Here is a 57671-nt window from a genome sequence, read left to right as displayed (position 1 = left end):
ATTTTTCATTTAGTCGGTATGCCCCCCAGTAGAGTACAAAGAAATCGAACAATCGCCCATCATACTTTAGGAAATGGTGACTTTGATGTCTTTTATAAAATAAGCCAACATCTCAGCTGTGCTCATTCCATTCTCACCCCCGAAAACTGTATTACTGAACTCGAAAGATTAATTAATTCGGCTCTATTTGAACGTAGACCAGTTTATATTGGCATACCATCAGATTATGCATTAATGCCCATAAAAATAAGTGAAAGCTTTACTACTAACGATGAATCTAAAAGTAATAATAACGCATTAACAGAAGCTATTACGGCTATTTTAAATAAGCTATCGAGTAGCAAAAAAGCCTGTGTTATCGCGGGTATTTTAACTGCACGCTTTGGACTTACTGCCACCGTTCAGTCCATTATTGATAAAGCAAACTTGCCTTATGCCACCACGCTGATAGATAAAAGCGTCTTAAGTGAATCAAATCCTAATTATATAGGGATTTATAATGGCACTATGATGAATTTACAGGTAAATGAATTTATTAGAAACTGTGATTGTATCATGGGGATAGGCGCCGTATTCTCTGACTTTAGTTCAGGCTGTTTTACTGTATCTATCCCCCCAGAAAACTACATATCTATTATGCCTAACCATGTCAAAGTAGGATCAGCTGTCTATTCAAATGTGTCTATGCAAGACGTTCTATCCGAACTAAAACAGCAGGTTCCAACACTGAATTATCACGGTTTAAAAGCACAAGGATTAGGCCCGCTATTCCCAAGTCAAAACGGCAAGATTACGGCTGAATACCTCTACCCTCGGTTTGAAAAAATGTTTACGGAAAATGATATTATCGTTACCGACACAGGGGCGTCATCAATGGGTTTGTTCTTTGCATTATTGCCTAAAAATGCACAGTTCCATAACCAAACTTTATGGTCATCGATTGGATGGTCAACACCTGCTGCCTTCGGAGCTGCTTTAGCAGCACCTCATCGTCGTATTATATTGATAACTGGAGAAGGTTCACATCAGCTAACTGCCCAAGAAGTTAGCCAATTTGCTCGCTTTGGCCTAAAACCGATTATTTTTATAATTAATAATGAGGGATACTTAATTGAACGCCTATTATGCAAAGATCCAGAAGCTTATTACAATGATATTCCGCAATGGAATTATACCCAACTACCGAGTGCGCTAGGCTGTGAGGATTGGTATTGCCAAAAAGTCACCCGCTGTGATGAATTAGACTCTGCAATAAAAGTCGCCGAATCAAAAAATGTTGCATCCTATATCGAAATAGTCACGGATAAATATGCGTCACCCGAATTCGCGAGAAAATTACAATATTTACTCAATGCCGCATATTCATCTTAATATTATCGTTATACGAGATTGGCAGCACGAGATACTCAATCACAGGTAAAGCCGCCTATCTTTTTATCGATATAGAGAAAAATAATTAGAAAAACAATGGGAATAGGCTCACCGCTCATTATGCCAAACTTATTTCAACCCGCTCTTTCCCTTTGCCGATATTCTTACGCTTGAGTAATATAGCTCCAACCTCTGACGTTCTTTTTAAATGCGTTCCACCACAAGGCACTTTAGCAAAATCTTTCACTTCCCAACAACGACGTTGCAGTTCGAAATCCGAAAAATAACTTTCAATCGGTAAATCTGCATTAATTAAACTCATTGCCTTTATTTGAAAATCTGGCAAGAAAGTACTGATATTTTCATTCCATTCAAAATCAATTCGACTTTTTTCTGCTGAGATATGAGCACCTATTTTATTGATTGAATAAGTTTGTGTAAATAGTTCCAAAACGACCTCAGCGGCAAAATGTAATTTCATCAATGCATAACGTCGTGGCCAATCAATTTTTGTGATTACCTCACTGCCAACAGTTAATCCATCAACTTCTGCCAACGTATAAATAATGGTTTGCTCTCTCTTTTCGGCTTTCAATACAGGAATACCATTCATTGTGCCTACATCACTTTCTTGCCCTCCTGATTCAGCATAAAAAATAGTCTCGGATAGCTCAATTTCATTACCTTTGAGGCTAATTATTTTTGAAACTAGCTCAGTTTGATAAGGATCTTTCCAAAATAATTTCTCTGTCATTTCGTTTCCTGTCATTGCCAATACATCCGCCAAAAAATATCCGAGTCCCCACTTAATTACACCCGCCAGGCGTGCGTTATAACGCACATCGAGATCGAGATTAACATTGACTAGCATGAATTGCTAGGGGCTGGTTTTAAACATGAAAGATCAACAGGCCACAATGCGCATTTGCAATTGATTAACTCAAAGGATCTGAAGGGTAATAGATAATGTTATGAAAAAAAGCGGTTCCTTTACCCATATTTTTATAACGGTGAGGCTGCGCAGCATTAAAACGTAGTGCTTGGCCGATGGTCAATTCATGCCAACTATCGTCAAAGAATAGTGCTATTTTCCCTGAAATACAGATAACATGCTCGATAACACCGAAATTATGTGGCTTTGATACGTGCTCAAAGTTCTCTTCCAAACCCAGTTCAAACATTTCAAACCCAACATCTTTCTCGAAAGGAAAGAGAACTTTGACGAGTAGACCTTCGGTAAGCGCTTTATCTTGTGATGGTAACAGATCCGTTAATTCATTATCAGATATCGGACTGATAAAATGAGAAAAAGAGACGTTTAACCCCGAGGCGATTTGCCATAATTTTGCGACGGTTGGACTGGATTCTCCGCGTTCGATCTGCCCTAGCATAGCCTTACTCACGCCAGTTGCCTTGGCAGTCTTATCTAAGCTCAACCCTTTCTCTTTACGTATACGTTTTAAATTGACGCCAACTTGCAACTCTGTTTGCATATTTTCCTACTATTTATCTGCCTGTGATTTCATATTTTGCACATCCAAGCGCTACAGCCTGCCTCAATGATCTATATGTCAAAACAACTTGATATATGCATGTCGGACGACCGTCTAAGATCACAACTTATAATCAGATGTTGATTACACAAATGATAGCACCAATTATCCATCGTGAGCGACTACCACCAATCGTTGTAACGCTCGGTCTATCAACTATTTTTATCCATTTATTTTGGTATTCAGATATACACCAAATAATTTTAAATACCTTTAAGCGATAAACAAAGATACATTCCGCGACTTATTTTAATTATTCGTTTTTTTCAGTTGCTTTTGTTTAATATAGAAGAGCCGCATAATATTATACTCTTATTATAGATAAGTTAATTCACTCATTAATTATATGGTATTATTGAATGGTTATATTTATGTTAAAAAACAATCATATTAAGATTATTTTAATATGAATATCAAAATGACATTGAATGAAAATTACATCATTATTTTAAATAGCCATACACTTTTTCTCCATAATATAAATCCGCAAATAATAAATTCGGGAAGCATAAAATGACGGGACATATTTCTAGGCGAAATTTTATCAAATTAGGCACCATCGCGGGTATTGCCGTCATGGTAGGACGATTCCCTTTCGCGTCTGCCCTAGAACTTGATTCAGATAGTCCAAAAACCGATTGGATTGGCCAGAATGGTAAAGCACGTTATCGCTGGGATGGCGTCGAAAAAGTCACTGGAAGAAAAAACTTTGCACGTGATTACCGTGCTAAAGATATCCCCGGCTGGCCACAAAAACAAAGCTATGCATTTATGCTAAAGGCAACCCAAGCGGATCGAACTTTTGAAGGGATCGATATCTCTATATTAGGGCCAAACTTGCAGCCGGATAGAATTATTTTGCAAGAAGATTTAATTCGAGATGGCCTGAATATCCCACAAGATACCAGTATGGGAAAAGGTTTCTATGGCTATAACGTTTTAGTCCCCAAAGGTGATACGCCACCAATTATTGGCCACCCTGTCGCCATCCTTATTTACAGCGATTTTGATTCTTATAGCGCAGCTCAACGTATGCTGCGTTTTGAAACGAGCGTCGTTAAATATGGTTCTGTAACAGGTGCAAAACCACCTGCAAACTATGGTGCTGCTCGTTATGTGCGTATTGGTGGAGAAACTCCACTTGCTCCTTCTATTTTTTCACCTTACCAAGATTCGGGTATCAAAGGTGGCTTTGATGGCAACACACCTGTTTGGCCTCCTTACGATCCTAAACATAGCATTAGTATTCCACCCGTAATCCGTAAAGATCGGGGCGGTGGTTTTATCCAAGCACTCCATCAGGCCGAAGAAAAGCCAGACGCCCAAGAGAGAGGAATGAATTACGCTCGCGCGATCAGTGACGAAATTGAAGCTGCACGCCAAAACCCTGATAAGTTTGTATTGGAACGCCATGGCTTTTCACAATCTATCGACCCTTGTGCGATGGAGCCAGATAACTGTAATACTTGGTATGACAGCAAAACTAAAACATTGCATATTCTCACCGCAACTCAATCCCCAGCAGGCGTTGTCAATGCAGCGGCAGAACTATCAAACAGAAATAAACACTTCCCTGTCGAAAATATCATCCTATTAACCGGCTCTACTGTCGGATATGGTTCTAAAGACTATTCTGTTTTCCCCTTCTATGCGATGGTGGCCAGCTTCTATGCCAATGGCCTTCCTGTTCGTATGGCGAATGACCGTTATGAGCAGTTCCAAATGGGCATGAAACGCCACTCCATTGAAATGGATGTAACAATTATTGGGGATAGAAAGACAGGTAAATTTGAAGTCTTAAAAGGCACCTATAACTGTAATGGCGGCGGTCGTGAAAACCTTTCAGTCGCCGTTTCTCATGTTGCTGTACGTGGTGCACAATCTATCTATTACTTTCCTAAATCAGACCTAACCGCACTTGCGATGGCGACTCCAGCTGTAGAAGCAGGATCGATGCGAGGCTTTGGTTCATTGCAATCAATGGCAATTACCGAATTGATGGTTGATGAAATTGCCCATGAGCTCAATATTGATCCGATTGATTTACGCCGTCAAAATGCCATTTTAGAAGGTTATCCGAATACACAAGGTGGCGTAATTGCGGGTGATCCTCGCAACGTAGAAATGCTAAACCTTGCAGCAAAACATCCACTTTGGATTAACCGCAATAAAAACAAAGCGGAATATGATGCGGCTAACCCCGGAAAACTTTATGGCGTTGGCTTTGCGCAAGTTCAACAAGTTTATGGTTCCAGTGGTGTACCAACGATCCTTTCCCTTGAATTTGATGCAGAGGGTAAGCTGACAATGCGACACTGCATGCAAGAAATTGGTACTGGCGGCACAACAGCGCAACAAGTCATGGTATGGCAAGCGTTAAGTAAAGCGCCTGATGTCGTGGAGTTTGGTGTGACTGAATTTGATCAACTGCCGTTAAAAACCAGTTGGGCAGATCAGAAAAAACAAGATGAACTCTCAAAAAGTGATCCGTATTGGACACCAGCACTTATTCCAGACATGAGTTCATCCAGTGGTGTTTACTACATTGGCTTTGGTACTCGCCAAGCAGGCCATTTTTTACTTGAAAATAGCCTATGGCCAGCAGCAAAAAGTATTTGGAGTGAAGGTCCCGGTGGTGGTGCTTTTAATGGTCTTAATGTCGAGTTTTCTGATATTCGCGTAGGTCCTGAAGGCATTGGTGGCGGTGGAATGAAACCAATCCCCTTCAACATTCTGGCAAAACGAGCTCATGAAATGGGGCTGATTACTGGCGTTGCAGTTCATGGCTATTCCAGCTGGCAATGGGCACGTGCTGATTTTGATATTCCAACTGTTGGCCAGCGAAATCTACCTCTAGATGCTATATCAATTCGTTATGGTGATGGTGCTTCTAACGAGCTAAAAAGCCTAATGACAACGGGCGGATATCATTTTATTAAGCGTAAAATGGCTTACTACCCACCAACCCAACGGGCTAAAGCCGACCCGACAACCGTAACACCGGCATCCTGCTTAGTTGAGCTAAATGTCAATACAATGACTGGCTCAGTCGAAGTCATGCGCCATCATATGCTTATGGATCCGGGAACCATGATTGTGCCTGAACTTGTCTCTGGCCAAATTCAAGGTGGAACAGCAATGGGAATTGGCCACGCATTGATGGAAGAAATGCCGCTTTATGAAGATGGACCGGGTAACGGTACTTGGAATTTTAACCGCTATGTTCTTCCACGCGCTAAAGATGTGGCAGTTTGGCAGCAAACCATTGATTACTTACCCCCTCTTTCGGAAACCTCTCCACCAAAAGGGATGGCTGAGCTTGGAATGATCCCAATCCTTCCAGCCACCAGCAATGCGTTAACACATGCAACCGGTAAGCGTTTTTATGAATTCCCAATTACGGTAGATAAAATTAAAAAGGCACTATCATGAACATCAAAAATGCCGTTCCTATTATTGAAAGAAAACCTTTAAGCCTAACCATTAATGGCAAAAAAATTGGTCCAATTGATGTACCTGTTGGTATGCCAATGATTGAGTTTTTACATGAATATCTTGACTTAACTGGAACTCATTTCGGTTGCGGGCAAGGGATATGCCATGCCTGCACCATCATGGAAGTCCTACCTGATGGCTCAACAGTCGAAAGTCGTACCTGTATTTTTGGGGCACACTATTTCAATAACAAAGAAATTATTACCATTGAAGGACAAGCAAAACAGGACGAGAACGGAAAAGTCACTGAATTGACCCCAATTCAGCAAGCATTTATCGAGAATTTCTCGTTTCAATGTGGCTACTGTGCTCCCGGTTTTGTTACAGGTGCAACCGTATTTCTTAATGGACTCAAGCAAACACCAGTCAAACGTGCAGACTTACAACATGCGATTGAAGAAGCATTAAATGAGCATATTTGCCGCTGCACAGGTTACGTTCGCTACTATGAAGCGATACGTAAAGTCGCGCTAGAAACACCCGGCTGCGTGATCGATTAAGGAAAGTGAAAAAATGGTAAAAAAACCTTTAAAGCGAAAAATAATCTATACAGTCATTGTGTTAGGTGTGTTATTCATGCTGGCAATTCTGTTTGGTTTATTTCGCACATCAAGCATCGGTCCAAATTTAGATAAACCACTCACCTCCGACGAGGTGGAAAGACTTATTCCTCGAGGGCGTGAATTAGCCATTGCTGGCGACTGTTTTGGATGCCATTCATTACCTGAAGGTCCTTTAGGTGCAGGGGGCCTTGGCGTTGGTACTCCATTCGGTATCGTTTATTCAACTAATATTACGCCTGATAAACAGTTTGGGATTGGTAATTACTCTCGAGCCGATTTTCATCGTGCGCTCAAAGATGGAATTGGTAAAGAGCGAGGTAACCTCTATCCTGCAATGCCTTTTGTTTTCACACACATGACAACATCAGATGACTTAGATGCTCTGTATGCTTATATCATGACCATACCGGCAATGCCGGTTGCCAATAAAGAAAATACTGGGGTGTTTGTTTTACCCGTTCGACCATTTATGAATTTTTGGACATTGCTCAATTTCCCGCAGCGAAACCCACCAAATAACCCTCATCGTTCCCCTGAATGGAATCGAGGAGCTTACATCATTGAAGGGTTAGCGCATTGTGGCGCATGTCACTCTCCCCGAAACATTATGATGGGTGTTGAGTTTTCTCGTTCCCTACAAGGTGGGGAATATGATGATTTAGCCATACCCGATATCACCGCTGAAGCACTTTCAAAGCATGGTTATGATATGACTTCTCTCAGTCAATTTTTACAAACGGGTATTTCGCCACAAGGCTCTTCATTTGGGGATATGAATACAGTTACCCACTTTTCGACAAACCAAATGAGTCCAGAAATGGTTAAAGATGTCGCCACATATCTTTTAACCGATCAACATGGCCAATTGTTAGAAGCCCAAGCTTCTCCACAGCCACTACCTGAAGCTGATAATACCCAAGCAAATAGTATTATGGAAAAAGGTCGTTTGGCTTATATGTCAACTTGTGCTGGTTGTCATGGTGTTGAAGGTTTAGGTGTGCCAAATGGCATACCAGCCCTAAAAGGCAATGCTATCTTGGCGATGGATAACCCGCAAACTTTCATCAATGTAGTTTTACAGGGCATACCGACAACCACATTCCCAAATGGCCAACGCATGTATGCTATGCCAAGTTTTGCAGATGACCTTGATGCACAAGAAATTGCAGATCTGATTACATGGGCTCGAGCTAACTGGGGTGGTCAATCCGTTCCAGTAACTGAAGAGCAAGTTGAAAAACTGAAAAAATAAGCTAAGTAAAATAATATTCCCCAACAATCCATCGTGATTTTGTTGGGGAACTAGCCTGTCATATTTCAAATCTGGTGAGGTTATTTATTTTGTACTTTTACCATTTTTATTCGCCACAATATCGGCCATGATCGCTAAAGCTATTTCAGGTGGTGTTTTGCTGCCAATTGGAATACCTATAGGAGCATGAATACGATTTAATTCATCCGTCGACATTTCAGCAGTATTAATAAGACGTTCTCGTCGTTTATCACTCGTACGTTGAGACCCCATGGCACCAATATAGAATGCAGGAGTATTAACCGCTTCCATCAGTGTTAAGTCATCGATACGAGGATCGTGCGTTAAAGAAACAATAGCGGTATTTGCAGAGCAGCTATTTTCCTCTAAATAGCGAGCAGGAAATAATGGAATAATTTCATACTGAGGGTCAATTTGATCGGCGAAACGAACTAATTCATCTTCGCGATGCTCACAAATAGTCACTTCAAAACCTAATGTTAACGCAAAGTTCGCACAATACATCCCAACGTTAGATAACCCCGCAATGACCAATTTAGGCGGTGAAGCAATTAATAACCGAATCAAATTATCGTGGCGCTCCACCTGAGTCATATATTGAGACTGAGCTACTCGGCTTACCTTTGCATGTTGTGGCAAGACCAATTCTTTGAGGATGGAAGAGTATCCTTGAAGCGCACTTTGCATTTCAAGAAGATAATTCAGTGATATTTCATTATTAGGCAAATATTCGATCAAAACATCTAAACTTCCCCCACAAGGCAAATTGACGTGTGTTGCTAATCCATCTTGCCCGTAGCGAACAACATGACTAGCTTCAAGATATTCACCATTTTGTATTCTTTGCAGGAAGTCTTCTTCAATACAGCCCCCAGATAGGGAACCTAAAAATTGTCCATCACCTTTTGCAACTAAAAGCGAACCAGGGCTTCTAGGTGAAGAGCCATAGGTATTTAACACGGTACATAGCCAAACAGATTCTACTTTTAGCCAATTTATGGCTTGGGTGATAACGATTAAATCTTCACGTAACATACTAACTTCCTATTCACTCGTGTTAGAGACTATTGAACTTTGAAGCTCAACAGTCTCTAGGATAATCAATATCATCAACAACACTTTGATCATTTATTTTTATTCTATAAATGATACCACTACTCAATATTGATTTTGCACCATCATCACCCGTTAAATTAATTAATTGCTGGAAATATTTGGCAGATATACCGACAGGATGCCCAGGCTTTTCATGATGAACAGGGCGAACTAAAGGGTAGTCTTTTAATTTTTCGGCGACTTGAATAAACACATGGCTTTGAACATAAGGCATATCGGCTAAATGAATCAACCAACCAGCCCAATGAGCAGTATCTTTTACGCCTAATGCAATAGTTTCCCCTAAGCCGTCACTGTCTAATAATGAAAAAGGAACATTCAACTGTAGACAATGGGTTATCACTCCTTGGTTATCAGGACGAGTAACAACATGAACAGGAAGGCCTGTCTTTATTGAGTTTAAGAGCGTTTTTTTAAATACCGTTTCTGTTCCCAAGCTGCTATTCAGCTTATTGCCATGACCACCCGCATTTTGAAAACGAGTACTTTTGCCAGCAGCTGTAATTAGTATTCCAATAACCATAATTTTTTATCAATTAATCAGTTTGATATTTAGGTTAATAATATTAACTCTAAAAATTAAAACAAGTTTTATTGTTGGTTGTACAGTTTACTCATCAAATAAAAAATATTTATACGTAAGTTTAAATACTGAACTCATTAGAACTATTAATACATAAACTTAAGAAAGTTGATTATTTAAATTTCTCGTCATGATCACAATTTTCTATCAATAAATGAGGAATTAATAACTCTGAGAATACGATTAACTATATTTTGAAGCTGTTTACTCATAAACTAACTAAAACTGATAATTGCAGCTCAATCGCAATCTTTAATTTGCCGACGTATTCATTTTTGTCATTGTCATTAAATAAAGAACTTATTAATCATGTTACTGTTGATAACCAGCTCGTGTTTACCTCATCAAGAAATGTGAGCTTGAAATTAGATTCTGCGTGTAAAAATCGTACAGCCAAATGAATAAATTAAGTAGCTGACCATTGAGAAAATTAGTTTAATAACTAGATGTTTCAGTTATATGGGTAGATTCATTATCGATTAATAAGATACCTAAAACGCTAAATACAAACTATATTCTATAGACCTATTTTTTGATAGCTCAACTTCGGCATATCGTCCTATTAATCAAGGCAATGCATAGGGTTCTATCGCATTAAGGATTATTCGAGTAACATTTGTGTTTTTGCAGAGTGAATTACAATGTCTTTAATTCGAAAAGCCTTCAAACGACTCCATTACCCTGCCGATATCATCGCACAATGTGTTCGTTGGTATTTAGCCTATGCCTTAAGTTTACGCAATCTCGAAGAAATAATGAGGGAACGCGGGATTGACGTTGACCATTCCACCTTGCATCGCTGGGTACTCCGATTAGTCCCGTTATTAGACAAAGCCTTTCGTCGGTACAAACGTCCAGTGGGTCGGCGCTGGCGCATGGATGAAACGTACATCAAAATCACCGGGCAATGGAAATATTTATATCGTGCAGTTGATACCGCAGGGCAAACGATTGATTTCTTACTGACCGCTAAACGCGATGCCGCCGCCGCTCTCCGTTTCTTCCGTAAAGCAATACGGCATCAGGGGGAACCGGAGGTGATAACTATTGATAAAAGCAGCGCGAATAAGGCAGCAGTCGGCACACTCAACATCGGTAAATCACCGGCAGGTGCCATCAAATTAAGACAGAATAAATACCTCAATAACCGGATTGAGCAAAACCATAGGAATATCAAACAACGTATACGCCCGATGTTGGGTTTTAAATCCTTTCGTCGAGCACAAGCGCTATTGGCAGGCATTGAAATCTTATCGATGTTACGCAAAGGGCAATACAGTCAACCAAAAGAGAAGGCATTATCCCCTGCTGCCATGTTTTATTATTTAGTTGCTTAAAAATTAGCCCCCGCACTTTCCTTCAAACTTTCATCCTTAATGCGACAGAACCTTTAAATACGTCACATCGCCTGGCCAAGCTTCGTTAAAGGTTAGAAGATTAAGATTAAAATTTAGTTTCAGAAGCTGTCCGCCACAACTTTATTGTGTTTGCATTTTGCTCTGACTTTATAGGTAATACCTTGAGTGATGACATGATTAAACTGAGCCATTAGCTTTTGGTACAAAATAGCCTACTGTGATTACCTATGCCACAACTTCTGGCTTAAACTCTGAGGAATATTCTTGTGTTTACTTTTTCATTTAACACCTAAGTAATTAAATTATATTTATTATTAAAGTATCCTATTTGATTAAAGCAAGTGACTTCTATGGAAATAGAAAGGAAGATCTAATAGTTCAAAGCAATATTGGGAATATGTATAAAAATATGATTAGAAATCTAATTTCTCGGCAATATAGTTTTCACCTTAAATTATTCAGATTGATTTTTTTAATGACATTCACTGTGACTTTATCGATTAATACAACTTTTTCCAAGTAAATCATGGTAGGCAATGTTTAAGTTTTGTTATAAACATTAACAATGAAAATTCACCTATTGCCATATGTAAATATACCTAAGATATATGAAACAGAATAATGGCATAAGTCATGATAAAGAATATAGATATTAGATATCGATGTACCTTAGGACAAAAATATTCAAGAAATCAGTATGCACATTTTTTTATAATACAACTCCTATAGAATACAATTAAGCATTAATACTTAATTTATCTATTTGTAACTCATTCTATCAATTGGGGATTACATTGAAGCATTCGCTAATTTATAAGCATAATCGCATTATTGAATAATAATTATAAATATCGTTTAAAAGAGTAGTGCAAAAAAAAATTTCTGCACTACTCTTTTAAACGGTAAGAAAAGTTTTATTGCTAATTAATTATGAGGCTATTATATGAAATACAAACTATTAAGTATTGCATTATTGTTACCATTTACCGCGATTGCATCTAATACTGTTACATTTTTAGGCGAGGTATCTGATACCACTTGCGATATTACAATCAATGGTTCTAAAGGTGATGTTTCTGTACAGCTCCCAACGGTCTTGGCTTCCACTTTGGAGGAATCAGGTGACGTCACTGGAGCTACACCTTTTAAATTTACAGTCAGCGGTTGTAGTGCTGGGGCTCAGGCAACTGTAGGAATGAGATTAGTTTCAACATCAACAACTAACACTGGGAACTTGGTTAATATTGCAACGGGTACTCCAGCTACAGATGTTTCTATTCAGATCTTAGACGATAATAAAACTGATCCTATTGATTTTACATTAGGCGAATACAGTACGGATCTAATAGCTAAACCGACTACAGGAAATGTTGAATTTCCATTTACAGCTCAATACCATTCAGATGGTAAAGCGACTATTGGTAAAGTCGAGTCACAATTGCAGTATGCATTAACTTATAAATAATATGGGAAGAGGGTAGTGGATTTTATTCATTACTCTCTTTACTAAAAAGGGATATTTAATTGAACATTTATTACTCAGTAAAACAACTTTTATTCTCCTGTTTTTTTTTAGTGATACTAACTCAGCTATCCCATGCATCAGTGATACTAATTGGCACCAGAGTTATTTATCCCGAAGATAAAAAATTTGTTAATTTAAATTTCCGCTCATCTGATCGTGTTCCCAGTGTGATTGATGCGTGGGTCAGCAACACACCTATTTCAGCTTCGAGTAACAATGATGCACCTTTCATTATTACGCCTTCAATTTTTAGAATCGATCCAAGTCAAGGACAATCAGTAAAACTGATTTACACCGGAGATAGGCTGATTAGGGATCGCGAATCAGTATTTTATTTGAATTTTGTTCAATTGCCAGCAACAGAAAAGAATGTTAATAAGTTATTAATAACCTATAAAAGCACTGTGAAAATATTCTATAGACCTAATAGCCTAAAGCAAAATATTGACAATATTTCTTCTTTTTTAGAATTAGACCTCAGTAAATTAAACTCTGGGATAGTCACTATTCTAAATAATTCTGAGTATCATATTACACCAACTAATATTAGCCTTGAGAAAAATAATAATAAAATTATATCTGTGTCCGACGAAAATTTAAACATGATACCGCCATTCAGTCATGAGGATATAAAAGTGCCCGCTGTAAATAACATGAGTGGGATTTCATCATATATTAGTTTAATCAATGACTTAGGCGGAATATCAACTTATAGAATAACAAGCATATGAAAAATCAAACTAAATTAACGCTAAGAAAAAATATCCTATTTTTATGTTTATTAGTGAGCACTCCTACGAAATCCAATACGGAAAATAGTGGATTAGATGATAATTTAGTTTTTGATGAAAAAATGTTCAGGGGTAGTAATGTAAGCTCTAGAATATTAGAACACCTTTCAACCAATAATTCCGTTATTCCTGGAAATTATGACAATATACCAATAATAATGAATGGTTATCGGGTTGGAGAAAATGATGTAACCGTTTCTGAAGTAAATAAAAAATCTGTAATTTGCTTATCAAAATCAATGTTAGAGCAAGCCGGATTTATCAATGAATTTATTAAAAAATTCATTGAATTGGAAAAAGAAAATTCATGTGTTTTGCTATCAGATGTCAGTTTAGAATCTACAGTAAAATTAAATTCCGACTTGTTACTTGATTTTAATGTCCCTCAATCACTACTTAAAAATAGAGACAACCAATCTATAGAGGAATCATCTCTTAATCGTGGTGAAAATGTCATTTTCTCAAACTATACAGCTAATTATTTCCATAATAAAAATACAGGAAACCATTCTGGTAATAGTGACTATGCCTATTTGAATTTAAATTCTGGTTTAAATTTAGGATTGTGGCAATTTCGGCAATTGTCTAGTTACAGCTATAGCAAAAATAACTATAGAGGTGGCAGTAATACATCATCAGACTGGTATAATATTTCAAGTTATTTACAACGACCTATTTATTCAATTAAAAGTAATTTGATAGTGGGTAAAACGAATACTACAGGCCAATTTTTTGGTGGCTTAAGTTATAATGGTTTTGAACTATCATCAGATGAAAGTATGTATCCGGTATCTGAGCAAGGATATGCACCTACAATAACGGGGATAGCGAAAACGAATGCATTAATCGAGGTTAGACAAAATAATGCAATTATTTATCAAACAACCGTTCCTCCCGGCACATTTGATATTAGAAACATTAATCCAACAAGTTATAATGGAGATTTAGAGGTTACGGTAATAGAATCAGATGGTTCTAAAAATAGTTTTACCGTTCCTTTTTCTGCAGTGCCCGATTCCGTAAGACCCGGAAAAATCAAATATTCTATAGCTTCGGGAAAAACTCGAGATCTTATTAAAGATAAAGTATTTGCCGATTCATCTTTACAGTATGGATTAAATAATTTTATTACCCTTGGTGGGGGGCTTAGAGTAGCAAATGATTATAAATCAGCTATGGTTAGTAGCGTTTTTGCAACTAGATTCGGTGCATTTGGTATTAATGCAACATACTCGAATGCACATCTTGGGGGCGGGTACGGTGTAAAGCAGGGAGGAATGGCAAATCTTACGTATTCGAAAACATTTCAGCCAACCAAGACAAATATTTCTTTGGCTGGATATCGTTATTCAACCGAGGGATATCGTGAATTTAGTGATTTCATCTATGAACAATATTATTTAAAAAGTGGTGAGGTAACTAATTGGGGTTCAAATACTTACTTACAAAAATATCGATTAACGGCCTCTATTTATCAACCCCTTGATAGATTTGGTAGCCTTAGTTTTTCTGCCTCTACACAAGAATATAATCGAGGTCGCTCAAGGGACCTCTACTACCAAGTAAACTATAATAAGATGTTATTTGATAAGGTTAATATGAGTCTATCTGTTTCCAGACAAAAAACAGGTGCGTATTATAGAAATGATAATATACCTTCATCTTATGATACGGTCACTATGCTATCTTTTGATATCCCTTTTGGTCGTTCAGGTACTTCATTATCGAGCTCAATATATTTTGACAAAAACAATGGAAATCAGTATCAAACGTCATTAAGTGGTACTTTAGGCGAACAAGAGCAGCCTTATAGTTACACTCTAAACATAAATCATAATGACCAAGGACATCAAACTGCTTATTCTGCAAATTTAAATAAACAATATGCTCTCGCATCAATAAATGCCAATGGTTCCAAAGGAACTAATTACACTCAACTTGGCATGGGCATGACGGGAGCTGTAGTTTTGCATGGAGGCGGCATTGTTTTAGGTCCTTACTTAGGGAATACTTTTGGTATAGTGGAAGCAGAAGGAGCCAGTGGTGCAAAAATTTATAATGGCCAAGGTGCAAGTATTAACAGTAGTGGTTATGCATTAGTCCCCTCATTAACCCCTTATCGATATAATTCAGTCGGAATAACATCTGATGGGCTACTCAATAATAATGTAGATATAGAGGCTTCAGAGCAAAAAATAGCCCCATATTCAGGAGCGGCTATTAAGATAAAATTTAATACAAATCAGGGCTATCCATTATTAATTAACTTAATAGTAAAAAATAATATTGTTATTCCAATGGGGGCAACCATTAGTGATGATAAAGATAAAAACATCGGCCTTGTCGGACAAAATAATCAAGCTTATTTTCGGTCAAATAATAATGAAGGTGTTATAACTGTTACTTGGGGTGATAAATCTGACGAACAATGTGTTGCAAATTATCACATTAACTCTGATTCAATAAATGAAAGCTTGATCAAAATATCAGCTAAATGTATCTAACCTTGGAGAATTACATGGTTAAATTTAGAACAAAATCAAACTATGCTATCACTTTGGTTATACTGCTTTTTTCATCTTATACCTATTCAAGCTGCAGTGGAGTTCTTGGGCGTTCTGTTACTGGATGGGATTTTTCGACCGCCTCAATAGGTGTGGGGCGAGTTAATATTATAAGTAATTATTTACAGCCAATAGGTACCGTTTTAGCAACAGGTATATCAAATTACAACACCATCAGAAATGGCGGATTAGGTAATCTCAGTGATGATAGTATTGTATTAACTTGTACATCGCCAAATGATAAAAATAACTTAGCCTGGGCTTATGCTACAAATGGCGATAGTCGGATCGGGGGGTTTTATGAAATACCAGGCTACCCTGGTTATTATGCCACTCAATTTCCTTATGTTGCGATCAAACTTTCCTTTGCTGATACAGGGGAGGTTTTTTCTCGTATTTGGACGAAGAGTTCAGTAAACGTGGTAACAGAAGATACTAGCAATGGTGGATTTGTTATCAGGAAAAAACATATACCTAAAGTAATTGCAACGTTAGTTAAATGGCCTGAACCTTATGGTAAAACAACGGATGCGAACGGAAATAATGTATCAAACACTTATTGTCATGGTTTAGGAGCAAGGGAAGATAGCATCCCAACGAGTCAGACCTCTAATCCAAATCAGGTATGGACTGCAGATTTATATGCTGTTAATGGATTAGCAGCTGGTTGTGGACAGCCTAGCGGTTATATTAATTTACTTGGCTCTGGGGGATATCAGGTCATTATTGGTCAAGATTCAAATAAAAATGTTTATGCTTGGGACTATTCAATACCTATTGGTTTAAATGGCAGCCCAGCTGCAACATTTTCTTATACACCTAGCTGTGTTGTTAAAACGGTGACACCATATGTTATTTTTCCTACAGTCAGTATTAATCAATTAAACTCAGGTGAAAAAATATCAAAAAATTTTGATATCACATTAGAATGTGATAACACCATTAATAAATCAATTTCTACTGCTGCAGTATCTGTGGGATTACAACCATCACTATCTGCTTTTAATCATGCACAAACATTAGGACTTATAGATCCAACTACTGGCGGAGTCACTCATTTGGTGTCAGATAATTACACGGATCAAAACATGGCTAAAGGTGTTGGTATTACCTTACAAAATAGTGATGGAAATAGCATAAATTTTGTTAGCTGGGTCGGTTGTATTCCTGTTGCATCAGGTTACACATCATATTGCCCGAGCTTTACGAGTCTTGAACAACAGAGGTCTGCAGGTTGGGATCCCATCATGAGTGCAAGTAGTCAAATTAGTGCAGATCCTGTCAATGCTACAACGTCATACAGAAAAACTTACGTATCAACGCTAGGAAAAATTAATAATATGACACCGACTATAGGAAAAATAAAAGCAACTGCAACTGTGTTAATTCGCTATCCGTAGTTTTACAAGGAGTTGTTGATGAAATTAACTTATTTTTATTTGTTATTATTTATCCCTTTCCTTGCTTTTTCTGGGGTTATTCCCGAAAAAAGCAGGATTGTTTTTAATGGGAAAAATACAATTCAATCCTATGTTTTAGTCAATACAAACAAATATCCAGTCGCCGTTCAATTATGGATAGATGATGGCGAGTTTAATAAAAATCCTGAATTAACACCATCTCCATTCGTTATAACTCCTGTGATGTCAAAAATGGAGCCTTCAAAAATTAATGAAATAAAAATAATTTATTCAGGTAATAACTTTAATCTACCAACTGATCGTGAAAGTTTGTTTTGGCTTAATATATTCGAAGTACCACCCATGAATAAAAATAATCCATCTGAAAATGAAGTATCTTTATCGATGCTGACACAAATAAAAGTTATGTATAGACCCGAAGGACTTGAGATTAATGATTTTGATTTGATTAAAGAGTTTGATAGCTTATTGTTTAAATTGAAAAAAACAAAAATAGAGCATTAAATCTAACGATAGATAACCCAACAAAATATGTAGCTAGCTTATCCGGTGTGACATTATCAGGGATAGAAAATAATAAATTAGTAACTTTTGAGCTTGATGAAATTAGGCATCTGACATTGTTACCAAAAAGCTCTAAAACATTTCCTATCGAACTGAGAAACTCGAATATTCAAAGTATTGAATACTGGCTAATTGATGACCAAGGTAAATTCTTTAATCAAAAAAAGAAATTAGTTATTGACTATTAATTTATATATTTACCTTAATAGAACGTTAGGCCAATCAAAAAAATCAAAAATGCCAATGAAATTTATTGGCATTTTTAATATTAATCTATATCACGTTTAATAACGTAAGTTATTCGTCATTGTTAATTTTTTGTTGTTCTTTATTCAACTTCAATTTTATAAGCCGCTCAATATCATCAATCAAACTTCGGCTAAGCCTGTTGAATTCGAATCTGACTTTCCGACCATTTCCACTACGGCTTATACGAGTGTTCTGCGCAACTAAATCAGGACACTTTTCTTAAGGAATTTTGTTCATACTCAATGGGTGGCAGATCACCGTTGGCAGTATGAAGCCTTTCTAGGTTGTAATAGCGCATATACGCGATAACATCTTCTTTCATCTGTTTACGAATCGGCTGTGGGGTTTTCAGTACCCAATCGTGTTTTAAACTGCCAAAAAATCGTTCAACTACAGCGTTATCCCAACAGGCGCCTACATCACCCATGCTTGCCCTAATACCATAACTTGTCAGTAAGCGGCGATATCGTTTGCTTGTATATTGAGAGCCTCGATCACGGTGAAAGACCAAGCCTTTAGGGGGCTGACGTAAGTTATAAGCTTTCATCATCGCTTTACTGATCAAATCAGTGGTCATTCGTTTATCAATGTGCCAACCCACAATACGCCGAGAATAGAGGTCCATCACAATGGCTAAATACATCCAGCCTTCCCCTGTTTTTAAATAGGTCACATCACCTGCCCAAACTTCGTTAGGCGCGAGAGGATTAAAATTTTGGTTTAGCAAATTATCCGCCACCACATTACTGTGTTTGCGTTTAGTTGTAACTTTGTAGGCAATGCGTTGAGTGACGACCAAACCAAGCTGAGCCATTAACCTTTGAACACCATAAGCACTCACGCTAAAGCCCTCTTTGCATAACCGTTTACGTAGAGTTCGATAACCTAAACTATTTCGACTTTGTTCAAAGATAACGTTGGCTCTGCGGTACAGGTTAAGTTGTTTTGCCGTGATCAATTTTGCAGGGCGTTTAAGCCAAGCGTAATAGGTAGAACGACTGATTTTCATCAACTTGCAGAGCTTAAGCACTGAAAACTGTGAAGACAATTGCTTAATGGTGTTAAACACTACTTGGTTTCCTTTAGCTGGAGGGCACTGGCTTTCCTAAGAAACACATTCTTCTTTTGCCTGTAAAGTCAGACCCATTCTCTCGGCTTGGCGTTTGAGATTTTTTAGTACGCCGGTCGACTCCATAGCGACGGTCGTTATTCTACATTTAGTTAACCAACGTGCCATGTTATGGATATCGCCAGTAAAAGCTTTAAACGTTTGGACGGATTTGTCACTGCGATCAGGAGGAACGGCGACAACATGAAAACGGCCACCTATATCTATACCCGCAGCATTAGGATTGATGACAGGAAGTGATTGGGATTTTGGTTTTAATTTTGACATAGTAACCTAGGCTCAATTGTGAATACCGGATGGGGAACTCGGATTAATCACTTTCCTAAACGGGGTCTATGCCACCAACATCGGGTCCGCAGATTTCCCTGGGTCAGGTTTTTTGACGGGATTTATGTCTCCAAAAGGCGTACGACCACTATCCGGTTAATTTAGAGTATAGATCTTTCTATGTTTCTAGTCAGATAGGAGATATCGCGAAATGTAGGCAGTTTTTTAGGATCTCTTTCTCCATCCTAAGTTCTTTATTTTCCTTTCGAAGCCTTAATAGCTCAGCTCTCTCATCTGAATTCAAGCTGCTACCGGATTACTCAGCATCGAATTTTGCTTTCCAGTTATAAAGTAATTTATCAGTGATCCCTAAAGATGCAGCGGTTTTTGGCACGCTATAATCCTGTTCCGTCACCAATGCGACAGCTTCTTGTTTAAACTCAGTGGTATAAAATCTATTTGTTCGTTTTTTCATTTAACACCTCAATAATTGGATTATATTCCATTATTAAAGTGTCCTGTTTTATTAAAGCAGCTCACTTGCTCCTGCAATGATTTTACCGTCTTTTCCCTTGCGATCTTCGATACGTTCAACAAGGTAGAGTTCGATAAGCGCCTTTACAGTTAGCTTTGTTTCTTGAGGCTGTAATTGTTTCTACTTTTTATACTGTTTTTCTTCTTTTAGCTCTGTAGCGGGACATCGTCCTAATTGACGTAGCCGTTTCAATTCTTACAGCTTAACTCTCGCCTCATTCAATGAGATTTGAGGAAAATTACCGATCTTTAGCTGTACAAGTTTGTGTGTAACTGGGCTACTATAAAGGTAGAAAAATGTCTTAATGCCTGTTGCGCCACAAAATACACGTAAACCTATATTTTACCCCGTATCAGACCTATCTTTGTTTTAGGTTTCATCACTTCAATAGCTTTTGTTGATAAGGGTTTGACGAGTGGTTTTTGGCTCATAAGTGTTATCTTGTTTAGCGCTGACTATAAGATAATTAAAAATTTTTAGTGAAAAATGTAGGTTGATACTATTGTGATGAACATTAAACCAGACCATCTTAATAGCCTACATTTTAACCTACACTTATATATGGGATTCTGTGATATTTTATAAGATAACTTGAGACCAAGTGAGAACACAGAGTTAAATAAATTCAATAAGTTAATGTAGATAATCCAATGACAGACAACCAAAATTTCGAATCCCACACACCAATGATGCAGCAGTACTTAAAACTAAAAGCACAACATCCAGATATACTGCTGTTTTATCGTATGGGCGACTTTTACGAGCTCTTTTTTGATGATGCTAAAAAAGCGTCACAATTATTAGATATTTCACTAACTAAACGCGGGCAAACTGCTGGTCAGCCAATTCCTATGGCGGGCGTACCACATCATGCAGCCGAAAACTATTTAGCAAAATTAGTCCAGATGGGAGAGTCTGTCGCTATTTGTGAACAAGTCGGCGATCCTGCTACGAGTAAAGGTCCTGTAGAGCGTAAAGTTGTCCGCATCGTGACGCCGGGTACTATCACTGATGAAGCTCTACTTAATGAGCGACAAGACAACTTGCTAGCCGCCGTTTGGCAAGATCCCCAAGGCTACGGTTTTGCAACTCTCGATATTACATCAGGGCGCTTTATTATCAGTGAAATAAGTGATGAAGAAGCGCTACAAGCAGAGCTACAACGCACTCGCCCAGCTGAATTGCTCTACCCCGAAGACTTTGCCAGTCTGAATTTGATTGAGCATTGTAAAGGTCTACGTCGTCGTCCTTTATGGGAGTTTGAGCTCGAAACTGCTAAACAGCAACTTGGGTTGCAATTTGGTACTAAAGACCTGATTGGTTTTGGCGTTGATAATGCTGCAAAAGCACTCCGAGCTGCGGGTTGCCTTCTGCAATATGTCAAAGATACCCAGCGCACCTCACTGCCACATATCCGCAGTATTGTGATGGAAAAACAAGCCGATAATGTGATCCTCGATGCAGCAACGCGCCGTAATCTAGAAATCACTCAAAACTTATCTGGCGGCACCGATAATACTCTCGCTTCAATTTTAGATTTATGTGTGACGCCAATGGGAAGCCGTATGCTTAAACGCTGGCTTCATACCCCACTTCGTCATATTCAAACACTTAATAACCGGCAACAAGCGATCGCAGCTTTACAGGAATGTGGATTTGAATTACAACCATTTTTACGTCAAATTGGTGATTTAGAGCGAGTATTAGCGCGATTAGCATTGCGTTCAGCACGTCCACGCGATCTAGCTCGTATGCGTCATGCTTTTGAACAATATCATGATATTCATCAGATCCTCTGCCAATCTAATAGTGAATATCTGCAACATTTACAAAAACGTATTAACCAATTTGATGAACTACAAGATTTACTTCAACGTGCGATTATCGAGGCACCTCCAGTACTCGTCCGCGATGGCGGAGTAATTGCACCTGGTTATAACAGTGAGCTTGATGAATGGCGTGCCCTAGCAGATGGCGCAACAGACTATCTTGATAAACTTGAAATTCGTGAAAAAGAGAAACTTGGCATTGAAACACTGAAAGTTGGCTACAATGCAGTTCATGGTTACTTTATTCAAGTTAGCCGTGGTCAGAGCCATTTAGTGCCTATTCATTATGTACGTCGCCAAACATTGAAAAATGCTGAACGCTATATCATTCCTGAATTAAAAGAGTATGAAGATAAAGTTTTAACATCCAAAGGCAAAGCTTTGGCTATCGAAAAAGCACTCTATGAAGAGCTATTTGATATGTTATTACCGCATTTAGCCGATTTACAGATCAGTTCGGAAGCATTGGCTGAATTGGATGTATTAAGCAATCTTGCTGAACGTGCTGAAACACTTGGTTATGCATGCCCGCAACTAACAGATAAACCGGGAATTCAAATTACTGAAGGGCGTCATCCCGTCGTTGAACAAGTACTCAGTGAACCGTTTATTTCTAACCCTCTTTCACTATCACCACAACGCAGGTTATTGATCATAACGGGTCCAAACATGGGTGGTAAGAGTACCTATATGCGCCAAACTGCCTTAATCACATTGTTGGCGTATATTGGAAGCTTTGTTCCCGCAACTAAGGCAGTCATTGGCCCGATTGATCGCATTTTCACTCGAGTAGGTGCATCGGATGATCTCGCTTCAGGCCGTTCAACCTTTATGGTGGAAATGACTGAAACAGCTAATATTTTACACAATGCAACCGAGCACAGCTTAGTCTTAATGGATGAAATCGGTCGTGGTACATCAACCTATGATGGTTTATCACTTGCTTGGGCTTGCGCAGAAAATTTAGTTAATCGAATCAAATCAATGACCTTATTTGCAACTCACTATTTTGAACTGACCACCCTACCAGAGAAATTGGAAGGTGCAGTCAATATTCACCTTGATGCGATGGAACATGGCGACACAATTGCCTTTATGCATAATGTTCAAGATGGTGCAGCAAGTAAAAGTTATGGGCTAGCCGTCGCTTCATTGGCAGGAGTTCCAAAAGACGTCATTAAGCGTGCGAGACAAAAGTTAAAAGAATTAGAGTTTATTTCAAACAATGCGAACACGAGCCATGTCGATAGTGCACAACTGAGTTTCTTAGCGCCAGAAGAACCTTCTGCGGTACTTAGTGCTTTAGAAAGCATTGATCCTGATAAATTGACCCCACGTCAAGCGTTGGACTGGTTATATCGTCTAAAGGAAATGGATAAGTAGTATGCAAGACAATGCTGAGTTACTGGAACCCATAAAGCAATTTTTATATTGTGAGACACCTGATAGCTGGGTTCAGAAAGCCAGCGAACCAGAAAGTTTGCCTATTCTTTTAAAAGATCATCTGCTGTGTGAATTAAAGGCCGCGCAAAGCGCTATGTTTTTAATTCGCAAATATGCAGTTGATAAAGAGAGTGCTGCAACATTACTTGCATGGTTCAAACCTTATGAGGATTTTGCTTATGATCGCATAGGTGATATTCACTCGTTAAAAAATAAAAATCAGGTTTCAAAGCAAATTCTTGCCAGAAAACAATCAGCTTATAGCCAAGATTTAATTGATAAAATGGTATTACTGATTAAAGAAGAACTACATCATTTTTACCAAGTTCTTGAAATTATGTATCAACGCAATATTGCCTATGACGGTATAACCGCCAGCCGATATGCAAAAGGCCTCTTTAGCCATATGAGTGCCCATGAACCTCAGATACTTGTCGATAAGCTGATCATCGGTGCTTATATTGAAGCGCGCTCATGTGAACGTTTTGCTAAATTAGCGCCATTTTTAGATGATGATTTAACTGGCTTTTATATCTCGCTACTTCGTTCTGAAGCGAGACACTACCAAGATTATCTAAAATTAGCGCAATCGATCAGCAAAGTAGATATTAATGAGCGAATTAAAATGTTTGGTATTGTTGAAGCCGAGTTGATCACCTCAGAAGATGCTGACTTTAAATTTCACAGCGGTGTGCCGATATAATTGCTCTTTTCCGTAAACTAAAGTAGCCCAACCGAGTTGTGTGCATTTCATGTGTTGGGCGAATATTTATGGCAAATTTGGCTAAATAACCTGAACTTAAATAAAGCAAATAACTAAAACAGCTCCAATGTTCAGGTCTTTCGACCAACAATAATTCATTACAAAGAAATTACCATAACTTGCTCAAGCTGAAGAGTTAGATGATTTATAGAAACGCGTCTTTATTGAATAATTTATATTTCAATAATGTCATTATCATTTAATAATATGCAAAACAGGAATGGTTCGATAAGAAAAAAATAACCAACTGATAAATATGAAGATAATTAGCGTTTTGGTGGGAATTAGCAACAGTATTCACAATTTTTGATCACAAAATGTGACATGTCACAAAAACCTTTCACTGCGTAACTCTCTAACAATACGCCTATTTTACCCCAATAAATCATGATTCAATTTGAAGTATGACGAATTTCCTTTACCTATAATTTGATAATATCACTACTCATAACTTAAATTTAAGCTAATTAATAGTAAATTCAGGGAACTGGTAAAGGAATGTTCAATATAAGCAATACAATAAGTGAAATAATAAAATAAAAATAAAGCCCTCGATTTAATTTGAGGGCTTTCATTATTTGCTATTAAAGATAGTTTACATGTTGAATAAGGCTTCTAGCGATAAATCCTCACTATGTAAAATATCTTTTAATCGCCTTAATCCTTCAACCTGAATTTGACGTACTCTTTCACGCGTTAAACCAATTTCTCGGCCTACCTCTTCAAGCGTTTCAGCTTCATAACCTAATAAGCCAAAACGACGTGCGAGTACTTCTCGTTGTTTAGGATTTAATTCAAATAGCCACTTAACAATATTTTCTTTTAAGTTGTTATCTTGAATTGTATGCTCTGGTCCTGATTCATTTTCATCAGACAGAACTTCAAGCAAGGATTTCTCTGAATCACCAGCAATTGGCATATCAACCGATGTAATACGCTCATTTAAACGTAGCATCCGACTAACATCTTCTACTGGTTTATCGAGTTTTTCAGCGATCTCCTCAGCACTAGGCTCATGATCTAGCTTTTGAGCTAATTCACGTGCTGTTCTAAGGTAAATATTGAGCTCTTTAACGATATGAATCGGGAGACGAATAGTTCTTGTTTGATTCATGATGGCTCGCTCAATTGTTTGACGGATCCACCATGTCGCATAAGTTGAAAAACGGAAACCTTTTTCAGGATCAAATTTTTCAACTGCGCGAATTAAACCAAGATTACCTTCCTCAATAAGGTCGAGTAAGGCTAAACCTCGATTATTATAACGTCGAGATATCTTAACAACTAACCGAAGATTACTTTCTATCATGCGCTGACGTGATGGAATATCACCACGCAAAGCTCTTCTAGCATAGAAAACTTCTTCTTCAGCCGTTAATAGAGGAGAGAACCCAATTTCACTGAGATAGATTTGGGTTGCATCCAGAACACGTACATTAGTGTTCTGGAGTGAATCCATTTCATCATCTAGTTCAGCAACTAGATCCTCTTCTTTGAATTGACTCTCATCAAAAGCATCATCCATCGAGCTTTCATCGAGGTCATTGTATAACTCGTTAGCTTTCAGCGAACTTTGGCTCATCAGTGACTCCTACCCTAGATAATGAGGACAGAATGTCATTGCACTCTGCCCAGTTTATCGCTGCGGTAAGTAACGCAACGGGTTTACTGATTTTCCCTTGTAACGAATTTCAAAATGTAGCCTAACTGAACTTGTGCCGGTGCTACCCATAGTTGCTATTTTTTGACCTGCAGAGACATCCTGCTGATCACGCACAAGTAATGTATCGTTATGCGCATAAGCACTTAAGTAGTCATCGTTATGTTTTATTATTATAAGATTTCCATATCCACGCAGTGCATTTCCTGCGTACACCACTTTACCTGGAGCAGAAGCAAGTACAGATTGACCTCGGGAGCCGGCTATATCAACGCCTTTATTACCACCTTGAGCATCAGAGAAACCTTCTATCATTTTCCCTTCTGCTGGCCAACGCCATTTTATCGATGAGCTATTTGTACTACTTGCTGTCGTCGTAGAGGTTGTAGAAACTGCTGGGGTTGTTGTTGCCGTCGAAACTTGCGTTGCAGGCTTCTTATTATTAGGCAACATCTTACCTGAGTTTTGACCGTTTCTATTTTCAGGATACTCATTAGTTGTTCGAAGATCAACCGGCTGTGGGTTACTATTTGATGAATTTGATGCTAATTGTCCATTTGATGTCACATTTCCATTACCAATATTGATCAATTGGCCAATATTTAAGCTATAAGGTTCTGCAATATCGTTTTTAGATGCTAACTCACGGAAATCATTACCTGTTATATAAGCAATGTAGAATAGTGTATCGCCACGCTGAACGGTATAAGTGCTACCATTGTAGCTACCTTTAGGAATGCTACCATAATCGCGATTATAAATAATTCGACCTTGCCCATTTGTCTCCGCAACACCTGATGTACGCGCCGAAGATGACGAGCCTGAGGATAAATTAGGTCGAGAAGACGGCATAGCGGTACTTGTACCACCATTAGGCGTCGTTCTTTGAACTGTTTGTTGGCTTGATTGACTAGTCTGACCTTCATTGACGCTCGAAATCGGCGCAGCTGTATGGTACGGGGTTGAACACCCAGCTAATAACGCACCACTAAATGAAATGATCACTGCCCATTGAATTCTACTTATTGGGCTAACAATTTTCATGCTTCTTCTCCCGTGAAGAAAAATCTGACGTGACAAATAAATTTGTGTCAGTAAAACATTAGAGCCTAATTCGCTCCAGTAACTGAAAATATTTTGCTTATTAAAGCAGAAATATAAAATATTGGACAAGTCAAATATATCAAAAATATAACAATTTGGGATTCTGACTTATAAGGCATATATGATTTACTCGATTTTAGCCCATGAAAGTATCATATATAGCTTAATATTTCTCGCATCTGCAAATATTAAGCTAAGTCACCAGCAACCAGAGGAACAAAACGAACTTTCTCTATCACATTAGCGTGATAATCATTTCCTCTGCGAGTCACTAATTTAAGCGCTTGATCTTTATCACCGACGGGTAATACAAGACGTCCCCCATCTTTTAATTGCTCTAGAAGCCGTGAAGGTATTTCACTTGGTGCAGCCGTCACAATTATTGCATCAAAAGGCCCTTTAGACTGCCAGCCCTCCCAACCATCGCCATGACGAGTCGATATATTATGTAAATCCAACTGTTTAAAACGGCGTTTAGCTGTCCATTGCAAACTTTTGACTCTTTCAACTGAGAAAACATGATCTGCAAGATGTGCTAATACCGCTGTTTGATAACCCGACCCTGTACCAATTTCAAGAACTTGATCTTGTGGAGTAATTGAAAGCAAGGCTGTCATTTTAGCCACAATATAAGGCTGTGAAATAGTTTGCCCATAACCTATCGGCAATGGGATATTATCATAGGCCTTATGAGCAAGAGCTTCATCAACAAAACGTTCACGAGGAACCTGTGATAAAGCATCTAACAGGCGCTCATCGTGAATTCCCTGCTGGCGTAATTGCGCCAACAGTTCTTTCATGAGGCCAGTTTTCATTTTACCTTCACTCCTGATTTCTCCAACCACTCTTCAACTATTGATTGAGCTTTATAGGCTGTTAGGTCAACCTGCAATGGTGTAATTGAAACATAACCTTGTGAAACGGCTTCAAAATCAGTACCGGGTCCTGCATCGCGGATCTCCCCGACAGGACCGAGCCAATACAACATATTTCCCTTTGGATCTTCGAGATTATACACCTCTGATGCCGCATGGCGACTACCACAATGCGTCACCTTGATACCTTTTATTTCATCATAAGGAATATCAGGCACATTAATATTTAATATATTTCCTGCGCGCAAAGGGTTTGTATGCAGTAAAGCGAGGATATCGCAGGTCACTTTTGCCGCGGTATCAAAATGTACATCACCATCCAATGAAACTGCAACAGAAGGTAACCCTAAGTGCCGACCTTCCATTGCTGCTGCGACCGTACCTGAATAGATCACATCATCACCCAAGTTAGGACCACAGTTGATCCCTGATACCACAATATCAGGTCTTGGACGAACCACTTTATTCACACCAATATAAACGCAATCAGTCGGCGTACCTTCTTGTACTGAAAGATCACCATTGGCAAGTGTTTGAATTCTCAACGGCCTATCTAATGTCAATGCATTAGATGCGCCGCTACGGTTACGATCTGGCGCAATAACTTGTACTTGATAATACTGACGTAATGCTGCAGCTAATGTCTGGATTCCTGGCGCTGTCACACCATCGTCATTACTCAATAAAATCTTTAGCATCGATGCTGTCCTGATTAATGATTTCTCGTACTACGCTCGTTGCAAAACTGCCTGAGCTAAGAAAAAAGTGCAATTTTAATGTGCTGTTGTCTACCCATTGCCATTCAAAATTTTGAGGTTTCACAATAATAGCTCTTCGCGCGGGTGAAACTCGCTCGCTTTTCATTAACGCTATAAACGAGCTGTAACTTTCTAAACACCCCATTTCAAACGCTAGCGCTTCTTCTTGCGTTCCTAAATCACCATCACCAGGTAATGGTGCCGTAATACTCAATTCAGATGATAAAACCCTTGGCTGCAATGTCGGTAATTCTTCAGCTGTTGCAACAAACCAGCTACCGCGTCCCGTTAATTGCAAAGCATCACCGAGCAGTACTTGCATCACTGTTTGATTTGCAATGCGTTCGCTGGCAATACCATTAAACATAGCACTTCGTGCCGCAGACAAGTAAAAACTACGTTTATTTCGTTCACGAACCGTAATTTCTTGGTTAGCCCAACGCAATGCTTGCATTAAGTTTTGCCCATCACGCCCAAATCGCTGTTCACCAAAATAGTTAGGCACACCATGCTCAGCAATTTGCTGTAATCGTGGCTCAATATCTTCAGGCGCTGAAATATCTCGGATTGTAAGTTCAAACTGGTTGCCTTTAAGAGCACCAATACGCAACTTTCTTTTTTGTCTCGTTGTTGCGATAACACGGCATCCGTCAAGTTGCCATGCAGAAAAATCAGGTGTTTCTTTACCCGGCATCTGCAAACAGAACCACTGTTCAGTAACAGCATGCCTATCTTTTAAACCCGCATAACTCACCGACCGTGCTGAAATTTTTGCAAATTTCGCCAATTGTTCAGCCACAAATAGTGTGTTATAGCCTATCTTTTCAACGCGAACCATGACATGTTCGCCTTCACCATCGAGTTCGAAACCGAGATCTTCTTTAACAATAAAATCTTCTGGAAGACTTTTTAATTTACCCGATGAGCGTGGTTTACCATGCAGGTACTGAGCATTCATGACTTTCATTACCGTTATCTTTAACTAATAAAACGACTGCTGCACAAGCAATACCTTCTTTACGCCCAACAAAGCCTAATTGTTCTGTTGTTGTTGCTTTCGCATTAACCGCATCCATATGGCATTCAAGATCTTCTGCGATATTAATTCGCATTTGTGGGATATGCGGTAACATTTTTGGTGCTTGAGCCATGATAGTGATATCAAGATTACCAATGCTGTAACCTTTTTCACGTACTTGACGATAGGCTTCTCTTAATAATACTCGGCTATCTGCCCCTTTGTATGCCGGATCGGTATCAGGAAATAATTTACCAATATCCCCAAGCGCAGCAGCTCCTAAAATAGCATCTGTGACTGCATGCAATACAACATCGCCATCTGAATGAGCAAGTAAGCCATACTCATAGGGAATACGCACTCCGCCAATAATAATCGGGCCTTCACCACCAAACTTATGTACATCAAAACCGTGTCCAATTCTCATTATTTATTCCTTTTCTTTCATTCTAGAAAGATAAAATTCCGCCAGCGCGAGATCTTCCGGCCGAGTCACTTTCAGGTTATCTGAACGACCTGAGACTAATATAGGTTGATAGCCACAATACTCAAGAGCAGAAGCTTCATCTGTGATAATCGCTTTTTCTGTCAATGCTTTACTCAAACAATCACGTAATAACATTAACGGAAAAAACTGTGGCGTTAATGCATGCCATAGTGCTTCACGCTCAACAGTATGATCAATAAGATCCGTTGTTTGCTGACTACGTTTCATTGTGTCCCTTACAGGTGCGGCAAGAATGCCGCCACAACAATCTGTAGTTGATAGCTGAATGATTTTATTTAGGTCATCTTGATGTAAGCAAGGGCGTGCGGCATCATGAACTAGCACCCACTTATTGTGCATATTTTCGTTTTGAGCTAAAAAATTCAACCCTGCGAGTACAGAGTCTGCTCTTTCTTTTCCACCATCAACCGTGGTCACTCGCGAGTTTTGCGCTATATCCAATTCAGAAAAGTAATCATCTTCTGGACTCAGAGCGACAACAATATTTATGACGTTAGGATTTAACAATAATGCGTCAATGGTATGTTCAATGATGGTTTTTCCCGCAACATATAAATACTGTTTTGGACAATCCGCATTCATACGACTACCAATACCTGCCGCAGGGATTATCGCAACAACTTGTGGGTTAACCTCAATTATTGAATTATTCATTATGTTGGATCTTGCATCGGAATTAGTAGATCAATAGATAATAAGTTAAGAGAAAGAACCTTGCTTATCAGTTATTAGATGCTTTCAGGTTATTACTCTCTTTTACCATTCTGTAAAATGACTCGCCAGGTTTAACCATTCCAAGCTCAGTACGGGCACGCTCTTCAATTGCATCTTGACCATCATTCAGGTCATTAATTTCAGCAAATAATTGTTCATTACGCACTTTTAAGCGTGAGTTAACAGTTCCTTGAACTGCAACATCCTCTTTCACTCGGACATAATCGTGGATGCCATTTTTACCTAGCCATAAAGAATATTGTGTCCAAGCTAATACTGCGATGAGTAGAAGCGTTAATTTGCCCATTCTGCCCCCTAAAATGATCGGCTAATCATCCCATAACTGAGCCCATCACGCTACTATGAAGAAAGTAATGTCATAAAAGTCAGACTAAAATGCCTATTAAATGCTTAAAATTCACTCATAACTACACAGTAAACCAATCTTTATAGGTTTTTTATCATTCACACTGATATTACATGGGTTCCTTAAAGTCAGCTATTATCCACATAGGAGAAATTAGTTCACTAGAAATTCGAGCATGTGCGAAAATTGATAACGTTTTTGCTCTAAATATTAAAAAACGATAACAATATAAAATTGTAATAATAAAAAAGCCGTATTCTATCCAGTTGTTATTCAACTTTTAAGATGCAGCTTAGTTAGCTCGGTTTTAATTGTTCATTTTGCTAAGAGTTAATAACACGCTTAATACTCAGTAACGCGATAATTTGTGCAACAGAATCGGCAATAATTTGGTCCCCATCAATGCGTAATTCAGGTTGTAATGGTTCCTGATATGGTGAGTCAATTCCAGTAAATTGTTTAATTTTACCCGCTCTAGCTTGTTTATAGAGCCCTTTAGGATCCCGCTGTTCGCAAATTTCCACTGGTGTAGCAACATGTAATTCAAAAAATTGGTCAGCTTCGAATAAATTTCGCACTCTCTCCCTATCCTCACGATAAGGTGAAATAAATGCAGTTGCGACAATTAAACCCGCGTCAACCATCAGTTTGGCCACCTCACCGATACGACGGATATTTTCTTGGCGATCTGCATCACTAAAACCAAGGTCACGACATAGCCCATGACGAACATTATCACCATCAAGTAAATAAGTTTTGACACCTACCGCAGCTAATGCATGTTCTGTTGCTCCAGCTAATGTAGATTTGCCTGAGCCTGAAAGCCCTGTAAACCAAAGCACCGCACCTTTATGTCCATATATTTTTTCTCTGGACTGCCGAGTAATTAAATAATCATGCCAAACAATGTTTTCATTCGTAGGATTCATAACGATTATTTCCCACCGAGCAAATCACGCGCTCCCCAATGAGGAAAATGGCGTCTAACTAGTTTGTTTAATTCAATTTCAAATTCACTAAAATTATCTTTTGGCTCAGAAAATTGCGCTTTAACTTCACGAACCAGCCCTGCTCCAGCCGTCACATTAGTTAATCTATCAATTAAGATCATGCCGCCGGTATCGGCATTACGTTGATAATTATCGAGTAATAATGGTTCATCAAAAGACAATTCCACAAGCCCAATGCCATTAAGCGGTAATTCTGTCGCCACCTTTTGAGTCAAATTGTTGACATCAATTTGATATTGAATATTTTCAACTTTCGCACGGCTTCTTTTACCTGCAATTTTAATATCGAGTTGTTGGCCTTGTACCAATGGCTGTTCTAGCATCCAAACAACATCAACAAGTGCTTGGCGGGTACTTTGTAAAACATCATTTTCGGCCACGATCAAATCACCACGGCTAATATCAATTTCATCTTCTAACAATAATGTGATGGCTTCACCTGGCACTGCAAAACGTTGTGAACCATCAAAAGTAACAATATCTTTAATCCTCGATAGTTGCCCTGATGGCAGAACTTTCACTAACTGCCCAATATTCACAATGCCGGAGGAAAGCGTTCCGCTATATCCTCTAAAATCAAGATTTGGCCTATTCACATACTGAACAGGAAAACGTAATGATTGCTCTGATGCCTTTTCTTGCACCTGAACATCTTCTAAGATTTGTAGTAATGTTTTCCCTTGATACCAAGCGAGATGCTGACTTCTATTGACGATATTATCGCCATCTAGTGCGGATATTGGCACAAATAACACTTCGAGTTCAACGGGTAATTCAGTGGCAAAACTTTGGTAATCTTGTTTAATCTGCTCAAATATAGTTTCACTGTAATCCACTAAATCCATTTTATTCACAGCAACAATCAGATGACGAATTCCAAGTAGTGTACTGATAAAGCTATGACGCCTTGTTTGCTCTTGAACACCTTTTCGAGCGTCGATCAACAGAATAGAAAGCGAACACGTTGATGCTCCTGTCGCCATATTTCGGGTGTATTGTTCATGGCCTGGTGTATCTGCAATAATAAACTTTCGTTTTTGAGTCGAAAAATAACGATAAGCAACATCAATGGTAATACCTTGCTCTCGTTCCGCTGCAAGGCCATCCACCAGTAAAGCAAGATCGAGCCTCTCACCTTGCGTACCCATTCGCTTACTGTCACTTTGTAACACAGAAAGCTGATCTTCATAGATCTGCCGAGTATCATGTAGCAGCCGACCAATTAAAGTACTTTTGCCATCATCGACATTTCCACAGGTGAGAAAACGTAATAAGCCTTTATGCTGTTGCGCGAATAAGTAGGCTTCAACGCCACCTTGTTGCTTGATTTGTTCTGCAATTGTATCGTTGTATGCTAAATCTGCCATAACGTTTCCCCTTAAAAGTACCCTTGGCGCTTTTTTTGCTCCATTGATGCAGACTGGTCACTATCAATTAACCGCCCTTGACGCTCACTGGTTGTTGAAATTAGCATTTCTTCAATGATTTCAGGTAATGTTTCAGCCTGTGATTCAACAGCTCCCGTCAGTGGCCAGCACCCCAATGTCCGAAAACGAACTTTACGTTTAGCAATCACTTCACCTGCTTGTAAATCAATACGGTCATCATCGACCATCAACAGTGTGCCATTTCGCGCTAACACAGGGCGTTCTTTTGCAAAATAGAGAGGAACAATATCGATATTTTCCAAATAGATATATTGCCAAATATCTAATTCAGTCCAATTGGATAATGGAAAGACTCGAATGCTCTCTCCTTTATTAATTTGACCGTTGTAGTTATGCCATAATTCAGGACGCTGATTTTTAGGATCCCAACGGTGGGAGCGATCTCTAAAAGAGTAAATCCTTTCCTTCGCCCGTGATTTTTCTTCATCGCGCCTTGCTCCACCAAATGCCGCATCAAAACCATATTTATCTAATGCTTGCTTAAGCCCTTCTGTTTTCATGATATCGGTATGCTTTGCACTGCCATGAATGAAAGGATTAATGCCTAATTCTTCCCCTTCTGGATTACGATAAATTAGTAATTCAAATTCATAGTTTTTAGCTGTTTTATCACGAAATTCATACATCTCACGAAACTTCCAGCCAGTATCCACATGCAATAATGGAAACGGCAATTTACCCGGGTAAAAAGCTTTACGCGCGAGATGTAACATAACCGATGAATCTTTACCGATAGAATAGAGCATGACTGGATTTGCAAATTCCGCAGCGACTTCGCGTAGAATATGAATACTTTCAGCTTCCAATTGTTGCAAATGGGTCAATCGTTTTTCGTTCATGATGGCCTCCTTGATTAAGCCAGTTCCAGCACGGCTGAGCGCCATCTGTTTTCTACGGCCTGTTTACCGAACCAAGCTAATTGTTGATGCAAAGCAGCAACCTCACCAATGATCAATAATGCGGGCGCTGGAGCTGCTTGTGCCAGAGCCTCTAGTTCATGTAATTGCCCTTGAAGTACCTGTTGATTACTGCGCGTTCCACAACCGATAACCGCGATAGGAGTCTCAGAAGAGCGCCCAAAATGAATTAATTGCTCACTGATCTTAGCGGCTTTTACTGTTCCCATGTAGATAGCTACTGTTTGGTTACCTTTAGCAAGCGCCGGCCAATCGAGTTCATTTCCATTATCTTTGCAATGGCCGGTTATAAAGGTGACACTCTGGGAATATTCACGATGAGTCAGTGGTATGCCAGCATAAGCTGCAGCACCAATGGCAGCAGTAATTCCGGGAACAACTTGGAAGGGAATTCCTGCGCCGGCGGCAACTTGAAGCTCTTCGCCCCCACGACCAAAAATAAAGGGATCACCGCCTTTTAGGCGTACAACTTTTTTGCCTTGTCGCGCAAATTTAACTATCAGTGCATTCGTTTCTTCCTGTGAAACCGAGTGACTATTCGCTCGTTTTCCAACACAAATTTTGTCTGCATCTCGCCTCACCAAGTCTAAAATTTCTTCACTCACTAAATGGTCATATAAAACCACATCAGCATTTTGCAGAACTCTCAGCCCTTTTAAAGTTAATAGCCCTGCATCTCCAGGTCCTGCGCCAACTAGCGTTAATTCCCCCGCATTATCTTGCTCTGATAACTGTTTTTCTAATTGCAATTCGGCCTCTGATAATTGCCCACTTTCAACAAGTGAAGCAAAGCGGCCACTAAAACTTTTCTCCCAAAAACGTTTTCTCTGGCGCATGCTGGTTATTGACGTTTTAACTTTTTCTCGCCAGCTCCCAGCAATTTCTGCCATTTTACCAAGTGAACTCGGCAACATAGTTTCTAGCTTTTCACGTAATAAACGGGCAAGGACTGGGGCTGTACCACCAGAAGAGATAGCAACGACAACAGGATCTCTATCAATAATTGAAGGGACAATAAAAGAGCACAACGGTTTTTCATCAACAACATTCACGAAAATATGTCGGGCGTCTGCATCATGAAAAACTTTCGCATTCAGTACGGATTCATCAGTCGCTGCAATCACCAGATAAGTTTTTTCGAGGTGTGAGGGATGATACTTTTCCTCAATCCAAATGAGTTTATTCTCTTGATGCAAGCGTTGTAAAACCGGGCACAATGTAGGCGAAATAACCACAAGTGACGCATTAGCTCGTAGCAATAGCTCGGCTTTACGGGCGGCGACATCACCGCCCCCGACCAGCACAACTTTGCGGGATCGAAGATCCACAAATAACGGTAAATATTCCATATTGCTCTTCCGGTGTTATAACTTTTTTTTTGAGAATTCTTTAAATTGACTATATGGTGAGCAAGTTGGGTTATGAAATGCTAAAAATTCATTAGATGTAACTCAAAGGAATAAGTGAAATTTTTGAACGACGGATAACGAAGATATTGGAATACATAAAAACAAGTTGAGGTGCTTGCCTGTACAAGCAAAGCTCTCTAAGGCCGTTTTGTTCAAAGTATTTGGTATATAACACTAAAACACCTTTTTTACGTAAATACTTTCGAAGAAATAGTTTAGACTAGGTCAACAAATATTAATCGCTTAACCACTCTGAAACAGTTAAGCCAATTAAGACAGATGAGCATGATAGATAACAATAAAAAGAAATTAACCATTAATGATATTGCAAAATTATGCGGCGTTGGCAAATCAACCGTTTCAAGAGTACTCAACAAAGATCCAATGGTTAATGAAGAAACGCGACAAAAAGTAAATCAAATTATTGAAAAATACCAATTTACTCCATCAAAGTCTGCCCGTGCGATGCGAGGATATTCAAATCGTTCCTTTGGTATCATTATGACTCGTTTGGACTCTTACGCGGAAAACCAAGCTGTTAGCTCAATGTTACCAATATTCTATAAAAATAATATCGACCCTATTATTCTCGAAAGCCAATTTAAACCAGAAAAAGTTGATGAGCACTTAAAAATGTTGGCACATCAAAAGGTTGATGGAATTATTTTATTTGCATTTTCAGGTATCGATATTAATACGCTAGCCGATTGGAAACCTAAAATGGTGGTGATTGCCCGGCCATTAGAAGGATTTGTTTCAATCTGCCATGATGACGAAAGTGCCGTAAGGCACCTTATGAACTATTTTCATAAGCAAAAGCATTATCAAAATATCAGTTATATTGGGATTAACATTCAAGATGAAACAACTGGTCTACTTCGCTATCAATCCTATCTGCAATACTGCAAACAGCATGAATTGATACCACATGCACAGCTCGGGGAACTTAATTATCAAAGTGGCTACCTACTGGCGAAGGAAGTTTTAACCGCACCTTCACAGGCCATTCTATGTGCAACAGATTCGTTAGCTTTTGGCGTTCAAAAATTTTTATCTGAACAAAAAATTAGCGATATCGATGTGGCTTGCATTGGTCGTAACGACTTGCTCACGTTTTTATTCCCTCAAACCAAATTCTATCGGTTAGGCTTTAGGGAAAGTGGTAAAGAGGCCGCTAATATACTGATCAAAATGGCAAAAAAAGGTTTTTCTCCTCAAAAAATAATCATTCCTGGTGATAGTTTAAATTAATAATTTATTAGCTTAAAAATTATTACTTGTGATCTACGTCTCGCAATGGGAACGTTCCCATTCAAATAAGCAAAATTAGAATATATATTAAATGAAACGAAATTATTGTGAGAAGATGAATATGCCTAGTGCCAAAAATTTGGCGGCCATCAATGAACTAGTAACACTGATTGGCGGTAAAAATAATATCAACAGTGTTTCTCATTGTTTAACAAGGCTGCGTTTTGTTCTTAATGACCCTAATATTGCAGATATGGATAAAATAAAAAAACTTCCGTTTGTTAAAGGTTGTTTTAATAATGCGGGTCAATTTCAAGTTATCATAGGCGTTGATGTTGATAAGTATTATAAAATACTTATCCAACAATTAGAGCTAGAAATAAAAAGTAAAGATGACATTAAATCTGATGCCAAAATAAATATGAATTTCTGGCAAAGAATGATATCAAATCTAGCCGAAATATTTGTCCCTCTCTTACCTATTTTAATTTGTGGTGGTTTATTGTTAGGGCTACGAAATGTGATCGGTGAAATGCCAATATCCGATAATAAGCCTTTAACTAATTTCTATCCATGGTTAAAACCTATTTATGATTTTCTTTGGTTACCTTGTGAAGCAATATTTCATTTTTTACCCGTCAGTATTTGTTGGTCATGTACAAAGAAAATGGGGGGGTCCCCTTCATTAGGTATTGTATTAGGAATTACCTTAGTTTCTCCGCAATTAATGAATGCTTATAATATTGGTTCCCAAATACCTGATATTTGGGATTTTGGGATTTTTACCGTTGCTAAAGTTGGCTACCAAGCACAAGTAATCCCAGCTATTTTAGCGGGTCTATTCCTTGGCTGGTTCGAAACAAGACTACGCCGCTATATTCCTGATTACTTGAAACTTGTGATTGTTCCAATCGTTACATTAATTGTTTCTGTCTTTATTGCTCATATAATTTTAGGTCCTATTGGCAGAGGAATTGGTAACGGAATCGCTGAAGTTATCAAGTTCTTAATGCTAGGTGATTTTGCACCAATTGGCTCAGCTATTTTTGGCTTTTTCTATTCGCCTTTAGTGATTACAGGCTTACACCACACCACTTTAGCCATTGATCTGCAAATGACCCAAAGCTATGGTGGCACACCAATTTGGCCAATTATCGCCCTTTCAAATATTGCTCAAGCCTCCGCTGTCGTCGGTATCATTATTATCAGCCGTAAAGCTAATGAGCATGAAATAACCATCCCCGCCGCGATTTCTGCTTATTTAGGTGTGACAGAGCCTGCTATGTATGGCGTGAATCTGAAATATGGCTTCCCAATGCTTTGTGCAATGATTGGTACGGCTCTGGCTGGCTTAGTTTGTGGCTTAAATCACGTTTTATCGAACGGCATTGGTGTAGGTGGATTGCCGGGTATTTTATCAATCCAACCGACTTATTGGCTAGTCTATTTATTAGCAATGGTTATTGCTGTTGTCGTCCCTATTGCATTAACGGTCATGATGTACCGCTATAAAGAAAGAAAAGGCACGTTACAAGGTAATTAATTGAATGATTGATACCATCATAAATTTTTAAGGTTTTACTATGAATTATTTACTGATTAGTTTTTCAGATATTAATGTATCTGTAGTTCACAATAGCAATGTCTATGATTATTCATTTAATGTTACGAATAGTAGCTATCGTGATTGGTCAGATCTTATAACAAAAATAAATACTGATTTTCAAGATATCGCGGGTGGTGTAATACACAAAATCTCCAACAATAATGAATATGATTATTTTTCAATAAAAACTTCAGATGAAAAAACAATTAATTTACCTAATTTATTTTCTGAGATGTTAAATAAACCCTTTATTGGCAAAATTGCTGATGACGTAAATTATTTGAACAATATCGAAGAAGACCTAATTAATAGAGAGAAACAACTCTGTTGGTCAATTGAGTATTCAGGGTTAACCGCTGGAAAAGATGAGTATTGCCAAGAATCGCTACTGACAGTAGCTAATGGCTATATTGGCCTGCGTGGTACATTACCTGAAATGACAATAAGTAATGATTATTATCCAGCGACCTATATTGCTGGCTTATATAATCAAGCTGAGTCTAAGATTGGTAACCATGATGTGATTAATGAAGACTTCGTTAATGCGCCAAATGGTCAATTTATTACGCTTAAGATCAATAATAGTGAATATATTCATCCTAATAACTTAGTGACCTTAAGTTTAACGCGTGCATTAGACTTTAAAAGCGGAGTAATGGCATCTAATTGGGTCGTCGAAACAACCGATGGTAAGCAACTCCTGATCAGTAGCCTAAAGTTTGCCAACATGGCCAACATGTCTCATTACTGTATTCAATACCAAGTTACGCCATTAAATTTCTCTGGTGAAATTACAATCATGACACGCCTAGAAGGAAACACCTACAATTCTGGTGTTGAACGCTACCGTAGCCTTAATCCGCACCATTACCACGTATTAAAGCTTGGGGCAGACCAGCATAAGGCTTACCTTCAAGCACAAACCAATCAATCAAAAATTGGCATTAGCTTAGCGTCATCAATTAAAGGTGATTTTTTTACCTCACAAGATATTGTTTGTACAACGTCTGACTCTGTCATTGAACAAATTATCACGTTTAATGCACAGCAAAATAGCCGCTATACATTTGAAAAATGCGTTGCGATTGCAACATCAACGGCTTACCCGGACAGCTGGCAAGATATAGCACAATGGGAGCTTCCTGCTTTACAAGCTCAGTTAACTGAAAGCATACAAGCATGGCAAATATTGTGGAATAAGGCTGATATTGTGGTCTCTGGTGATTTAATGACGCAAAAATTGTTGCGCTTACACACCTATCATTTATTGTCATCCGCTTCGCCATTTAGTAATGAAAAAAATAAACTTGATGTGTCAGTCACCGCAAGAGGACTGCACGGAGAGGCTTATCGTGGGCACATTTTCTGGGATGAAATTTTCATTCTACCTTTCTATATCATGCACTTCCCTGATACGGCTCGCCAAATTTTACTGTATCGTTATCATCGTTTAGATGCCGCTCGCGCAGCAGCAAAAGCAGAAAATTATCAAGGTGCCATGTTCCCATGGCAATCAGGACATGATGGCTCTGAACAAACACAAGTTTTACATTTAAATCCACTTTCTGGCCAATGGGATCCGGATCATAGCTGCCGCCAACGTCATGTTTCACTCGCCATCGCTTACAATGTTTGGCTGTATTGGCGTAATACGCTTGATGATACTTTTATGAAGGATTACGGTCTTGAATTGTTAAGTGAGATCACTTTGTTTTGGGCAAGCCAATGCCAATGGGATGAACATGACAACCGCTATCATATCAGTGGCGTTATGGGACCAGATGAATTCCACGAAAAATATGCAGATTCTGATGACGGTGGGCTAAAAGATAATGCCTACACTAATTTAATGGTGGTATGGCTGTTTAATGAAATCACCTCTATTTATGGTCATGAAAACTTCACACAAAAATTAAGCCAACTTGGATTTGATACAAATCTTCTTGATAAAATTGATCAAATAAAAACACATCTCGCGATCACGCTGAATCAAGACGAAATTATCGAACAATTTGCTGGTTATTTTTCACTAGATGATCTTGATTGGGATGGTTACCGTCAAAAGTACGGCAATATCTATCGTATGGATCGGATACTGCGCAAAGAAAATAAATCTGCTGATGATTTTAAAGTTGCTAAACAAGCTGACACCTTAATGCTATTCAATAATTTGGATAAAACATCAATTAAATCGTTAATTGAATCATTAGGCTATCCTCTCTCAGAAAACTACGCTGAAAAAAATCTGCATTATTATCTTGAGCGCACTTCGCATGGCTCAACTCTGTCACGAATTGTTCACGCTTATCTCGCTGAGCAGATACAGCTACATGATTTATCATGGCAACTTTATCAAGAAGCGCTGTACTCAGATTATAACGATATCCAAGGAGGAACGACTGCCGAAGGGATCCATACTGGTGTGATGGCTGCAACGTTGAATACTACGATTATGGCCTATGCAGGCGTTGATATTCGTGCAGATATTCTGAGTATCAAACCCTCATTACCAAAGCAGTTGAAAGGATTAGCCTTTACGTTAACACATCACAACATTTTATATCATATCAATATCACTCATGAGCAAATCACTATTACAAGTGATAAAAAGAGTCAAATATCAGTCAATAACAATCACTATAACCTAACATCTCAATCAACATTTACTTTAGACAACAACGAGGAAAAATAACATGGTTAAGGGACTGATATTTGATCTTGATGGCGTAATCGTTGATACCGCTGGTTACCATTATTTAGCATGGAAAAAACTTGCCAATGAGATAGAAATTGATTTTGATGAAAAATTCAACGAGTCGTTAAAAGGGATCAGTAGAATAGAATCTTTAGATAAAATTCTCATTCATGGTCACAGACAAAATATATTTTCCACAGATGAAAAAATGTTATTGGCTGAAAGAAAAAATGACTATTATTTAAATCTACTGAGTGAAATTAGCCCAAAAGATATTTTACCCGGTGTACTTGATTTTATTCAACAAGCCAAAGAATACAATATACCTTGTGCTATTGCTTCGGCATCACAAAATGCACCGACAATATTAAATAAACTTGATATCGATAATTACTTTATAGCGATTGTGGATCCTACATCTTTGAAAAAAGGGAAACCCGATCCTGAAATTTTTCTAAGGGCGGCTGAGCTTATTGATGTTCCACCGCATCTTTGTGTTGGTTTTGAAGATTCAATAGCGGGGATCCAAGCGCTTAATCAGGCAGGGATTTACGCTATTGGGATAGTTGCAGAAGGGCCGTTACCTAATGCAGATAAAGCAGTTCATTCATTTACTGAACTAGATATAAACTCACTACTAAAATAATATTATACCCAAATAATTCGAGATTGATGTTATTACTAAACGTAGTCATTTCGATGAAATAGCCCGATGATCCGAGATAAACACGATGATTCGGGCTTTAAACTTCACTTGGATTTGTAATCAACAACATCTTTAGATATGAGAGGTATAGATCAGGATAGTCAATTTCATATTTAGCTATCTTGAAATCAATAAGGAATAAAGAATGAAGATTAAACTATTAGCTATTGCTATTAGCTTAGGATTATCTATACCTGTGATATCTGAAGCTAATAAAAATCCGTTAACTATAGAACAACGATTAGAATTATTAGAGCAAAGAACACTTGCTGCTGAAAAACGGGCTGAACTTGCAGAACAAAAAGCAGCAAGTTTAGAAGAAACATTAAGAAATGCTAAACCAGAAGTTCCACCAGCAACCAATCAAATTGCCCATATATCTCAAACTATCAACAAGGATGTCAAGGCACCAAGTCTTATTGAAACCAACGGCCAATATGGGAAATTAAAGCTGTATGGGGATGTTGAGTTTAATACTGACATTGCCAGTAAAAAAGGACAACTAACATCCATCAATACTCAGACAGGTAAAGATAAAAATTATGGTGACTATGAAAAATGGGGTATTAACGGTCGTATTCTCATTGGGGTAGATGGTGAACGTATTCTCGATAATAGAAATTATGCTGGTTTTTCTGTACAGCCACTTGCCAATATAGACGGTAAAATGGGTTTAGATGATGCCGCGTTCTTCTTTGGTAAAAAAGAAAACTGGCAAGTAAAACTGGGTCGTTATGAAGCCTATGATATGTTCCCATTAAACCAAGATACTTTTATTGAGTATTCTGGCAATACCGCTAATGATATATACAGTGATGGATTCGGCTATATTTACATGATGAAAGAGGGTCGAGGAAGAACCAATAGTGGTGGTAGTATGATGTTTAATACCACTCATAATAATTGGTACTTTGAAACTAACTTATTAATTGAAGATGGTACTAGTGTTTTTAATAAAGGTGAATACCATGGTCGTAAACAAATTAACAAGAAAAATGTGATCTATGTTCGCCCTGTCATTGCTTGGAATAAAGATAACTTTAAAATTGCAGCTGCACTAGAAAGTAATATTATTAATAATGCTTATGGCTATGAAGATAAAAAAAGTGGTCAATTTAAAGACCAGTCAAAACGAAATGGCTATGGATTATCATTAAGCTGGGATAATTTAAAACAAGATCCTATCAATGGCATTGCCTTGAATTGGAGTACGTCTTATTTAGATGCAACTAATGAAACTGACTTCACAACAGGTGCCAACGTATTATGGCATAGGTTACAGTTAGGCTATATCTATGCACATAACGATATAAAATCTTATGCATTAAATTATGAAAGTACTATTGATAATGAAGTTCTCTTTGGCCCGGGTAAATATGATATTCATACGCTTTACACTTCATATGAATTACCCAATATACTTGATATGAATAACTTTAAAATCTACCTAGGTGGTTACTACTCTGTTATTGATGGTAAAGAAATTCAAGTGAAAAATAGCGATAAAGACCGTTATGGTGTAAGAATGAGATTTAAATATTTGTTCTAACCTATTTATCTGTTAGCTTTTTCTAAACCTAGAATAGCCGAATAATGTATTCGGCTATTCTTTAAAATTGGCGTCTTTTTTATCCTTCATGAAGGCCACATTCTCGTTTTAAACCAAAAAAACGCGTTTCTTCTTCGCTCATACCCAGTTCCCACTTACGAGTGGTATGGATATCGCCGACAGATAAGTAACCTTGATCCCACAATGGATGGTAAGGCAAGTCATATTTTGTAAGATACTCGTGTACTTGGCGATTATTCCAATCAATAACTGGTAATACCTTAAAAATACCTCTACCAATACTTAGCACAGGCAAAGTAGAGCGACTCGTAGATTGTTCTCTGCGTAAACCTGAAAACCAACTTTGTGCTGCGAGTTCATGTAAAGCACGATTCATTGGTTCGACTTTATTGAGTTGGTTATATTGCTCTATTCCGTCAATACCTTGCTCCCATAATTTCCCATGAATAGCTTCCTGCCATGCAGGGGACCGTGCTGAGCGATACACTTGTAAATTCAAGTTTAAACGCTCAGTCAATTGCTCAATAAAACGATAAGTCTCAGGAAATAAATAGCCAGTATCCGTTAGTATAACTGGAATATCAGGTCTAATTTGGGTTACCAAATGCAATGTCAGTGCAGCTTGAATCCCAAAACTGGATGACAAAACAAACTCACCGGGTAGATGTTCCAATGCCCATTCCACCCGTTTTATTGCCTTCAGTTGTTCTAACTGAGTATTAAATACAGATAAATATTCAGTCTGCTGTTGTTTATCTAATTTCAATACCTCACTCAGTTCAAGCTGGCTCATACCGCCTCCTTTACCTCATAGAAATCAATGGCAGAATTCAGTACGGGCTTAATCACGTCAGTACGAATTAAATAATCACCAAACCCTTCCTGAGCTTGACGATCTTTGGCCCAGTGACCAATCAAGGTATCTAAAATTGATAATATTTCAGCTGAACTAATATTTTCTCGGTACATGCGAGGAATACGCGTTCCAATACGATTTCCACCTAAATGTAAGTTATATCTATCAAGCGCCTTACCCACTAAGCCAACTTCCGCCAGCATTGCTCTACCACAACCATTTGGACACCCTGTAACACGCAAAACAATATGTTCATTGGCAACACCATGTGATGACATGATTTTTTCAACTTCACTGATAAATTCAGGCAAAAAACGCTCTGCTTCAGACATCGCAAGTGGGCAAGTAGGAAAAGAAACACATGCCATCGAATTTTCGCGTTGTGGGGTAATTTTATTACTCATTAAACCATGTGCACGGGCGATAGCCTCAATATGCTCTTTTTCCGATTCAGGAACTCCAGCAACAATCAGGTTTTGGTTCGCCGTTAAGCGAAAATCCCCCTGATGAATACGTGCTATCTCTGCAACACCCGTTTTTAATGGTTTATTTGGTAAATCAACCAAACGCCCATTTTCGACAAATAACGTCAAATGCCAGCGATCATCTATACCTTTTAACCAACCAATTTGATCACCACGATGAGTAAACTGGTAAGGATGAATGGCTTCAAAAGTAACTCCTGAACGACGTTCCACTTCTTGTTTAAAAACGTCTATCCCCACACGTTCAAGGGTATATTTTGTTTTTGCATTTTTACGTTCGGTTCTATTTCCCCAATCACGTTGTGTTGTAACAATCGCTTCGGCAATCGCTAAAGTATCTTTTAAAGGAATAAAACCAAATTCACTGGCTAACCGAGGAAACGTTGCGGTATCACCATGAGTCATGGCAAGGCCACCACCCACCAGCACATTAAAACCAATCAGCTCACCATCTTGCGCAATTGCAATAAAATTCATGTCATTTGCGTGGAGGTCAACATCATTTAGCGGAGGAATAACTACTGTAGTTTTAAATTTTCGAGGTAAATATGTTTGACCTAATATTGGCTCTTCATCTGTGGTAACGATTTTTTCTTTATCGAGCCAAATTTCAGCATAGGCACTAGTACGCGGCAAAAGGTGTTCAGATATTTTTTTCGCCCACTCGTAAGCTTGCTGATGCAACTCTGATTGAATTGGATTTGAGGTACAAAGCACATTACGATTTACGTCATTAGCGGTAGCCAAAGCATCGAGCCCTACATGACTCAGCATTTGATGAGCAGGTTTTACCTCACCCTTTAAGATGCCGTGAAATTGAAAGGTTTGTCGATTAGTAATACGAATACTACCGTATAGCGTGTGTTCTGATGCAAACTGATCAATATCCAACCATTGTTTGGGACTGATAATGCCTCCCGGTAATCGGCAACGCAGCATCATCGCATGACGAGGTTCTAGCTTTTGCTCTGCACGTTCAGCTCGAATATCACGGTCATCTTGTTGGTACATGCCGTGAAAGCGAATGAGTAAAAAATTATCGCCCTCAAAGCCGCCAGTAAGACCATTCTTCAAATCTTCTTTAATAGTGCCACGCAGATAATTACTATCGTGTTTCATCCGCTCACTATCTGCCAATTTACCTTCGACAACTAAAGGGCCGTTATTTTTTTTATCACTCATTAGTAGACATCCCTCTGATAACGGCGCTCTACGCGCAGTTCACTTAAAAATTCATCCGCCGATTCGCTATCCATGCTTCCGTATTGGCTGATGATATCTAGCAAAGCCTGTTCCACATCACGTGCCATATGGTTAGCATCACCACAGACATACATATGTGCTCCTTCCTCAATCCAGCGCCATATCTCCTCACCTTGCTCACGTAACTTATCTTGTACATAAACTTTTTTAGCCTGATCTCGGGACCATGCCAATGAAATATTGGTCAACAAGCCATCTTTAACATAGCGTTGCCACTCAACTTGATAGAGAAAATCTTCAACAAAATGTGGGTTACCAAAAAATAACCAATTCTTACCCGTTGCTTCGTCATTATCACGCTGTTGAAGGAAGGATCGAAACGGTGCAATGCCTGTTCCTGGTCCTATCATGATGATAGGTTTTGATCCATCACTAGGAAGACGGAAGTTATCATTATGTTCAATGAAAATACGCAGTTCATCGCCTTCCGATAAGCGATCAGCTAAAAACCCAGAGGCTCCTCCCGTACGAACTCTCCCATCAATGTCATAACGCACTACACCAACGGTTAAATGTACTTCGTCTTCAGTCTCAGCTTGAGAGGAGGCAATTGAATAGAGTCTTGGTGTTAGAGGGCGAAGTATGTCGATAAACTCTTGCGCGGTAGGCTGAGCAGCAGCCTGCCTAACCATGTCCACGATAGGCGTTATTTGTGCATAATGTATAATAGCTGGCTTATCGCTAATCAATCCCAATAAGCGATCATCTTTGGACAATTGAGCGTATTTTTCAGTAATAATATGGGTATTTTGCGTCAATTCTAGATGATGAATTAAAGCATCACGTAAAGTATAGAATTGTTCAGTAATTTGAACTTTTTCATCACCTTTAAGCCACAGTAAGCTAATCAACTCATCAACGAGTTCTGGCTCATTGTCGAACCACACACCTAACGCATCGCCCGGTTGATAACGTAAACCTGATTCACCTAAGTCAATTTCGATATGGCGAATATCTTTCTGTGAATTGCGCCCTGTGATTTTTTGGTTATTGAGTAAGGTTGCCGTGAGGGGAGCTGTTTTCGTATAAGGTGAGGAGTGAACTTCATTGACGCTTCCAGCTTGCGCTGTAACCAGTTGGCTAGTACTTTGGGTCGGTACTCTTGCTTTTAATAGCTGAGTTAACTTTTCAATCCATACTTGTGCAATAGATTGGTACTCCACATCTGCATCAACCCTCTCGAGCAGCGATTTAGCGCCTAACTCAGCTAATTGTTTATCAAAATCCTTTCCCGCTTGGCAAAATTTCTCATACGATGAATCACCCAACCCAAAAATAGCATAAGTTGTTTCACTCAGATTAGGAGCCTTTTTAGAATGTAGATACTTATATAAAGCAACAGCTTCTTCAGCAGGTTCACCTTCCCCTTGTGTCGATGCCACTACAACCAACGCCTTTTCTTGTGCTATTTGTTTGAATTTATAATCACCTGCATTAATTAAATTAACATTGAGTTTTTCGCTTATTAATCGCTCTCTAAGTTGTTCTGATAAACGACGAGCATTACCCGTTTGTGACGCGGAAATAATAGTGATGGTCTCATCCTGAGACACTGTTGTACTCACTTGCACATCAGAAGGTGAGTTTTGGTTTACAATTCCCCACAAATAGCCAGACAACCAAGCCAGTTGGTGAGACGAAAAATCATCAACTGCAGTCTGTAAACGTGAAAGTTGCTCCACTGATATTGGCAATGCCGATATTGGAGGCTGTTTTTTAGTCATTATCCTTTAACCCCAAAGTTTCTCATCTATACATACTATCCCGATAGTTTGTCAGGTTATAACACCCACACATAACGGGATAAGAAACTATTGCCATAACTAATAGCAAAAAAACCTAATGAGAAATGTTAATCAATCATATCCATAAAAATGGTTAGCAAAAACACGATAAAATAAGGTGCTTAGAGCACAAATTGCAGTAGAATACGCTGCATTTCGATTTAGTAGAGGTTGATTATGAGCACAATTAATAAAACAAGTATCTATAAAGATTTTCACTTTGAAGCCGCACACAAGCTTCCACACGTGCCTGAAGGTCATCAATGTGGTCGTCTTCATGGTCATTCTTTCATGGTCAGATTGGAACTCACTGGTGATGTCGATAAAAAAACCGGTTGGATTATTGATTTTAGCGATGTCAAAGAAGCTTTTAAGCCAATTTTAAATCAGCTTGACCACTATTATTTAAATGATATTGAAGGTCTCGAAAATCCAACAAGTGAAGTGCTGGCAAGCTGGATTTGGGATAAAACCAAACCCCTCCTGCCATTATTAAGTGCGGTAACAGTCAAAGAAACCTGCAATGCGGGTTGCATTTATCGCGGCGAATAAAATCACTTTTGATATGCCGTGATCACAGCGGCATCATCAAGCAATATTCAGATATTTATGTGTTTGGATTGAAAGACGCCAGTTGCGTGCAATGCAAGTATCAATACAAAGTTTAGTCGCCGATTGTTTCTGACTAATTGGCTGTAATGCGACTACTGGCTGTACTTTTTCGGTTCGTCTTGAAAGTAAATTATCTAGCTCTTCGATATCTCTTTCTCGTGCTACAGGATGCTTTATCTCATTCGCTCGATTGATTGATTCCGTTAAAACCTGAAGTCCCCCCTTCATGCCTACTTTTGGCGAAACAGTAACCCAAGTTTGGTTTGAACATTGGATAGGGTAAGTGCCACTCGTTTCAATTTGGCATTGAAATCCTTGCGCTTCCAATTCACTGGTGAGTGGCCCTAAATCATAAATACACGGCTCTCCTCCAGTAATCACAATATGTTTTGCCGTATAACCCTGCTTAGCCATAAGGTTAAGCAAATCATAGGTATTTGCCAGCGCCCATGTGTCTATATCCATATTTTTTAAGGCAATATCACCGAGTGTGGTTTCTTTATTCTCTTCTTTTTCCCAAGTATGTTTAGTGTCACACCAGCTACATCCAACAGGACAACCTTGTAGACGAATAAAAACAGCGGGAACTCCAGTGAATACACCTTCCCCTTGTAATGTTTGAAAAATTTCATTAATTGGGTATTTCATAACTCTCTCTAGCATTGTCAACTTAATGCGCATTATATACTTTAAATAATTCGAGCTACATCTAAGCGACTAGAGATGCTATTTCAATGAACATATAAAATATGTATTTGGGATAGCTGAGTGCACTTAATAACAATGTAGCTCATAGTACGATGTAGATATATTGCAGATATCTATCCCGCGAACACCACTCTTTATGGTAATGTAAACGGCTTGAATTCAACAAAGTACATCTAATTCAGAAAAAAATCGAAACTATATTCGGTAACATAAGACAGAGACAGGAAAAGACATGCAAAGTAGTAAAACAAATCAACTCAGAAAGGGGCTGAGTGTCAGGCACATTCGCTTTATGGCCTTGGGATCTGCTATTGGCACGGGTTTATTTTATGGCTCCGCTTCCGCAATACAAGCCGCCGGCCCCGCAGTTTTAATTGCTTATATGGTCGGTGGTGCAGCCGTTTTTATGGTTATGCGCGCTTTAGGTGAAATGGCAGTTCATCATCCCGTTCCCGGATCTTTTTCTCACTATGCTAGCCATTATATGGGGCCATTAGCTGGCTTCTTAACAGGCTGGAACTATGTTTTCGAAATGCTGGTTGTTTGCCTTGCCGATATTACTGCATTCGGGATGTACATGGGATTTTGGTTTCCTCATGTTGACCAATGGATATGGGTGCTTAGTATTGTTTTATTCATCGGTGCACTCAATTTATGTCATGTGAAAATTTTTGGTGAGATGGAATTCTGGCTATCTATTGTGAAAGTCAGTGCGATTATCGCCATGATTGTTGGTGGCGCATTCCTAATGTTTTATGGATTCGGTAAAGAAACTGAACATGCGGTAGGTATCCATAATCTGTGGGAACACGGTGGTTTTATGCCTAATGGCATTACAGGTGTCATTGCCTCTTTGGCTATTGTTATGTTTGCATTTGGCGGAATTGAAGTTATTGGTATTACCGCGAGCGAAGCACAAGATCCTGAAAAAACTATCCCTAAAGCAATTAATGCAGTACCCATCCGTATTTTACTATTCTATGGTTTAACGTTGTTTGTCTTAATGTGTATCTATCCATGGAACCAAATTGGGCAAAACGGTAGCCCATTCGTACAAATCTTCTCGAGTTTAAACATTGCTTCTGCAGCCAATATACTAAACCTCGTCGTCATCACTGCGGCAATTTCTGCTATCAACAGCGATATCTTTGGTGCTGGTCGTATGATGTATGGTATGGCTCAAGATAGGCAAGCACCTAAAGTATTCACCAAACTCACGCGCAATGGTGTGCCATGGGTTACTGTATTAGTTATGTCTATAGTGATGCTATTAGGTGTAGTGCTTAACTACCTTTTACCTGAGAAAATTTTCGTCATTATTGCTTCAATTGCTACCTTTGCAACTGTATGGGTTTGGCTAATGATCCTACTTTCACAAGTTGCTATGCGTCGTAAAATGAGCAAAGAAGAAGTCAAAAAACTGAAGTTTCCAGTTCCGTTTTGGCCTGTAGGGCCAGCGGTTACTATCGCATTTATGGTTTTCGTTATCGCGTTACTGGGCTTCTTTAAAGAAACTCAAGTAGCCTTGATGGTAGGGTGTGCTTGGGTAGTCATACTGACCGTTGCATTCTTTATCATGCGTGCATATCAAAAATCAAATAATAATTAAAACCGCACTTATATTAGCAATATAACGCTAATCCAATCAAAGCCCTCAGGTTATCAATGAGGGCTTTTTTAATAGCTTACCTAAGGGCCTGCTCAAGATCCGCAATTAAATCATTCACATCTTCTAGCCCAATAGATAACCTAAGTAATCCATCACTTATTCCATAATACTTACGTTCTTCTGATGTATATGTTGAGTGAGTCATACTTGCAGGATGCTGTGCTAATGACTCACAATCACCTAAACTCACTGCTCGTGAAAATAAATTTAGTCTATTGAGAAAAAGCTTACCCGACTCCATCCCCCCCTTTATCTCAAATGCAATCATTCCTCCGGGTAATTTCATCTGTTTTTTACTTAGCTCATACTGAGCAAAACTCGATAACCCAGGATAACTGACAAATGCGATTTTAGGGTGTAGCTCTAAATATTCGGCAATCGCTTGTGTATTTTTAGCAATACGCTCCATACGAATTGGTAATGTTTTCATTCCACGCATAATTAAACTTGCATCATGAGGTGATAAGCAAGCGCCTGTCATATCTTTTAAACCAACAAGTCTAATTTGTGTCGCTATCTCTTGTGTTGTAATGACAGCACCAGCGACGACATCACCATGTCCGCTCATATATTTCGTAAGCGAATGAATAACAATATCAGCCCCTATTGTTATGGGTTTTTGTAAATAAGGAGTGCAATAAGTATTATCGACAACCACCATAATATTATGCTGTTTAGCAATATCGCTGACGGCCTGTATATCGACTAGACGCATATCTGGGTTTGCTGGGGATTCAAAAAAAATCATTCGTGTATTTTTTCCTATTGATTGAGTAACATTTTCAGGAATACTCATGTCAATATGGCGAATTTTAACACCAAAACGCTCTAGCCCTTGATGAAAAAATGAATAAGTACAGCCATAAACTGTCATATCCACTAATAGTTCATCACCGGGGTTCATAAGAGACCAAAAAGTTGAAGTAATAGCCCCCATTCCAGACGAAAATACAACTGCACTTTCTCCTTCTTCTAGATCTGCAATCCTTTTTTCTAATAAATCTAATGTTGGATTATTAATTCTTGTATAAATATAACCTTCTTTTTCACCATAAAAATATGCAGCTCCCTCTTCAGCACTGCTAAAAGAGTAAGTTGATGTTTGATATAAAGGTGGAATCAATGAACCTTTATTACTACTCTGATCATAAAAACTGTGTATTATTCGAGTATCAAAAGCATTTTTTTTATCCGAGCTCATACCATCCTCCTAAAATTACTATTCATGAGATTGAGGTAATCTAGCGCCAACAATTTGCAATGTTCGTAATAAAAGATTAATTCCACGTAATGTATTTTGGTCTTTAAATAAACTATAAATTGAGCGGAAGTTATATACTTTATCTTCATTAATCGCTTCCATTCTAGCCATATTATATGCTGTTTCTAACTCCCAAACTGGCGTTAATATGTCTTCGAATAAATTAGAGACTTTCTCCACTGTACCCAAGTCAAGAATATCGATTAAATCGGAAACCAGAGAGAGTAAATCTACAATATTGTCCAAGCGATTCAATTGTAATAACGGTGCTATTTTATCAGCAAGGTGACTTATCGATTCGGAATTAAGCAATTCAATTAGTTTTGCTTGTGTATTTACATTTGACATAATTATCTACCTATTACACTAATCCTCGAATCGCTGCCCAATAAATGCCCCTATTAAAGCCATTTCTAAGAAGCCCCCCTATTTTAGTTGCAGGCGTTGGGATCACATCATGCTTATAGTCATACTGCAGCGGCATTCCAGCATTTAGTCCTATTTGAGCAATCGCTTGAACACGCCCATCGTAAATTGCCGCTGGGTATCCATATATTAATTCTCCACAAATGTTGTCAGCAATAATTGAAGCTTGATTGTGGCAACTTCCACCCGCCTTACTAATCGGTAAATCAACGGTATCGCCGATGACATAAACACCTTCAATCCCATAAACCTGCATCGTTTCATGATCTGTTGGTAACCAACCTTCTCCATTATTATGCTCACTTAATCCTGTATTAATAACAGCTTCAACTGCCGTAATTGGAGGTGTACTAATCAATATATCAAATGGTTGCTCATCCCCTTCTTTGGAGTATGCAATTTTTTTATCCGGGTCTACCTTACTTAAGGTAAAACCCCTTTGCGATTTTATATTTTTAAGATTAAATATTTCTGGAATAGCTTCACAAACAGGTTGTTGAAGAAAAAGACAATTTCGTAATAATTGAGAAACTGTCGGGTAGGTATAGACAATTTCGATATTATCTCTCACTCGACGTTTGCGTAAAAACTCATCTAACATCAATGTCGTTTCCATTGGAGCAATTCCACATTGGTGCGGAATATTAGGTGTTTCAGGAAAAGAAACTGTAATAAATATCCTTCCTTTTTCAATCTTTGCTAACTGATCAGCCAATTTTCTAGCCGGATCATATGAATAAAAATGATTTCCTATTTCTTTTAGACCTTCAATTCTATCTGGACGTGGAACGCAACCTGTTGCAATAACTAAATAATCATAATTTAACGATTTTCCGCTTCGTGATTTCAATATTTTATTATTAAAATAAAAAGTATCAATTTTATCAATGACCAATTCTATTTCAGGTCTCAATAATGAGCGTTCGTGACGAGTTAATTCTTCTTTAAAAAAGAGATTAAATGCAACGTACATAAAAGCTGGTTTATAATAATGAATAGGATTATCAGTAACTAATGTTATTTTTATTTTTTTAGAGAATATTTCCTTATTTAACTTTCTCGCAATTAAATTTGCTAACATCGTTCCACCAGTTCCACCACCAACAATAATAATATGCTTCATAGTTATCATTCCCATTATGGATATAGATTAGATCATTAGCATATGACTATATAATCATAGTGCAGTTATTTTAGATATTCCATTAACTCACACTAAATATCATTATCAATAACAAATAAAACGTTTTTATAATAAATAATTGAGAATATTAACAAGCATAACTTGTTAATTTATCTTCTAGATATCTCAATGTGATTATAATCATTGATATAAAAATAAATTATCAAAAAAAAAAATTCAAAATGACAAGTTGAAAACCAAATAGGTAATTTAAGCTTTAGTTAAATTAAAACATAAATATAACATTATTAATTTACTGAAATTTTCAGATGATTTTATTGGAAAATAACCTATTAATTATCTACTATAAATAGTGAAGAAAATAATTATTTATTTTTAATCCAATCAATTAAAGACTAGTGAGAATATATGATTGATTTAAAAAGAATTCAAGATGCCGTTGACAATGCATTCCAATCTTTTGGCCAAGAATCTGGAGGAGAGAATGCAAATTATATTCCTTTTTTAGCCAATATAGATAGCCAACTTTCAGCATTATCCGTTATAACGGTACAAGGTGATATCATTACCGCTGGTGACTCGCAATACCGCTTTGCAATAGAATCGATTTCAAAAGTATGTACTTTAGCATTAGCTTTAGAAGATCACGGACCTGATGCTATTAAGGAAAAAATCGGGGCTAGCCCAACAGGATTACCTTTTAACTCAGTGATGGCATTAGAACTACATGGTGATAAACCATTATCACCATTAGTTAATGCAGGCGCTATATCCACAGCAAGCATCATTAAAGCACAATCAATAGAAGAACGCTGGCAACGTATTCTTGCTATGCAACAAAAGTTAGGTTCTAAAGATATATTCCTTTCGGAAGAACTTAATCAATCGGAACAAACAACTAACTTCCATAATAGAGGCATTGCTTGGCTACTCTATTCCGCGGGCTATTTATATTGTGATACTGTTGAAGCTTATGACGTTTATACGCGACAGTGCTCAACACTTGTCACTTCTGTAGAATTGGCAACAATAGGAGCAACTATCGCTTCTGGTGGTATCAATCCTATAACGAAAGAACAGGTTTTAAAGAGTAATAACTGCCCTCGTTTACTGGCAGAAATGACAATGGAAGGTATGTATGATAGCTCAGGAGAGTGGGCTTATACTGTTGGGCTTCCAAGTAAGAGTGGAGTTGGTGGTGGTATTTTAACAATAATACCTGGAATTATGGCTATAGCTGCATTTTCCCCGCCATTAGATCCAATCGGAAATAGTGTTCGAGGACAAAAAATGATTACATCTGTTGCTAAAGCGTTAGGATACAATCTATATCAATGTAAATAATTATATTACTAACCCTATGGTCGGTTGATGGAGTCTACCTATCATAGGAATGAATTAATTTGAAAGTTAGCTCACGAGCAGAGCTTTAAAATGACTGATAAAATAGCTAAAGTGAGGAAGGTTAGATTATTAAATCAAACTGCGTAATAATTGGGTTATGATCTGATGCATCTGTATCCGTTACATAGCATTGTTTCACTTTCAATCCTCGATAAAACATATAGTCTAAAGGTCTACCAAAGGCTTTGGTTCTCTGATCATTCTCATAGCTAAGCTCTTTTAACCCAACACTTCTCACAAAACGTTTTAATGCATTCACCCTTTGACGACTCCACGCATTAAAATCCCCAGACAAAATAACCGGGCCAACGTGTTTAGCAATCTGATTACCGAGTTTACTCAGTTGCCTGATATAAACATCAACGCCGAAGCTAAAGTTTATTGCATGTACATTTGCGACCATCAAATGCTTTCCGTTTGGTAATGGATAAACAGTAATTAGTGCCGACTTAGCTAAGCGTAATAAAGGCTCTCTTTCACGTAATGGGCAGCAATAAATAGGATGTGCAGTTGCTAATGTCATAACACCAGCAGGATGCTGAGAAAATGGTAAAGCTGGAACCTGATCTGCGATCAGCTGATGAGAGGCTGCAAATGATACCAGCTCAGGTGACATTTGAGCTTCTTGTAAAAGAATGAGTTTTTTATCCTTAACTAGTTCACTTAAAGCTATTTTCCAATTAGGACGTTGCTGCTTATAAATATTCCATGTAACTACATCCAATGTTTCACCAGCAGCAAACAAAGGCAATCCAACAGGTAGTGATTCCCCTAGCATGTGTACTGGCATCGGATGAATACGCTGAGCTGGCTGACCTGCAATATATCTAACAGAATAGGTTCTTTTTGCCACGTTTCGGATCCCTACATTAATTGGAAATTAATAGCACTTAAGCAATTATATAGACTGTACCTAATCGAGTATATCAAACCTGTCATGTTATATCTTATGAAGTTGAATGAGATTTTACCCTACAATAGTCTCTTAACTAATCATTTATGAATAATTGAAAATATTTGACCTAAATGATCAATTACCTAATTCCTAAGATTTCTACAGTTTAGCATCTGGTTAATTATTAGTTCTTAGAGAATGTGAACATTACCTTTTAAATTTAATAAATTGTATTTTTCAGCCTAAATAATAAAAAACCGATAATTTATTCATTAGCATAAACAAAAAACACAAAAGGATATATTTACATTAATATCAACAACATAAGAAAGGTTAATGTTATTTGAAAATTATAATATTGATAAAATGAAGAAAATAATTGAGGTATAAGGCTTAGATAATATTCGAAAAATGATAAATATGACTATTCATAATCAAGAAAAGAATATAATTAACCTGAACTCGGGATAAGAAAAACAAAAAAAGAAGGGAACTAAAAGCAGGTTCTGTGATCAGTTCTTTCGAACAAGAAATAACTTTTCACTGAGGAACCCACTACGCGTAATCTAATTAATTTATTCTGTCATGTCGATGATTTTTGCAAATTATTCATGCCTTAATGGCAAAAATACTTGATTGAAAGCGGCGAGTGCCAGCGGTTACGCCAAACAAGAATGACAAGCAGTGAAATTATGACCATTATTATTGCATTCCATATGTCTCATCAGCGTGATTTTAAGCATTTTTATATTGGATTCATTACGGTATACCACAAAAAAGACTTTCCAACCTTATTGAGCTACACCCGTTTTCTTGAGGTTATGCCGAAGGTTTTAGTGCCATTAAGTTCCTTCTTTACTCATCTAAAAGGTCAAGCAACAGGCATCGAGTTTATTGATTCAATCCGTATTAAAGTGTGCCGCAACCTACGGATCCCAAGACATCGAGTTTTAAAAACTCAGCGGCCAAAGGAAAAGGGACGATGGCATGGTTCTACGGCTTTAAGCTTCATTTAATTGTTAACCATCTTGGTGAGATTGTCGCCACGAAGCTCACGCCAGCAAATGTTGATGATAGAACGCCAGCCAAGGCGCTCTCCAAAGGGCTTTTGGATAAGCTTTATGCAGATAAAGGTTACATCAGCAAAGCATTAATT

General features: G+C 38.2%; 45 protein-coding genes and 4 pseudogenes (1 of these 49 running past the window's edge). 22 read left to right on the top strand and 27 right to left on the bottom strand.

Annotation, left to right across the window (positions count from 1 at the left end; all coding sequences use genetic code 11):
- Positions 1-1371 carry the 3' portion of an alpha-keto acid decarboxylase family protein gene (locus OOA_RS00245; RefSeq protein ID WP_008910101.1) on the top strand. The gene continues 279 nt to the left of window position 1, outside the view, so the window shows 1371 of its 1650 coding nt (coding positions 280-1650); the start codon falls outside the window, past its left edge; it ends in the stop codon at positions 1369-1371.
- A 118-nt stretch (positions 1372-1489) separates the two neighbouring features.
- Here the strand turns inward: OOA_RS00245 and OOA_RS00240 are convergent, their stop codons facing one another.
- Both OOA_RS00240 and OOA_RS00235 read right to left on the bottom strand, forming a co-directional pair.
- Entirely contained in the window at positions 1490-2242 is a 753-nt protein-coding gene (locus tag OOA_RS00240; RefSeq protein ID WP_008910100.1) for an alanine--tRNA ligase-related protein, read from the bottom strand.
- A 64-nt stretch (positions 2243-2306) separates the two neighbouring features.
- Positions 2307-2864: a helix-turn-helix domain-containing protein gene (locus OOA_RS00235; protein ID WP_008910099.1), complete on the bottom strand. Its 558-nt coding sequence runs from the start codon at positions 2862-2864 to the stop codon at positions 2307-2309.
- 573 nt (positions 2865-3437) lie between these two features.
- On the opposite strand from OOA_RS00235, the gene OOA_RS00230 reads away from it, so the two are divergent.
- The 3 genes from OOA_RS00230 to OOA_RS00220 are packed head-to-tail and all read left to right on the top strand — an operon-like array spanning position 3438 to position 8234.
- On the top strand, positions 3438-6356 hold the full coding sequence (locus OOA_RS00230; protein ID WP_008910098.1) for a xanthine dehydrogenase family protein molybdopterin-binding subunit: 2919 nt from the start codon (positions 3438-3440) through the stop codon (positions 6354-6356).
- Positions 6353-6919: a (2Fe-2S)-binding protein gene (locus tag OOA_RS00225; RefSeq protein WP_008910097.1), complete on the top strand. Its 567-nt coding sequence runs from the start codon at positions 6353-6355 to the stop codon at positions 6917-6919. The genes OOA_RS00230 and OOA_RS00225 overlap by 4 nt, the downstream gene beginning before the upstream one ends.
- A 13-nt stretch (positions 6920-6932) precedes the next feature.
- On the top strand, positions 6933-8234 hold the full coding sequence (locus OOA_RS00220; protein WP_008910096.1) for a cytochrome c: 1302 nt from the start codon (positions 6933-6935) through the stop codon (positions 8232-8234).
- An 84-nt stretch (positions 8235-8318) separates the two neighbouring features.
- Here OOA_RS00220 and OOA_RS00215 read toward each other — a convergent pair whose 3' ends face one another.
- Complete coding sequence (locus OOA_RS00215; protein ID WP_008910095.1) at positions 8319-9290, bottom strand: XdhC family protein; 972 nt, start codon at positions 9288-9290, stop codon at positions 8319-8321.
- A 46-nt stretch (positions 9291-9336) separates the two neighbouring features.
- The gene (locus OOA_RS00210) at positions 9337-9894 is read right to left on the bottom strand and encodes a nucleotidyltransferase family protein (RefSeq protein WP_008910094.1); all 558 of its coding nucleotides are present in this window, start codon (positions 9892-9894) and stop codon (positions 9337-9339) included.
- Positions 9895-10595: 701 nt separating this feature from the next.
- Here OOA_RS00210 and OOA_RS00205 point away from each other — a divergent pair.
- The 7 genes from OOA_RS00205 (at position 10596) to OOA_RS21330 (ending at position 18365) form a co-directional block, all read left to right on the top strand.
- Positions 10596-11291 (top strand): IS6 family transposase, encoded by a 696-nt coding sequence (locus OOA_RS00205; RefSeq protein ID WP_008910093.1) that lies wholly within the window; start codon positions 10596-10598, stop codon positions 11289-11291.
- Between the two features lie 964 nt (positions 11292-12255).
- Positions 12256-12777 carry a fimbrial protein gene (locus OOA_RS00200; protein ID WP_008910092.1) on the top strand — a complete coding sequence of 174 codons (522 nt, stop codon included), beginning with the start codon at positions 12256-12258 and terminating at the stop codon, positions 12775-12777.
- Positions 12778-12836: 59 nt separating this feature from the next.
- Positions 12837-13568, top strand: coding sequence for a fimbrial biogenesis chaperone (locus OOA_RS00195; RefSeq protein ID WP_008910091.1), 732 nt, complete (start codon positions 12837-12839; stop codon positions 13566-13568).
- Entirely contained in the window at positions 13565-16132 is a 2568-nt protein-coding gene (locus OOA_RS00190) for a fimbria/pilus outer membrane usher protein (RefSeq protein WP_008910090.1), read from the top strand. Before OOA_RS00195 ends, OOA_RS00190 begins: the two co-directional genes overlap by 4 nt.
- 14 nt (positions 16133-16146) lie before the next feature.
- On the top strand, positions 16147-17592 hold the full coding sequence (locus OOA_RS00185) for a fimbrial protein (RefSeq protein WP_008910089.1): 1446 nt from the start codon (positions 16147-16149) through the stop codon (positions 17590-17592).
- An 18-nt stretch (positions 17593-17610) separates the two neighbouring features.
- On the top strand, positions 17611-18117 hold the full coding sequence (locus OOA_RS00180; protein ID WP_008910088.1) for a fimbrial biogenesis chaperone: 507 nt from the start codon (positions 17611-17613) through the stop codon (positions 18115-18117).
- Positions 18090-18365, top strand: coding sequence for a fimbrial biogenesis chaperone (locus tag OOA_RS21330; protein ID WP_083880254.1), 276 nt, complete (start codon positions 18090-18092; stop codon positions 18363-18365). The genes OOA_RS00180 and OOA_RS21330 overlap by 28 nt, the downstream gene beginning before the upstream one ends.
- A 266-nt stretch (positions 18366-18631) precedes the next feature.
- On the opposite strand, the pseudogene OOA_RS00170 reads toward OOA_RS21330, so the two are convergent.
- The 3 pseudogenes from OOA_RS00170 to OOA_RS20785 form a co-directional block, all read right to left on the bottom strand.
- A pseudogene (locus tag OOA_RS00170) lies at positions 18632-19504 on the bottom strand (IS3 family transposase); the annotation flags it as partial.
- Between the two features lie 99 nt (positions 19505-19603).
- A pseudogene (locus OOA_RS00165) lies at positions 19604-19822 on the bottom strand (IS110 family transposase); the annotation flags it as partial.
- A gap of 223 nt (positions 19823-20045) precedes the next feature.
- Positions 20046-20297, bottom strand: a pseudogene (locus OOA_RS20785) (transposase); the annotation flags it as partial.
- A gap of 710 nt (positions 20298-21007) precedes the next feature.
- Here OOA_RS20785 and mutS point away from each other — a divergent pair.
- Together mutS and miaE are read left to right on the top strand one after the other, a co-directional pair.
- Positions 21008-23569 (top strand): DNA mismatch repair protein MutS, encoded by a 2562-nt coding sequence (mutS, locus tag OOA_RS00155; RefSeq protein ID WP_008910083.1) that lies wholly within the window; start codon positions 21008-21010, stop codon positions 23567-23569.
- Between the two features lies 1 nt (position 23570).
- Positions 23571-24332, top strand: a complete 762-nt coding sequence (gene miaE, locus OOA_RS00150) for a tRNA isopentenyl-2-thiomethyl-A-37 hydroxylase MiaE (protein WP_008910082.1) — start codon at positions 23571-23573, stop codon at positions 24330-24332.
- Between the two features lie 655 nt (positions 24333-24987).
- Here miaE and rpoS read toward each other — a convergent pair.
- The 12 genes from rpoS to cysG form a co-directional block, all read right to left on the bottom strand.
- A complete protein-coding gene (gene rpoS / locus OOA_RS00145) occupies positions 24988-25974 on the bottom strand; it encodes an RNA polymerase sigma factor RpoS (protein WP_008910081.1) in 987 nt (328 codons plus the stop codon).
- Between the two features lie 54 nt (positions 25975-26028).
- Entirely contained in the window at positions 26029-27096 is a 1068-nt protein-coding gene (gene nlpD / locus OOA_RS00140; protein WP_008910080.1) for a murein hydrolase activator NlpD, read from the bottom strand.
- A gap of 248 nt (positions 27097-27344) precedes the next feature.
- Positions 27345-27971 carry a protein-L-isoaspartate(D-aspartate) O-methyltransferase gene (locus OOA_RS00135; protein ID WP_008910079.1) on the bottom strand — a complete coding sequence of 209 codons (627 nt, stop codon included), beginning with the start codon at positions 27969-27971 and terminating at the stop codon, positions 27345-27347.
- Positions 27968-28729 (bottom strand): 5'/3'-nucleotidase SurE, encoded by a 762-nt coding sequence (surE, locus tag OOA_RS00130; protein WP_008910078.1) that lies wholly within the window; start codon positions 28727-28729, stop codon positions 27968-27970. The genes OOA_RS00135 and surE overlap by 4 nt, the downstream gene beginning before the upstream one ends.
- Positions 28707-29756, bottom strand: coding sequence for a tRNA pseudouridine(13) synthase TruD (truD, locus tag OOA_RS00125; RefSeq protein ID WP_008910077.1), 1050 nt, complete (start codon positions 29754-29756; stop codon positions 28707-28709). The genes surE and truD overlap by 23 nt, the downstream gene beginning before the upstream one ends.
- Positions 29722-30234: a 2-C-methyl-D-erythritol 2,4-cyclodiphosphate synthase gene (ispF, locus tag OOA_RS00120; protein WP_008910076.1), complete on the bottom strand. Its 513-nt coding sequence runs from the start codon at positions 30232-30234 to the stop codon at positions 29722-29724. The genes truD and ispF overlap by 35 nt, the downstream gene beginning before the upstream one ends.
- A gap of 3 nt (positions 30235-30237) precedes the next feature.
- Complete coding sequence (ispD, locus tag OOA_RS00115; RefSeq protein WP_008910075.1) at positions 30238-30969, bottom strand: 2-C-methyl-D-erythritol 4-phosphate cytidylyltransferase; 732 nt, start codon at positions 30967-30969, stop codon at positions 30238-30240.
- Between the two features lie 67 nt (positions 30970-31036).
- On the bottom strand, positions 31037-31336 hold the full coding sequence (ftsB, locus tag OOA_RS00110) for a cell division protein FtsB (protein WP_008910074.1): 300 nt from the start codon (positions 31334-31336) through the stop codon (positions 31037-31039).
- Positions 31337-31719: 383 nt separating this feature from the next.
- Positions 31720-32325, bottom strand: a complete 606-nt coding sequence (cysC, locus tag OOA_RS00105) for an adenylyl-sulfate kinase (protein WP_008910073.1) — start codon at positions 32323-32325, stop codon at positions 31720-31722.
- 5 nt (positions 32326-32330) lie between these two features.
- Positions 32331-33773, bottom strand: a complete 1443-nt coding sequence (cysN, locus tag OOA_RS00100; protein WP_008910072.1) for a sulfate adenylyltransferase subunit CysN — start codon at positions 33771-33773, stop codon at positions 32331-32333.
- Between the two features lie 11 nt (positions 33774-33784).
- The gene (gene cysD / locus OOA_RS00095) at positions 33785-34693 is read right to left on the bottom strand and encodes a sulfate adenylyltransferase subunit CysD (RefSeq protein WP_008910071.1); all 909 of its coding nucleotides are present in this window, start codon (positions 34691-34693) and stop codon (positions 33785-33787) included.
- 14 nt (positions 34694-34707) lie between these two features.
- Positions 34708-36120: a siroheme synthase CysG gene (gene cysG, locus OOA_RS00090; protein ID WP_008910070.1), complete on the bottom strand. Its 1413-nt coding sequence runs from the start codon at positions 36118-36120 to the stop codon at positions 34708-34710.
- Between the two features lie 345 nt (positions 36121-36465).
- Between cysG and treR the strand changes: the two genes are divergently transcribed.
- The 5 genes from treR to OOA_RS00065 all read left to right on the top strand — a co-directional run bounded on the left by treR (position 36466) and on the right by OOA_RS00065 (position 43987).
- A complete protein-coding gene (treR, locus tag OOA_RS00085) occupies positions 36466-37431 on the top strand; it encodes a trehalose operon repressor TreR (RefSeq protein ID WP_008910069.1) in 966 nt (321 codons plus the stop codon).
- Between the two features lie 121 nt (positions 37432-37552).
- Positions 37553-38974 carry a PTS trehalose transporter subunit IIBC gene (gene treB, locus OOA_RS00080; protein ID WP_008910068.1) on the top strand — a complete coding sequence of 474 codons (1422 nt, stop codon included), beginning with the start codon at positions 37553-37555 and terminating at the stop codon, positions 38972-38974.
- 40 nt (positions 38975-39014) lie between these two features.
- A complete protein-coding gene (locus tag OOA_RS00075) occupies positions 39015-41729 on the top strand; it encodes a glycoside hydrolase family 65 protein (RefSeq protein ID WP_008910067.1) in 2715 nt (904 codons plus the stop codon).
- 1 nt (position 41730) lies between these two features.
- Positions 41731-42378, top strand: coding sequence for a beta-phosphoglucomutase (gene pgmB / locus OOA_RS00070; protein ID WP_008910066.1), 648 nt, complete (start codon positions 41731-41733; stop codon positions 42376-42378).
- Positions 42379-42583: 205 nt separating this feature from the next.
- A complete protein-coding gene (locus OOA_RS00065; RefSeq protein WP_008910065.1) occupies positions 42584-43987 on the top strand; it encodes a carbohydrate porin in 1404 nt (467 codons plus the stop codon).
- Positions 43988-44066: 79 nt separating this feature from the next.
- On the opposite strand, the gene OOA_RS00060 is transcribed toward OOA_RS00065, so the two are convergent.
- The 3 genes from OOA_RS00060 to cysJ are packed head-to-tail and all read right to left on the bottom strand — an operon-like array spanning position 44067 to position 48336.
- Complete coding sequence (locus tag OOA_RS00060) at positions 44067-44801, bottom strand: phosphoadenylyl-sulfate reductase (protein ID WP_008910064.1); 735 nt, start codon at positions 44799-44801, stop codon at positions 44067-44069.
- Positions 44798-46531: an assimilatory sulfite reductase (NADPH) hemoprotein subunit gene (gene cysI / locus OOA_RS00055; RefSeq protein ID WP_008910063.1), complete on the bottom strand. Its 1734-nt coding sequence runs from the start codon at positions 46529-46531 to the stop codon at positions 44798-44800. Before cysI ends, OOA_RS00060 begins: the two co-directional genes overlap by 4 nt.
- The gene (gene cysJ / locus OOA_RS00050; protein WP_008910062.1) at positions 46531-48336 is read right to left on the bottom strand and encodes an NADPH-dependent assimilatory sulfite reductase flavoprotein subunit; all 1806 of its coding nucleotides are present in this window, start codon (positions 48334-48336) and stop codon (positions 46531-46533) included. Before cysJ ends, cysI begins: the two co-directional genes overlap by 1 nt.
- A gap of 237 nt (positions 48337-48573) precedes the next feature.
- On the opposite strand from cysJ, the gene queD reads away from it, so the two are divergent.
- Positions 48574-48948, top strand: coding sequence for a 6-carboxytetrahydropterin synthase QueD (gene queD / locus OOA_RS00045; RefSeq protein ID WP_008910061.1), 375 nt, complete (start codon positions 48574-48576; stop codon positions 48946-48948).
- A 36-nt stretch (positions 48949-48984) separates the two neighbouring features.
- Here queD and queE read toward each other — a convergent pair whose 3' ends face one another.
- Positions 48985-49656, bottom strand: a complete 672-nt coding sequence (gene queE, locus OOA_RS00040) for a 7-carboxy-7-deazaguanine synthase QueE (RefSeq protein WP_008910060.1) — start codon at positions 49654-49656, stop codon at positions 48985-48987.
- A gap of 292 nt (positions 49657-49948) precedes the next feature.
- Here queE and OOA_RS00035 point away from each other — a divergent pair, with 292 nt between their 5' ends.
- Positions 49949-51325 carry an amino acid permease gene (locus tag OOA_RS00035; RefSeq protein WP_008910059.1) on the top strand — a complete coding sequence of 459 codons (1377 nt, stop codon included), beginning with the start codon at positions 49949-49951 and terminating at the stop codon, positions 51323-51325.
- A 76-nt stretch (positions 51326-51401) separates the two neighbouring features.
- On the opposite strand, the gene megL is transcribed toward OOA_RS00035, so the two are convergent.
- From megL to OOA_RS00020, 3 genes are read right to left on the bottom strand one after another with little or no spacing between them, the layout of a single operon-like run.
- Positions 51402-52586, bottom strand: coding sequence for a methionine gamma-lyase (gene megL, locus OOA_RS00030; protein ID WP_008910058.1), 1185 nt, complete (start codon positions 52584-52586; stop codon positions 51402-51404).
- Positions 52587-52604: 18 nt separating this feature from the next.
- Positions 52605-52994, bottom strand: coding sequence for a hypothetical protein (locus tag OOA_RS00025; protein ID WP_008910057.1), 390 nt, complete (start codon positions 52992-52994; stop codon positions 52605-52607).
- A gap of 13 nt (positions 52995-53007) precedes the next feature.
- Positions 53008-54195, bottom strand: a complete 1188-nt coding sequence (locus OOA_RS00020; protein ID WP_008910056.1) for an NAD(P)/FAD-dependent oxidoreductase — start codon at positions 54193-54195, stop codon at positions 53008-53010.
- A 429-nt stretch (positions 54196-54624) separates the two neighbouring features.
- Between OOA_RS00020 and glsA the strand changes: the two genes are divergently transcribed.
- A complete protein-coding gene (gene glsA / locus OOA_RS00015) occupies positions 54625-55560 on the top strand; it encodes a glutaminase A (protein WP_008910055.1) in 936 nt (311 codons plus the stop codon).
- A 121-nt stretch (positions 55561-55681) separates the two neighbouring features.
- On the opposite strand, the gene OOA_RS00010 is transcribed toward glsA, so the two are convergent.
- Positions 55682-56473, bottom strand: coding sequence for an endonuclease/exonuclease/phosphatase family protein (locus tag OOA_RS00010; protein ID WP_008910054.1), 792 nt, complete (start codon positions 56471-56473; stop codon positions 55682-55684).
- A gap of 716 nt (positions 56474-57189) precedes the next feature.
- On the opposite strand from OOA_RS00010, the pseudogene OOA_RS00005 reads away from it, so the two are divergent.
- Positions 57190-57671: pseudogene (locus tag OOA_RS00005) on the top strand (IS982 family transposase); the annotation flags it as partial.

Source organism: Providencia burhodogranariea DSM 19968, from assembly GCF_000314855.2.
Taxonomy (GTDB): domain Bacteria; phylum Pseudomonadota; class Gammaproteobacteria; order Enterobacterales; family Enterobacteriaceae; genus Providencia; species Providencia burhodogranariea.
This window is presented reverse-complemented; position numbering and strand designations above follow the sequence as displayed.

Coding starts and splice junctions, on each gene's coding strand:
- OOA_RS00240 (WP_008910100.1), bottom strand. CDS start 2,242: ATGCTAGTCAATGTTAATCTCGATCTCGATGTGCGTTATAACGCACGC.
- OOA_RS00235 (WP_008910099.1), bottom strand. CDS start 2,864: ATGCAAACAGAGTTGCAAGTTGGCGTCAATTTAAAACGTATACGTAAA.
- OOA_RS00230 (WP_008910098.1), top strand. CDS start 3,438: ATGACGGGACATATTTCTAGGCGAAATTTTATCAAATTAGGCACCATC.
- OOA_RS00225 (WP_008910097.1), top strand. CDS start 6,353: ATGAACATCAAAAATGCCGTTCCTATTATTGAAAGAAAACCTTTAAGC.
- OOA_RS00220 (WP_008910096.1), top strand. CDS start 6,933: ATGGTAAAAAAACCTTTAAAGCGAAAAATAATCTATACAGTCATTGTG.
- OOA_RS00215 (WP_008910095.1), bottom strand. CDS start 9,290: ATGTTACGTGAAGATTTAATCGTTATCACCCAAGCCATAAATTGGCTA.
- OOA_RS00210 (WP_008910094.1), bottom strand. CDS start 9,894: ATGGTTATTGGAATACTAATTACAGCTGCTGGCAAAAGTACTCGTTTT.
- OOA_RS00205 (WP_008910093.1), top strand. CDS start 10,596: ATGTCTTTAATTCGAAAAGCCTTCAAACGACTCCATTACCCTGCCGAT.
- OOA_RS00200 (WP_008910092.1), top strand. CDS start 12,256: ATGAAATACAAACTATTAAGTATTGCATTATTGTTACCATTTACCGCG.
- OOA_RS00190 (WP_008910090.1), top strand. CDS start 13,565: ATGAAAAATCAAACTAAATTAACGCTAAGAAAAAATATCCTATTTTTA.
- OOA_RS00185 (WP_008910089.1), top strand. CDS start 16,147: ATGGTTAAATTTAGAACAAAATCAAACTATGCTATCACTTTGGTTATA.
- OOA_RS00180 (WP_008910088.1), top strand. CDS start 17,611: ATGAAATTAACTTATTTTTATTTGTTATTATTTATCCCTTTCCTTGCT.
- mutS (WP_008910083.1), top strand. CDS start 21,008: ATGACAGACAACCAAAATTTCGAATCCCACACACCAATGATGCAGCAG.
- miaE (WP_008910082.1), top strand. CDS start 23,571: ATGCAAGACAATGCTGAGTTACTGGAACCCATAAAGCAATTTTTATAT.
- rpoS (WP_008910081.1), bottom strand. CDS start 25,974: ATGAGCCAAAGTTCGCTGAAAGCTAACGAGTTATACAATGACCTCGAT.
- nlpD (WP_008910080.1), bottom strand. CDS start 27,096: ATGAAAATTGTTAGCCCAATAAGTAGAATTCAATGGGCAGTGATCATT.
- OOA_RS00135 (WP_008910079.1), bottom strand. CDS start 27,971: ATGAAAACTGGCCTCATGAAAGAACTGTTGGCGCAATTACGCCAGCAG.
- surE (WP_008910078.1), bottom strand. CDS start 28,729: ATGCTAAAGATTTTATTGAGTAATGACGATGGTGTGACAGCGCCAGGA.
- truD (WP_008910077.1), bottom strand. CDS start 29,756: ATGAAAGTCATGAATGCTCAGTACCTGCATGGTAAACCACGCTCATCG.
- ispF (WP_008910076.1), bottom strand. CDS start 30,234: ATGAGAATTGGACACGGTTTTGATGTACATAAGTTTGGTGGTGAAGGC.
- ispD (WP_008910075.1), bottom strand. CDS start 30,969: ATGAATAATTCAATAATTGAGGTTAACCCACAAGTTGTTGCGATAATC.
- ftsB (WP_008910074.1), bottom strand. CDS start 31,336: ATGGGCAAATTAACGCTTCTACTCATCGCAGTATTAGCTTGGACACAA.
- cysC (WP_008910073.1), bottom strand. CDS start 32,325: ATGAATCCTACGAATGAAAACATTGTTTGGCATGATTATTTAATTACT.
- cysN (WP_008910072.1), bottom strand. CDS start 33,773: ATGGCAGATTTAGCATACAACGATACAATTGCAGAACAAATCAAGCAA.
- cysD (WP_008910071.1), bottom strand. CDS start 34,693: ATGAACGAAAAACGATTGACCCATTTGCAACAATTGGAAGCTGAAAGT.
- cysG (WP_008910070.1), bottom strand. CDS start 36,120: ATGGAATATTTACCGTTATTTGTGGATCTTCGATCCCGCAAAGTTGTG.
- treR (WP_008910069.1), top strand. CDS start 36,466: ATGATAGATAACAATAAAAAGAAATTAACCATTAATGATATTGCAAAA.
- treB (WP_008910068.1), top strand. CDS start 37,553: ATGCCTAGTGCCAAAAATTTGGCGGCCATCAATGAACTAGTAACACTG.
- OOA_RS00075 (WP_008910067.1), top strand. CDS start 39,015: ATGAATTATTTACTGATTAGTTTTTCAGATATTAATGTATCTGTAGTT.
- pgmB (WP_008910066.1), top strand. CDS start 41,731: ATGGTTAAGGGACTGATATTTGATCTTGATGGCGTAATCGTTGATACC.
- OOA_RS00065 (WP_008910065.1), top strand. CDS start 42,584: ATGAAGATTAAACTATTAGCTATTGCTATTAGCTTAGGATTATCTATA.
- OOA_RS00060 (WP_008910064.1), bottom strand. CDS start 44,801: ATGAGCCAGCTTGAACTGAGTGAGGTATTGAAATTAGATAAACAACAG.
- cysI (WP_008910063.1), bottom strand. CDS start 46,531: ATGAGTGATAAAAAAAATAACGGCCCTTTAGTTGTCGAAGGTAAATTG.
- cysJ (WP_008910062.1), bottom strand. CDS start 48,336: ATGACTAAAAAACAGCCTCCAATATCGGCATTGCCAATATCAGTGGAG.
- queD (WP_008910061.1), top strand. CDS start 48,574: ATGAGCACAATTAATAAAACAAGTATCTATAAAGATTTTCACTTTGAA.
- queE (WP_008910060.1), bottom strand. CDS start 49,656: ATGAAATACCCAATTAATGAAATTTTTCAAACATTACAAGGGGAAGGT.
- OOA_RS00035 (WP_008910059.1), top strand. CDS start 49,949: ATGCAAAGTAGTAAAACAAATCAACTCAGAAAGGGGCTGAGTGTCAGG.
- megL (WP_008910058.1), bottom strand. CDS start 52,586: ATGAGCTCGGATAAAAAAAATGCTTTTGATACTCGAATAATACACAGT.
- OOA_RS00025 (WP_008910057.1), bottom strand. CDS start 52,994: ATGTCAAATGTAAATACACAAGCAAAACTAATTGAATTGCTTAATTCC.
- OOA_RS00020 (WP_008910056.1), bottom strand. CDS start 54,195: ATGAAGCATATTATTATTGTTGGTGGTGGAACTGGTGGAACGATGTTA.
- glsA (WP_008910055.1), top strand. CDS start 54,625: ATGATTGATTTAAAAAGAATTCAAGATGCCGTTGACAATGCATTCCAA.